Here is a 56,278-nt window from a genome sequence, read left to right as displayed (position 1 = left end):
CATCGCCTTCGGCCAGGGCACCCTGTCGTACGCGGCCTTGCCCGAGGCGTAGTCGACCACCTCGTCGGCCTCGCCGTGCACGAACAACTGCGGGGCGGCAGCCCCCGCGAACGCGGTGCCCACGCCCAGGCCGGTGCCGGCGAAGACCACCCCGGCGTCCAGCCGGTCGTCCCGGCCGGCGGTGAACAGGCCGATCGTGGTCACCCCGCCGGCCGAGTGCCCCGCCGCCGCCACCCGGTCGGTGGCGAGCCGGCCGCGCAGCGGGTCGCCCGCCTTCGCGTCGAGGGCGAGCACCCGGGTCAGCGCGTACGACACGTCGGCCGGCTGGTTCAGCACGTCCAGCACGTTGGTGTCGGTGCCCCGGGCGGTGTGCGGGAAGGCCGGCGCGGCCACCACGAACCCGGCCGCCGCCCAGCGGGTGAGCAGCAGCTCGTAGTCGTCGGGCCGCCCGTTCAGGCCGTGGCTGAACATCACCACGGGGAAGCGGCCCGTCGCGGCCAGCGCGGACCGCTGCGGCGTCCCGCCCGCCGCGCCACGGGCCGGGTACCAGATCGTCACCGGCAGCGGGCGGTCGCCGTCGCGGTTGAGCTTGAGCTGGCGTACGCCGACGGCGAAGCTCTCGCTCGGCGCGCTGCCGGCGGGCACGCGCGGGGCCGGGGTGGCCGCCTTCGGCGGCTGCGTCGGGGCGGCACCGCGCCAGGCGGGTTCCGTGCCGCCCGAGCAGCCGGTCAGGCCGGCGGCGAGCAGGGCGGTGGCCAGCAGGGCGGCGGTACGACGGCGGCACATGAAACCGATTGTGCCTCGCCGGAGGCGAAGCGCCGGCCCGCATCGCACCGCAGGTCAGGACACGCTCACCCCGGGCGACGGGATGCCGCCGCCTGGCGGGGCGCTGTTAGGAGGGGGCCCTTCCTATACAGAAAGCGTTAACAGGGGGCCCTTCCTTGCAACTCCAGCGGGTGGGGTGGGTGGCGTCCGCGGGGAGGCGGCGCAGGGCGGCCCGGTCGCCGTACAGCGCCCAGCGCAGGAAGTCCGTGGTGGTGGCGAGGACCTGGGCGAAGCCGGGGCGGCCCGGGGTCAGGTAGGCGCCGTGGTCGCCCCCGGCGACGGTGAGGAACCCGGCCGGGCCGGGCGTGCGGGCGTACGCGGCCCGGCCGACGGTCACCGCGACGACCGGGTCGGCGTCGCCGTGCACGAACAGCACCGGCGCGGTCGGCCCGGCGAACGCCCCGGCCAGGCCGCCCCCGGCGATCACGATGCCCGCCCGCAGCCGGGGCGGGTGCCCGGAGGTGAGCATCCCGGCGGTGGTGAAGCCGCCCGCCGAGTGGCCGGCGGCGGCGAACCGGGCGACGTCCAGGTGACCGGCGAGCGGGTCGCCCCGGCGGGTGTCGAGGCGCACCAGGTGCCGGATCAGCCGCCAGCCGTCGGCCGGCTGGTGGCGCACGTCGGCGCGGGTGAACCGGGCCGCCCCGCGCCGGGTGTGCGGATACGCCGGGGCGGCGACCACGAAGCCGGCGGCGGCCCAGCGACTGGTCAGCGGGGCGTGCAGAGCGGGCAGGCTGTCCAGCCCGTGGCTGAACACGACGACGGGGAACCGGCCGGTGGCGACCCCGCCCCGGGCCGCCGGATACCAGACGGTCACCGGCAGCGGGCGCGCGCCGCCCGGGTCGAGGGTGAAGGTGAGCACCCCGACCGGGTACGCCGTCGCCGGGGCGGGGCCGGCCGACGGGGCGCTGCCGGACTCCGGGGCCGCCCCCGGGGCGGCGGTGGCCGTGCCGCAGCCGGCCAGCAGCGCCGTCATCGTCGCGGCGACCAGCCGGCGTACCCACACGCCTTCACGGTAGGCGGCCGGCGGCCCCCGGCGGCCCCGCCGTCCGGACCGGTGGGCGACGCCACCCGGTCGGGGCGGCTCCGCCGATCCGGCGGTCCTGCGGCGCGCCGCCCGGTCGGGCGGGCGCGGGGTGGACCGGCTTGGCTAGGGTCTGGCCATGCCTGACAAGTACGTGGACCAGAGCGGCAACACAGAGCAGTTCCGGGCGTTCGCCCACGCGCCGGAGGCAGCCGCCCCGGCCGCCCCGGCGTCCCGGGTTCCGCTGGTCGCCGGCATCGCGGTGGCCGTGGTGCTGCTGGTGGCCGTCGTCGCCTGGCTCGCGCTGGGCTGAGGGCGCGCGCCCCCGCCGGGCCGCCGCCTCAGCCCGCGGCCTCGGCCACGGCGCGGGCCGCGCGGGCGATCTCGCGTTCCTCGTCGGTGCCGACGACGCAGACGGCGACCTCCGCGCCCGCCGGGGAGATCACCCGGTCGCCGCTGCCGTCGTTGCGCGCTGGGTCGACGGCGATGCCGAGCCGCTCCAGGCCGGCCAGCGCGGCGGCCCGCACCGGCGCCGCGTGCTCGCCCACCCCGGCGGTGAAGGTGACCGCGTCCACCCGGCCGAGCAGCGCGTAGTACGCCCCGACGTAGCCGGTGATCCGGCGGGTGTAGACGTCGAACGCGAGCGCGGCGGCCGGGTCGCCGGCGGCGCGGCGGGCCAGCACCTCGCGCATGTCGTTGACCCCGGCGAGGCCGAGCAGGCCGCTGCGGTGGTTGAGCAGGTCGTCGATCTCGTCGACGCCCATGCCGGCCTCGCGGCGCAGGTGGAAGACGATCGTCGGGTCGAGGTCGCCGCTGCGGGTGCCCATCACGAGCCCCTCCAGCGGGGACATCCCCATCGAGGTGGCCACGCTGCGCCCGCCGGCCACGGCGCAGGCGCTCGCGCCGTTGCCCAGGTGCAGGGTGATCGTGTTCAGCTCGTCGTACGGCCGGCCCAGCAGCTCGGCGGTGCGCCGGGAGACGTACGCGTGGGAGGTGCCGTGGAAGCCGTACCGGCGGATGTCGTACCTGCTCGCGGTGTCCCGGTCGATCGCGTAGGTGGCGGCGGCCTCGGGCAGCGTGTGGTGGAACGCGGTGTCGAAGACGGCGACCTGCGGCACCCCGGGCAGCGCCTCGCGGGCGACCCGGATGCCGGCCAGGTTGGCGGGGTTGTGCAGCGGGGCGAGCGGCACGAGTTGCTCGATCGCCGCGAACACGGCGTCGTCGACCAGCACCGGCGCGGCGAAGCGCCGCCCGCCGTGCACCACCCGGTGCCCGACGGCGGTCAGCCCGGCGAGCCCGTCCGGGCCGAGCCGGTCGAGGATCTCCCGGACGGCCGTCTCGTGGTCGGCCGGCCCGCCGCCGGGCTCGCCGACCCGCTCGACGGTGCCCTTCGCCAGGACCTCGTCGCCGCCGTAGAGGCGGTATTTCACCGACGACGAGCCGCAGTTGAGGACGAGCACCCGACTCATGACGACTCCCCGGCGGCGGCCTGGATGGCGGTGATGGCGACGGTGTTGACGATGTCGGGGACGGTCGCGCCCCGGGACAGGTCGTTGACGGGGCGGCGCAGGCCCTGCATGACCGGGCCGACGGCCACCGCCCCGGCGGAGCGCTGCACCGCCTTGTACGTGTTGTTGCCCGTGTTCAGGTCGGGGAAGACGAACACGGTGGCCCGCCCGGCGACCTCGCTGTCGGGCAGCTTGGTGGCCGCGACGTGCGGGTCGATCGCCGCGTCGTACTGGATGGGGCCCTCGACCAGCAGCTCCGGCCGCCGCTCGCGCACGAGCCGGGTGGCGGCGGCGACCTTCTCCACGTCGGCCCCGGCCCCCGAGTCGCCGGTGGAGTAGGACAGCATCGCCACCCGGGGCTCGATGCCGAACCGGGCGGCGGTGTCGGCCGACGAGATGGCGATGTCGGCGAGCTGCGCGGCGTCGGGGTCGGGGTTGACGGCGCAGTCGCCGTAGACGAGCACCCGGTCGGCGAGCAGCATGAAGAACACGCTGGAGGCCACCGACACCCCAGGCACCGTGCGGATGATCTCGAACGCGGGGCGGATGGTCGCGGCGGTGGTGTGGGTGGCCCCGGAGACCATCCCGTCGGCGCGCCCGGTGTGCACCATCATCGTGCCGAAGTAGTTGGGCTGCGCCACGACGTCGTGGGCCAGCTCGGCGGTCATGCCCCGGTGGGCGCGCAGCTTCGCGTACGCCTCGGCGAACTCGTCGCGCCACGGGCTGGTCGCCGGGTCGACGACGGCCGCCCCGGCGATGTCGACGCCCAGTTCGCGGGTGCGCCGGGCGATGTCGTCGGGGCGGCCGAGCAGGGTCAGGTCGGCCACGCCCCGGCGCAGCAGGATCTCCGCCGCGCGCAGGATGCGCTCCTCGGCCCCCTCGGGCAGCACGAGGCGGCGGCGGTTGGTGCGGGCCCGGTCGATCAGGTCGTACTCGAACATCAGCGGGGTGACCCGCGCGGAGCGGCTGACCCGCAGCCGGCGGGCCAGGTCGACGGTGTCCACGCAGTCCTCGAACGCGCCCAGCGCGGCCTCGACCTTGCGCGGGTGGGCCATGCTGGGCCGGCCCTCGATCCGGCTGGACGCGGCGACCGTGTCGTAGCTGTCGCTGCGCACCGAGAGCACCGCCAGCCCGGTGTTGAGCCCCTCGACCAGGCGCATCGCCCTCGAATCGGGCCGCTCGCCGAGGGTGAGCACCAGCCCGGCGACGGAGACCTGCCCGGCGACGTGCGCGGCGCTGGCCGCCACCAGCAGGTCCGCCCGGTCGGCCGGGGTGATCACCAGCGCGCCCTCGGTGAGGTGGTCCAGCAGCGTCGGCACGTGCGCCGCGCCGACGACGTAGTCGAGCACGTCGCGGCCGAGCGCCGCGTCGTCGCCGGCCAGCAGGGTCGCGCCGAGCGCCGCCGCCACCTCGGCCACCGTCGGCGCCGACACGGTCGGCACCTCCGGGATCGCGTACGCGGGGACGGGCAGCTCGGGCAGCGCCATCGGCCCCGGCACCCGGTTGGCGATCACCGCCAGCACCGTCGCGCCCAGGTCCACCAGATCGTGGTACGCCCCGCGCGCCGCCGCCGCGATCGCCTCCGGCTCCTGCCCGAAGCCGTCGACGACGGGCACCACCACGCTGCCGAACTCGGTGGCCAGCCGGGCGTTGAACGCCAGCTCGCGGGGGCCCGTGCCGTCGCCGCCGTCGGCGAAGTCGCTGCCCACCACGACGATCGCCGGGCAGCGCCGTTCGACGTCGCGGTAGCGCTCGACGATCCGGGAGATCAGCTCCTCGCGCCGCCCCTCGCCGACCAGCGCGCCCGCCTCGGCGTAGGTGCAGCCGTGCAGCTCGTCGACCGGCATCTCGATGCGGTAGCGCTCGGTGAGCAGGGCGAGGATCTGGTCGGGCCCCCGGCCGGGGACCAGCGGCCGGAACGCGCCGATCCGTTCGACCTGCCGGGAGAGCAGCTCGGCGAGGCCGAGCGCGATGGTCGACTTGCCCCCGCCGGAACCGACGCTGGTCAGATACACGCTCCGGGCCACGCCCCCACGCTACAAGATCGCGGCGAGGGTCGCCCGGGTCCTTGGACCCGGGCGGGCAGGGGTGGCCGGCCGTCGCCGCGGTCAGTCGTCGTCGGGGTCGTCCAACCGGGCCAGCCAGGTGGCGAAGCGCTCGATCGGCGTCTCGAACTCGGGGTTCAGGTCCACGAAGTCGCGCAGGCGCTCGCCCAGCCACTCCACGCTCACCTGCTCCTCGCCGCGCCGCTCGACCAGTTCCTCGATGCCACGGTCGGTGAAGTACATCGGTGCGTCCTCATCGGTCGTTCCGGCCGGCGGCCGGGTCGTGCGGTCAGGGATGCGAGCGGGGCAGCGCCCGTCGTGGCGACGGTCGCTGCCCCGGCGCGCGGCGGCGCGGTCAGGTCACGGGCGGGGCAGGGCCGCCTCGATCAGCGCGTTCTGCTCGACCTCGTGCATCTTGGCCGAGCCGACCGCCGGCGCGGCGGCGGCAGGGCGGGAGATGCGCCGCAGCCGGACCTCGGGCAGGTGCTCCAGCAGGTTGAGCGCGACGAAGCTCCACGCGCCCTGGTTGGCCGGCTCCTCCTGGACCCAGGCGAAGTCCTCGGCGTTCGGGTACTGCGCGAGCGCGGCCCGGACCTCCTCGACGGGCAGCGGGTAGAGCTGCTCCATCCGGACGATCGCGGTGTCGGTGACGCCCCGCTCGGCGCGAGCCTGGAACAGGTCGTAGTAGACCTTGCCCGAGCAGAGCAGCACCCGCTTCACCCGCTCGGCGGGCGGGGCGGCGGTGTCGGCCAGCACCGGGGCGAAGGTGCCCGTGGTGAACTCCTCCACGCCCGACACGCAGAGCTTGTGCCGCAGCAGCGACTTCGGCGTGAACACCACCAGCGGCTTGCGCTTCGGCGACAGGGCCTGGCGGCGCAGCAGGTGGAAGTAGTTCGCCGGGGTGGTCGGCATGGCCACCCGCATGTTGTCCTCGGCGCAGAGCTGGAGGAACCGCTCCGGGCGGCCGGAGGTGTGGTCCGGGCCCTGGCCCTCGTGGCCGTGCGGCAGCAGCAGGGTGACGGCGGAGCGCTGGCCCCACTTGACCTCGCCGGAGGAGATGAACTCGTCGATCACCGACTGCGCGCCGTTGACGAAGTCGCCGAACTGGGCCTCCCAGCAGACCAGCGCGTTGACGTTCTCCACCGAGTAGCCGTACTCGAAGCCCATCGCCGCGTACTCCGACAGCAGGGAGTCGTGCACGAAGAACCGGGACCGTTCGCCGTCGGCGGTGAGCGACTTCAGCGGCAGGTAGTCGTCGCCGGTGCGGGCGTCCACCACCGAGGCGTGCCGCTGCACGAACGTGCCCCGGCGGGAGTCCTGCCCGGCGAGCCGGACGGTGACCCCGTCGTGCAGCAGCGCGCCGAACGCGATGATCTCGCCGTACCCCCAGTCGATGTTGCCCTCGACGGACATCTTCGCCCGCCGGTCGAGCAGCTGCTGGATCCGCTTGTGCGGGGTGAAGCCCTCCGGCAGGTTGGTGTGCGCCTCGCCGACGGCCTTGACGACCTCGGCCGTGGTGGCGGTCGCCACCCGCGGCTCCGGCTCGTCCTCGCGGCGCGGCCGGCTCGCCTGCTTCGGCGCGGAGGCGGCGTCCCGGGTGGCCTTGAAGACCCGCTCCAGCTGCGCCTGGTAGTCGCGCAGCAGCTCCTCCGCGTCCTCCACGGTGATGTCGCCCCGGCCGATCAGCTCCTCGGTGTAGAGCTTGCGGACCGACCGCTTCGAGTCAATGATCTTGTACATCTGTGGGTTGGACATCGACGGGTCGTCGCCCTCGTTGTGCCCGCGCCGGCGGTAGCAGACCATGTCGATCACGACGTCCTTGTTGAACGCCTGCCGGTATTCGAACGCCAGCCGGGCGACCCGGACCACGGCCTCGGGGTCGTCGCCGTTGACGTGCAGGATCGGGGCCTCGATCATCCGGGCCACGTCGGTGCTGTAGAGGCTGGACCGGGAGTGCTCGGGGGCGGTGGTGAAGCCGACCTGGTTGTTGACCACCACGTGCACCGTGCCGCCGGTGCGGTAGCCGCGCAGCTGCGACAGGTTGAGCGTCTCGGCGACCACGCCCTGGCCGGCGAAGGCGGCGTCACCGTGCACCGCCAGCGGCAGCACCGTGTAGCCCTCCAGCTTGAGGTCGATCCGGTCCTGCTTGGCCCGGACGATGCCCTCCAGCACCGGGTCGACGGCCTCCAGGTGCGACGGGTTCGCCACCACCGACACCTTGACGGAGTGCTCGCCGTCGGGGGTGGTGAACTTGCCGTTCTGGCCGAGGTGGTATTTCACGTCGCCCGAGCCCTGCGTCGAGCGCGGGTCGAGGTGCCCCTCGAACTCCGAGAAGATCTTCTCGTACGGCTTGCCGACGATGTTGGCCAGCACGTTGAGCCGGCCCCGGTGGGCCATGCCGATGACGACCTCGTCGAGCCCCGCCTCGGCAGAGGACTCCAGCACCTCGCCGAGCAGCGGGATCAGCGACTCGCCGCCCTCCAGCGAGAAGCGCTTCTGGCCCACGTACTTCGTTTGGAGGAAGGTCTCGAACGCCTCGGCGGCGTTGAGCCGGTTGAGCACGTGCTTCTGCTCGTCGGAGGTGGGCTTCTCGTACTTGCGCTCGATCCGCTCCTGGATCCAGCGCCGCTCCTCCGGGTCCTGGATGTGCATGTACTCCACGCCGACCCGGCGGCAGTAGGAGTCGCGCAGCACGCCGAGGATGTCGCGCAGCTTCATCCGCTGCTTGCCGGCGAAGCCGTTGACCGGGAAGACCCGGTCGAGGTCCCACAGGGTCAGCCCGTGCTGGAGGACGTCCAGGTCCGGGTGCTTGCGGATCTTGAACTCCAGCGGGTCGGTGTCGGCCATCAGGTGGCCGCGCACCCGGTAGGCGTGGATCAGCTCGTGCACCCGCGCGGTCTTGTTGATCTGGCCCTCGGAGTTGACGGCCACGTCCTGCATCCAGCGCACCGGCTCGTACGGGATGCGCAGCGAGGTGAAGATCTGGTCGTAGAAGCCGTGCCCGCCGAGCAGCAGCTCGTGCATGACCTTGAGGAACTCGCCGGACTGCGCGCCCTGGATGATCCGGTGGTCGTACGTGCTGGTCAGCGTGATGATCTTGCTAACGGCCAGCTCGGCGAGGGTGGCCTCGCTCATCCCCTGGTACGGCGCAGGGTATTCCATCGCGCCGACGCCGATGATGGCGCTCTGCCCCGTCATCAGGCGCGGGATCGAGTGCACGGTGCCGATGCCGCCCGGGTTGGTCAGCGAGATCGTGGTGCCCGAGTAGTCCTCCATGGTCAGCTCGTTGCGGCGGGCGCGCCGGACCACGTCCTCGTACGCCTGCCAGAACTGCCGGAAGTCCATCGTCTCGCAGCCCTTGATGGACGGCACCACCAGGTTGCGGCTGCCGTCGGGCTTGGCCAGGTCGATCGCGATGCCCAGGTTGACGTGCTCGGGGCGGACCATCGCCGGCTTGCCGTCGACCTCGGCGAAGGAGTTGTTCATCTCCGGGTGCTCGACGAGCGCCCGGACCATCGCGTACCCGATCAGGTGGGTGAAGCTGACCTTGCCGCCGCGCCCCCGGGCGAGGTGGTTGTTGATCACGATGCGGTTGTCCACCAGCAGCTTGGCCGGGACGGCGCGCACGCTCGTCGCGGTCGGCACGCTCAGCGAGGCGTCCATGTTCTGGACGATCTTCGCGGCGACGCCGCGCAGCGGGGTGGTCTGCGGGCCGGTCACCGTCGGCTTCGCCGCTGCCTTCGCGGCCGGCTCGGCCTTCGTGGCCTTGGCGGGCGTCGGCTTCGCGGCGGGCTTCGCCGCCGGCTGCGCCTCGGGCGCGGCCGGCTTCGCCGCGGGGGCCTTGGCGGCGGCCGGCCCGGCCTGCGTCGCCGGCTGGGCGACGGTGGCGGCGGCCTCCTGCTGCCCGGCCGGCTCCGGCGCGGCCTTGGCGGCCCTGGCCGCCTGGCCGTCCGGGCGCGGCGTGGCGGCGCCCGGCGCGGGGCGGTAGTCGGCGAAGAAGTCGTGCCAGGCCGAATCGACGCTGCTCGGGTCGGCGAGGTAACGCTGGTACATCTCCTCGACGAGCCACTCGTTAGGGCCGAAACCCGCCAGTGGGTTCTCCTGCGAAGTCTGCTGGGTCGACACGGCCGGTAATCGCCTCTTTCACGCGGGTTTGTGTGTCACGCGGTGTCCTCCGACGCCCCGATTGCGGGGGGCGGACGGGGGACGGCTCCCAGGCTACGCCGTACGAATACGCTAGGCATTTCCGGCTCGGGCGCGTGGTCGGTTTCACAGAAGATGCCACAGTTCGGCCAGCGCCGCGTGTCCCGTCGACTCCGGCCCGGAACCGCGCCGGCCCCGGGCGCGATCCACGATCACGCTCCGGGGCCGGTCGCCGACTCGGCGCGCGGGGTCAGGAGATGTCCCGCCGCCGCATGGTGAGGGTGCCGATCACGCCGGTCACCACGGCGTACCCGATGAGCACCGCCGCGCCCGCCCAGCGGGGCGGGTTGCCGGGGATCTCGGTGCCGCTGACCATCAGCGACGAGGCCAGCGAGGGCACCAGCACCTGGAGGTTGTTGATCCACTCGCCCCAGCGGGCGGCCAGGATGCTGATCGCGATGGCCGCGCCGATCGAGCCGCCCAGGTAGAGCAGGATGCCGGTCACCGTCGCGCCGATCTGGCTGCGGATCAGCACGCCGATGCCGACGCCCAGCACCGACCAGAGCAGGTACGCGAGCGCGTTGAGCGCCGTCGCCGTCCAGACCGCCCCGTTGCCGAGCTGGGAGCCGAGGTCGACGCTGTTGAGCACCAGCACGCCGAGCACCAGGTTGAGCCCGGTGGTGACCAGCCAGAACAGCATCGCCAGCACGGCCGCCGCGACCAGCTTGGCCGTCATCACCGCCGTGCGGTGCGGCACGGTGAGGAACGTGGTGGTCACCGTCTGGTGGAAGAACTCGCTGGTCACCACGATGATGCCGAGCAGCATCACGATGAGCAGCCCGAAGAACTGGCCGTTGGTGTAGATGTTGGCCGCCAGGCTGTCCACGGACTGCACGGCCGCCACCTGGTCGGCCTGCTCGGCCGGCACGTCGCCGAGGTTGCCGCTGGCCAGCGCGTCGGTCTGCAACCAGTTGATCAGCGCGGTGAGGGCCCACAGCGGCAGCGAGATGAGCGCGAAGACCCACCACGTGTTGGTGGTGCGGATCTTGAGCAGCTCGGATCGGACGAGGTTCATCGGATGCCCGCCTTTCCGGCCGTCAGCTCCAGGAAGACCCGTTCCAGGTCGGGCCGCTCCGGGGTCAACTCGTGTAGCTCCACACCGGCGGCCAGCGCGGCCTTGCCGACGGCCGGGGCGTCCGCCCCGGTGACCAGCAGCACGCCGTGCTCGCCGGTCTCCACCGTCGCCGACTGCGCGCGCAGCGCCGCGACCAGCTCGTCGGCCTGCGGGGTGCGCACCCGCACCCGGCCGCCGCCCTGCGCCATCGAGCCGAGCACCTGCTCGACCGGCCCCTGCCGGACCAGCTTGCCGGCCGCGATGATCACCACGTCGTCGGCGAGCAGCTGCATCTCCGACAGCAGGTGGCTGGAGACCAGCACCGTGCGGCCCTCGTGGGCCAGGCCCTTGAGGAAGCCGCGCATCCACCGGATGCCCTCGGGGTCGAGCCCGTTCGCCGGCTCGTCGAGGATCAGCACCCGGGGGTCGCCGAGCATCGCGGCGGCGATGCCGAGGCGCTGCTTCATGCCCAGCGAGTAGCCCTTGAACTTGCGCTTCGCCGCCGGGCTGAGCCCCACCAGGGCCAGCGCCTCGTCGGCGCGCGACTTCGGCAGCCCGGCCGCCGCGCAGATCACCCGCAGGTGGCTGATCCCGGTGCGGCCCTTGTGCGCGCTGGACGCCTCCAGCACCGCGCCGACGTGGCGCAGCGGGTCGGTCAGGTCGGCGTACCGGTGGCCGCCGATGGTCGCCGTGCCGCCCGTCGGGGTGACCAGGTTCAGCAGCATGCGCAGCGTGGTGGTCTTGCCGGCGCCGTTCGGGCCGAGGAAGCCGGTGACCCGCCCCGGTTCGACCGTGAACGACAGATTGTCGACCGCCCGGACGTTCTTGTACTGCTTCGTCAGGCCGGACACCACGATCTGACCGCTGCCGGTTGTGGGGCTTCGCTGCCCGTCAGACATCTTTCTCCTCCCGTGCACGGCGCGCGGAGCGCGCCGACGTGTGCGGCGCAGTTGCTCCACGCGCCGTGGCACAGCCTGGCAAGGCCGCGCAACCAGGTCAATCAGGCGCGACACCTACCTGCGTCTCCACCTCAGGCAGGAGCCGGTCCTCCCCAGGGACGAGAGCGCCCCCGGCCCGGCCCCCGCCCCCGGCCCGAGGCTCACGCCTCCGTCAGGGCGATCCAGGCGGCCAGGGCCCGGCCCAGCAGCCGGCCGTCCGGGGCGTACAGGCTGGTCCGGACCACCGCCTTGCGCCCCCACACGCCGTCGGCCACGCCCGTCACCACGCACTCGTCGCCCGGTGTCGGCAGCCCGTCCAGCACGGCGGCGATCCGGCCCAGCACGTACGGCCGCCCGGGGCCGATCACCGCCCAGCCCCCGGGGCAGTCCAGCGCCGCCCATACCGTAGCCGCGCTCACCTCGGCCGGGGCGGTGAACGGCGCGGCGGTCCGCCCGTCGGGCAGGCGGCCGGGGAAGATCCGCAGCCCGTCGGCCCGGCCGGGCCCGCAGACGAAGCAGCCGGGGAACGGGTGGTCCACCAGGCCCGGGTACGCCGCCGAGGCGGCCCGCGCCGTGTCGACGTCCACCGGGGGCACCGCCTCCGGGGCCTCGGCGACGCCGCGCACCTGGGCGATCAGCCGGCCGTCCGGGTCGTGCGCCTCGCCGCCGTCGAGGGTGAGCGGGGTCTCCAGCGGCGGCGGCTGCCGCAGGGTCACCTCGACGACGCCGCCGAGCCCGGACGCGGCGGCGAGGACGCCGGCGCACCAGCCGCCGTTGCCCGACCCGGGCGGCCCGTTGTATCTCGCGGGGATGATCACGCGCACCTCCTCCGCGCAGCCTCGCACGCCGCTTTGGCGCAAGGAAGGGCCCCTTGTTAACGCCTGCGGTAGAGAAGGGTCCCCTTCTCACGCCCGGGCGGGCGGCGGGCGGGGGCGGCGGGCGGCGGGCGAGCGGTCGCGCGGGCAGGGTGGGCGGGGGTGGGGTGGGGCAGTCCGCCCGGTGGCGTTCACCGGATCGACACCGGTCGTCCCCGCTCGCGGCATCCGGGGCACCTACACAGAGCTCATGGCTGTTCTGCCCGTCGCTGGCGTTCCCCTGACGACCAGCGGATACACCGTGTCGATCGCCGACGACCCCCGCCAGGTCGCGGCGGCGCAGCGCCTGCGCCACGAGGTCTTCGCCACCGAACTCGGGGCCACCCTGCGCCCCGGTCCGGCCGGCCTGGACACCGACGACCTCGACCCCTACTGCGACCACCTGATCGTCCGCGAGGAGCGCACCGGCGCGGTCGTCGGGACGTACCGGCTGCTGCCGCCCGGACGGACCCCGCGCCGGTACGCGGAGGCCGAGTTCGACCTGGCCGCGCTCGACCCGCTGCGGGACGTCCTGGTGGAGGCCGGTCGGTCCTGCGTCCACCCGGAGCACCGCTCCGGCGCGGTGATCAACCTGATGTGGACCGGCATCACCCGCTACCTGCACCTGCGCGGGTCGCGCTGGCTGGGCGGCTGTGCCTCCGTCCCGGTCGACGACGGCGGGCTGCTCGCCGCCGGCGTCTGGGAGCACGTCCGGGCCCGGCACCTGGCCCCGCCGCCGCTGCGGGTCCGGCCGCTGCGCCCCTGGCTGGCCGAGCCGCGAGCCGCCGGGCCACAGGCTGCCGAGCCGCCGGCCACCGCCGAGCCCGTCACCGCCCTCCGGGCCACCGCCCCCGGCGACGCGCGCCCGGGCGGGCGGGTCGCGCTGCCGCCGCTGCTGCGCGGGTACCTGCGGCTGGGCGCCTGGGTGGCCGGCGAGCCGGCGTACGACCCGGACTTCGGGGTCGCCGACTTCTACGTGATCTTCTCCCTGGACCGGATGAGCCCTCGCCACCTGCGCCACTTCCTCGGGGAGGGGGGCGAGCGGTGACCACCCGCCACGACCTCTGGCGACCGGTCTCCGGCTGCGACGCGGGCTGCCTGCCCGGCCCGGGGCAGACCCCCGCCGTGCCGGTCGCCCGCCGGCTCGGGCGGCTGGTCGCCGTACTCGTGATGCTGCTGGCCGGCGCGGCGCTGGCCGCGCTGCTGCCGGTGCTGCCGGCCCGGGAGCGGCGCGCCGTGCTGCGCGGCTGGGCGCGGGGCACGGCCCGGGCGTTCGGCGTGCGGCTGGTGGCCCGGGGCCGGCTGCCCCGGCGGCCGGCGCTCGTGGTCGCCAACCACGCCTCGTGGCTGGACGTGCTCGCGTTGCTGGCCGTGACGCCGGCCCGGGTCCTGGCCAAGCGCGAGGTGCGCCGCTGGCCGCTGGTCGGGCCGCTGGCCGTCGCGGGCGGCACCCTCTTCGTGGACCGGGCGCGCCCCCGGGCGCTGCCCGCCACCGTGCGCCGGATCGCCGCCACGCTGCGGGCCGGTCACCCGGTCGCGGTCTTTCCCGAGGGTACGACGTGGTGCGGCGCGGCCCTGGGCTGCCGGCCGGGCGGCGGGTTCCGCCCCGCCGTGTTCCAGGCGGCGGTCGACGCGGGCGCGCCGGTCGTCCCGGTCCGGATCGGCTACCACCTCGCCGCTGCCCCCACCGGCGGGCCTCCCCCTGCCCCCACCGGCGGGCCTCCCCCTGCTCCTGCCGGCGGGCTTCCCCCTGCTCCTGCCGGCGGGCCGACGACCGTCGGCGCCTTCCTCGGCGCGGAGAGCCTGGGGCGGTCGGTCTGGCGGGTCCTCGCGGCCCGGGGCCTGACGGTGACGGTCACGGCCACCGCCGCGCTGCACCCGGGTCGGGACGCGGACCGGCGGCGGCTCGCCCGGACCGCCGAGTCGGCGGTCCACCTCGTGCCGCCCCGGATCGCCACCGCGGGCGTGCCGGCTTCGGCCGCCGCCCCGACGCCGGTTGCCATCCCGGCCGCCGCCCCGATGCTGTCGCTGCCGGGTGCCGCCCCGGTTGCCGCCCCGGTCGTGCCGCTCCCGCCCCTGCGGACCCCGGAGGGAGGCATCGCCGTCCGGCCGGCGCGGGAGGAGCCCGCCCCGCAGGTCGGCCTGGCGGCCTGACGTCACTCCGACACGCGACAGTCTTGTTCAGTCGCGATGTATCGCGTTAGTCTCTCCCCGGGGAGCGCGCCGGTGGGGCGCGCCTGCCGTCGGGGAGGACACCATGCCCGGTTGGACCGTCGACAGTCCGCAGCGGCTCACCCTCGACGAGCCGGTCACCGCCCTGCACGTCCGGCTGGTGAGCGGGCGGCTCGCCGTGGTCGGCGCGGACGGCCCGGCCCGGGTGGATGTCACCCGGGTCGGCGGCCGGCCGGTGATCGTGGAGCAGCGCGACGGGGTGCTGACCGTCCGGCACGAACGTCACCCGAGGCTGCCGGGGCTGCTCTGGTGGCTCGGTCAGCTCGGCCGGCGTCACCGGGCCGACGTCTCGATCGCCGTGCCCGGCGACGTGCTGGCCGACCTCAGGCTGGTCGACGGCTCGCTGGTCGCCTCCGGCCTGCGCCGGGAGACGCGCGCCGACGTCACGTCGGGGCAGATCACCCTGAAGGGCGTCCGGGGCCGCACCGCCGCGAAGATCGTCTCCGGGCCGGTGGAGGCCCTGGGGGTGGCCGGAGACCTGAGCCTGGAGACCGTCTCCGGGGAGGTCGTCCTCGCCGACAGCACCGTCGGCACTGTGCGCGCGCACACCGTCTCCGGCGAGATCACCTGTGACCTGGACAATCTGCGCGGCGGCGAGATCCAGCTGAGCACGATCTCCGGCGCGATCACCGTCCGGGTCCGCGAGGACAGCGACCTCGCCGTCCGCCTGCACACCACCGCCGGCCGGATCACCAGCGGGTTCCCGCAGGTGCGTGGTGGGGGCGGGCCCGGCGGCGTACGGGACAGCGCGGGGGTCCTCGGCACCGGCGCGGGTAGGCTCTGGGCGTCCGCGACCTCCGGCAGCATCGCGCTGCTCGCCCGTCCGGTCGACGACGACGCCGAGGAGCTGCCGTGACCGCCGTGTTCAGCCACGGGCGGCTCCGGCTCTACCTGCTCAAGCTCCTCGACGACGGCCCGAAGCACGGCTACGAGCTGATCCGGCTGCTGGAGGACCGCTTCCTCGGCCTGTACGCGCCGAGCGCCGGCACGATCTACCCCCGGCTCCAGCGGTTGGAGGCCGAGGGGCGGGTGACCCACACCGCCGCCGGTGGCCGCAAGGTCTACGAGATCACCGAGGCGGGCCGGGCCGAGCTGCGCCAGCGGGCCGGCGAGCTGGCCACCCTGGAGTCCGACATCAGCTCCTCGGTGGCGGACCTGTCCGCCCTGGCCGGCGAGATCCGTTCCGAGGTACGCGGCTCGGTGCGCGACCTCAAGCGGGAGCTGCGCGAGGCGACCCGGCAGACGCGGCAGTCCCGGCGTACCCCCTGGGAGGCCGCGCCGCCCCCGGGGCCGGCGCGGTCCGCCGCCCCCGGCGGCGAGTCGCCGCTGCTGGCCGAGCTCGACGGCCGGTTGGCCGCGTTCACCGTCGAGATCGGCGCGCTGGTGCGGGCGGGCCGGCTCGACGACGTCCAGCTCCGCGCGGCGATCCGGGTCCTCGACGGCGCCCTGGACGGGCTGCGCCGGCTGCTCCGCTAGCCGCTGTGCGCAGCGGGGCCTGCGGCCGACGCGGGGCCGGCACCGAGTTCTCAGGGAGTTTCCAGCAACCGCCCAGCGCCGGTGCAGCGAGGTCACGGATGATGGTCGGCATGGCCGCTACCCAGACCGAGGCGCGACTGCTCGTCGTCGAGGACGATCCCAACATCCTCGAACTGCTCTCCGCGAGCCTCCGCTTCGCCGGCTTCGACGTGGCCACCGCGACCAGTGGGAGCGCCGCGCTGCACGCCGCCAAGGACCACCGCCCCGACCTGGTGGTCCTCGACGTGATGCTCCCCGACCTCGACGGCTTCGAGGTCATCCGGATGCTCCGCGAGGGCGGCACCCGCACCCCGGTGGTCTTCCTGACGGCCCGGGACGCCACCGACGACAAGATCCGCGGGCTGACCCTGGGCGGCGACGACTACGTCACCAAGCCGTTCAGCCTGGAGGAGCTCACCGCCCGCATCCGCGCCGTGCTGCGCCGCACGGCCAGCGGCGACCAGACGCCGTCCCGGCTCACCTTCGCCGACCTGGAGCTGGACGAGGAGACCCACGAGGTGCACCGGGCCGGGCAGCGCGTGCAGCTCTCGCCGACCGAGTTCAAGCTGCTGCGTTATCTGATGCTCAACGCCAACCGGGTGCTGTCCAAGGCGCAGATCCTCGACCACGTCTGGAACTACGACTTCCGGGGCGACGACAACATCGTCGAGTCCTACATCTCCTACCTGCGGCGCAAGGTCGACAACACCCAGCCCCGGCTGATCCACACCCTGCGCGGCGTGGGATACGTGCTGCGCAAGCCGGCGGCGTGAACGTCGTCGCGCTGGCGAAGGGGCGACTGCGGAGCGTACCGCTGCGGGTGAAGCTGGTGGCGGCGGTGCTGACGCTGGTCGCCGCGGCCCTGCTGGTGATCAGCTCGCTGACCACCTATTTCCTGCGCAACTACCTGGTCGCCCAGGTCGACGTCGAGCTGAACGCCTCGGTGGACAACATCGAGACCACCCTGATCACGGCCCAGCCCACGCGGTCGGTCGTGCCCACCGACTACCTGGTGGTGGCCACTGACCGGCGTTCCGGGGCGGTGTCGGTCACCGAGTACGACCGGGGCCGGTTCCGCACCGAGGACCTGCCGTCCTGGCCGAGCGACGCGGCCGGCTTCGCGGCCAAGGTCGGCAAGCCGCGGACGGTCCCGGCCCGTGACAGCGGGGTGCGCTGGCGGATCGTCTACGCCGAGCTGCCGAACGGGCAGATGGTGGCCATCGCGCAGAACCTCACCGACGTCGACCTGGCGGTCAAGCGGCTGGTCTGGATAGACCTCCTGGTCGGCGGGGCGGTGCTGATCCTGCTCGCCTCCATCGGCGCGGCGATCGTGCGGACCAGCCTCAAGCCGCTGGTGGAGATCGAGCGCACCGCCGCCGCCATCGCCGGCGGCGACCTGACCCGGCGGGTGCCCGACCCGGAGGACGGCGAGCCCTGCCCGACCTCGGAGCTGGGGCGGCTGTCCCGGGCGCTGAACACGATGCTGGCACAGATCGAGGCCGCCTTCACCGCCCGCGCGGCCTCCGAGATCGCCGCCCGGTCGGCCGAGGCCGGCGCGCGCGACGCCGCCGCCGCGGCGCAGGCGTCCGAGGCGCGGGCCCGCCGCTCGGAGGAGCGGATGCGGCAGTTCGTCGCGGACGCCTCGCACGAGCTGCGCACCCCGCTGACCACCATCCGGGGCTTCGCCGAGCTGTACCGGCAGGGCGCGGCGCGGGCCCCGGAGGAGACCGCCGGCCTGCTGCGCCGCATCGAGGACGAGGCCGCCCGGATGGGGCTGCTGGTGGAGGACCTGCTGTTGCTCGCCCGGCTGGACCGGGAGCGGCCCCTCGCGCTCGGCCCGGTGGAGCTGCCGCTGCTGGCCGGCGACGCCGTGCAGGCCGCCCGGGTGGTGGCCCCCGACCGGCGCATCGAGCTGGAGATCGAGCCGGGCTCCGGGCCGCTGGTGGTGCTGGGCGACGACGCCCGGCTGCGGCAGGTGATCGGCAACCTGATGACGAACGCGCTCACCCACACCCCGCCGGACGCCTCGGTGACCCTGCGGCTGCGTGCCGAGCCGGGGAACCTGGCGGTGGTGGAGGTGGCCGACACCGGCCCGGGGCTCTCCCCGGAGCAGGCCGAGCGGGTGTTCGAGCGGTTCTACCGGGCCGACGCCGCCCGCACCCGGCGGGCCGCCGGGATGACCAGCACCGGGCTGGGGCTGGCCATCGTGGCGGCGCTGGTCGCCGCGCACCACGGCACCGTCGAGGTCGGCGAGACGCCGGGCGGGGGAGCGACCTTCCGGGTCCGGGTGCCCCTGCTCCCGGACAGCGGGGACGACCCGGGCGAGTGACTTTCAGGGAACTTCCAGGCGGGTTCCAGGCTGGTCGCAGTGGCATGGGAGAAGGTGGATACATGACCGAGTACGAGACCGACCCGCAGCGGCGACCGGCGCCCTCCGACGCCGAGCCGTCGCACCCCACCGCCGAGCTGTCCCGCGTCGAGACCGGGCAGTCCGACTCCCCGGCCGTCGAGCCCGCCGCTCCGGCCGCTCATCCCACCCACCCCGGCCCCGCCGCGCCGGCCGCCGGGCAGCACGCCCCGGCCGCCCCCGGCTCCGGCCCCGTCGCCCCGGGTTCCGGCCCGCAGCCGTACGCCGGCCCGGCCACCCCGTCCGCGCCGCCGTACCCGGTGTCGGGGCAGCCGCAGCCGGCCGGGCCGTACCCGAACAGCCCCTGGCAGCCCCCGCACGCCGGGCAGCACTCCGGCTGGGCCGCGGGGGGCCAGCACGGCGCGGCCCCCGGATACGCCCCGCACGCCGGCGGCCCCGCGTATCCGGGTGGCCCGGTGCCGCCGCACGCCGGCCAGCCGGGCGGCCCGGTGCCGCCGCAGCACCCCGGCCAGCCGGTGCCGGCGTGGGCGCAGGCCCCGAAGCCGAGCCGCGTGGCCAAGCTGGCCGGCGCCGGGGTGGCGGTGTTCGCGCTGATGCTCGGCTCCGGCGTGGCCGGCGGCGCGCTCGCGCTCGCCGTCGACGGCAACTCGGGCGGGATCACCCGCACCTACTCGGCCGCACCGGTGCTCAACAGCGCCGACCTGCCGAAGATCGCCGCGTCCGTGCAGGACAGCGTGGTCTCGATCAGCACCGGCAGCGGCGAGGGCTCAGGGGTCATCCTCACCGAGGACGGCTACGTGCTGACCAACAACCACGTGGTCGCCTCCGCCTCGGGCAAGACCGTCAAGGTGTTCTTCGCCGACGGCAAGACCGCCGACGCGGAGATCGTCGGCACCGACCCGAAGACCGACCTGGCCGTGGTGAAGGCCAGCGGGGTCAGCGGGCTGAAGGCCGCCACGTTCGGCGACAGCGACGCGATGCAGGTCGGCGACCAGGTGCTCGCCCTGGGCAGCCCGCTGGGCCTGCAGGGCTCGGTCACGGCGGGCATCATCAGCGCCCGGGACCGCACCATCCAGGCCGGCGAGGGCCAGCAGCAGGACCCGCGTCAGGGGGTCAGCTCGATCGCCGGGCTGCTCCAGACCGACGCCCCGATCAACCCGGGCAACTCCGGCGGCGCGCTGGTCAACACCCGGGGCGAGGTGATCGGCATCAACACCGCCATCGCCACCTCCGGGCAGAGCACCGGCAACATCGGCGTCGGGTTCGCCATCCCGAGCAACAAGGCCAAGGATGTGGCCGGCAAGCTCCAGCGCGGCGAGAAGGTCAGTCACCCCTCGCTCGGGGTGAGCGTGAGCCCGGCCGAGAACGGCGGCGCGATGGTCGCCTCCGTCACCCCCGGCAGCGCCGCCGAGAAGGCCGGCATCCAGCGGGGCGACGTGATCACCAAGTTCGGCGACACCGTGGTCAACGACTCCGACGACCTGGTGGGCGCCGTCCAGGCCCGCAAGGTCGGCGACCGGGTCGAAGTTCAATATCAGCGAAATGGATCGGCGGCGACGGCAACCGTGACGCTCGCCGAGACGTCGTAACGACAGCAGACCTGCCTCCTCGGCGAAGGGCGGTGGGTGGCGGAGCCAAGGGGGTTGGCTTCGTCACCCGCCGCCCTTCCCCCCTTCCGGCCGCCGCCCCCGGGTGCCTTCCGGCCGCCGCCCCAGGGCGCCGGTGCCGTCGTGCCACGTGGCGCTCACCCGATCCGGGCGAGGCGCGCTCACCCCCGCGCCCGGTCCGTTCCGTTCGGCCCCGCCGGTGCCGGGCCCGTTCCGTTTGGCCCGACCGGGGCCGGGAAAGCGCCGCAGATCACGCGCACAGGGACCAGCGGGGAGGACTCGTGGCCGTGAACCGCCTGCCGGCCGACCGCCCGGACGAGCGTCCGCTGCGGATCGCCATGGTGGTCCCGCCGTGGCTGACCGTGCCGCCGCCCGGCTACGGCGGTCTGGAACAGGTCGTCGCCGGGCTGGTGGACGCGCTGGTCGAGCGGGGGCACGCGGTGACCGTCTTCGGGGCGGGCCGGCGGCACGGCACCCGGGCCGGGTACGTCGCCACCTGCGAGGACCTCCAGTACGACCGGCTCGGCGAGTCGCTGCCCGAACTGGCCCACCTGGCCCACGTCGGCCACCTCGTCTCGCCGGCCGACTTCGACGTCGTGCACGACCACACCACGATCGGCCCGCTGGTCGCCGGCCGCCGGGCGGTGCCCACGGTGGCCACGGTGCACGGCAACCCGGTCGGCGAGTACGGCACCGTGCTCAGCGACACCGACCAGGGGGTCGGCCTCGTCGCCATCTCGCACACCCAGCGGCGGCTGAACCCGGGGCTGCCGTGGGTCGGCACCGTGCACAACGCGCTCGACGTCGCCGACGTTCCGCACAAGACCGCGCCGGGGCGCGGCCCGGTGCTCTGGCTGGCCCGGTTCAGCCCCGACAAGGGGCCCGACGTGGCGATCGGGGCCTGCCGGGCGGCGGGCCTGCCGCTGATCCTCGCCGGCAAGTGCAACGAGCCCGCCGAGCGCCGCTACTACGAGCAGGTGGTCGAGCCGATGCTCGACGACGACGTGACAGTGGTGCTCAACGCCGATCGGGAGGCCGCGCTGCGGATGCTCGTCGACGCCCGCTGCCTGATCATGCCGATCCAGTGGGAGGAGCCGTTCGGGATGGTCATCCTGGAGGCGATGGCGACGGGCACGCCGGTGGTGGCGCTGCGCCGGGGCGCCGTGCCGGAGCTGGTCCGCCCCGGTGCCACCGGGCTGGTCTGCGACCGCCCCGACGACCTGCCCGGCGCGCTGCGGCAGGCCGGCAGGCTGGACCCGGCCGACTGCGTGGCGCACGTCGCGGAGAACTTCTCCACGGCCCGGATGGCGCAGGGCTACGAGGCGGTCTACCGCGACTTCCTGCACGGGCTCGCGCCGGCGACGCCGAGCCGGCCCGTTCCGGCGCCGGCCCGCTGACCCCCGCGCCGGCCGGGGCCGGTCACAGCCGGGCCGCCCCGAGCCGCTGGAAGGCGGTGTCGAGCTGGCGGGCGTACGCGGGGGTGATGCTGTCCTCGCGCTGCCGTTCGGCGACCTTGTCGCGGGCCCGCCGCACCGCGGCGGCCAGGTCGCCCGGGCTGTCGGCCTCGACGGCGTGGCCGAGCAGGTTGCGGATGTCGGTGCCGACGTCGACGCGGATGCCGCCGTCGGCCACTCCGGTGTCGATGAGCTGTCGGATCTCGGTGGCCACCTCGGTCACGCTGCCGCCGGACGGGGCGGGCGGCGTGGTCGTCGGCGCGGCCGAGGGGGTGGGCCGGGGCCGGGCGGGCGCCCGGGTCGTGGTCGGCGGCGCGCCCGGCGTCCGGGCCGGCGCGCTCCCCAGCGTCTCCCCGGCCGGCGACTCGGTGGGCAGGGCCCGGGGCAGCGGGTCGGGCTGCTCGTCGGGCCTGGGCCACAGCAGCGCCCCCGCGGCCACCACCGCGGCCCCCGCCGCGACCGCGGGCACCGCCCACCGGCGGCGGGACCGGCCCGGCGACCCGGCCCCGGCGGGCTGCGGGGACGGCGCGGGGCCGGGCGTGTCCCCGGGCGGCGGGGCCGGGGCCGCGCCGGGCGCGACCCCCGGCGTCGGGGCGGGCGGACCGGCCGGGACCGGCGTCGGCCCGGGTGGGGCGACGATCGACGGCAGGGTCATCGTCGGGGCGAGCATGGTGGCGGCCTGCGGGTCGGCCGGCAGGAGCTGGTCGCGCAGCGCCAGGGCCACCTGGTGTGCGGTGGGCCGGTCCCGTGGCTGCCGGGACAGGCAGCGCAGGCAGATGCGGGCCACCTCGGACGGCAGGCCCGGCACCTCCAGCGGCGGGGGCTCGTCGCCGGCCTCCAGCGCCGCTGCCAACTGTTCCCAGGTGTCCGCCGGGTACGGCACCTGCCCGGTCAGCGTCTCGTAGAGCAGCACGCCGAGCGAGTAGATGTCGGTGGCCGGCTGCGCGGGGGCCCCGTCCAGCCGCTCCGGCGCGACGTACGCGGGCGTGCCGAAGGTGCCGCCGTCCTCGTCCTCGTCGGGGGCGCCGACGTGGGTGGCGATGCCGAAGTCGAGGACCTTCGCGCCGACCGGGGTCATCATCACGTTGGCCGGGGTGATGTCCCGGTGCACGATGCCGAGCCGGTGCGCGGCGGCGAGCGCCTCGGCCACCTGGGCGCCGATCTCCACCGCCTCCGGCCAGGGCAGCGGGCCCTCGGTCAGCCGGTATTCCAGCTCCTCCCCGGCGAGCAGCTCCATCACCACGAACGAGGTGATGGAGCCGTCCGGGGCGAGCGTCTCGCCGTAGTCGTGCACCGCCGTCACGTGCGGGTGGACGAGCTGCGCGGCGGAGCGGGCCTCCTCGCGGACCATGTCGCGGAACCGGGCGTCCGCCGCGAGCGAGGGGGCGAGCACCTTCAGGGCGACCGTACGGTCGAGGACCTCGTCGCGGGCCCGCCAGATGACCGACATGCCACCGGCGCCGATCTGGTCGATGAGTCGGTACCTGCGGGCCAGCAGCCTGCCGGCGTGCAGTGTTGCCATGACGGATCGCACCTGCCTGAGGTCGGGGCGGTATCAGGTTGCGCGAATGTGTCTGGCATGTCAACGCCCGTCCGGTCCCTCCCGGCCGGCGCGTGGACGGCCGCGCCCGGGCACCGGACGGCCGGCGTGACCGCGCGTGCCAGGATGAACGGCATGGTCAGCGGTCCGGTGGCGTTCGTGCTCGGCGGCGGGGGAGTCCTCGGCGCGGTCGAGGTGGGCATGCTGCGCGCCCTGTTCCGCGCCGACGTCCGCCCCGATCTGGTGCTCGGCACCTCGATCGGCGCGGTCAACGGCGCGCTCGTCGCGGCCGACCCCACCGAGGCGGTCACCGACCGGCTGGTCCGGCTCTGGGCGTCCCCCGAGGCCAGCGAGGTGTACGGCGACTCCGTCGCCCGGCAGTTGCGCCGCTTCGCCGCCCGCACGCACCTGCACTCGCCCCGGCCGCTGCGCCGGCTGCTGGAGGCCGAGCTGGGCGAGGAGACCACCTTCGCCGACCTAAGGGTGCCGTTCCGCTGCTGCGCGGCGCACATCGAGCGGGCCGCCGAGCACTGGTTCGACGCCGGCCCGCTGGTGCCGGCGGTGCTCGCCTCCGCCTCGGTGCCGGGGCTGCTGCCGCCCACCGAGATCGGCGGGCAGCACTTCATCGACGGCGGGATCGTCAACTCGATCCCGATCGGCGCGGCGGTCGAGGCCGGGGCGCGGGAGATCTTCGTACTCCAGGTGGGCCGGATCGAGCGGGAGCTGACGCCGCCCCGGCGGCCCTGGGAGATCGCCCAGGTCGCGTTCGAGATCGCCCGCCGGCACCGGTTCTCCCGGGAGATGGCGGCGCTGCCCGACGGGGTGCGGGTGCACGTGCTGCCCACCGGGGGGCCGGGCCCGCGCGAGGACAGCCCGTGGGCCTACCGGGACATGGCGGCGGTGGGGCGGCGGATCAGCCGCGCGTACACGGCCTCCCGCCGCTACCTGGCCACCCACCTGGAGCGCTGATGCCGCTGCCGCCCCGATGGGTCCGCCGGCTGCTGCTGGCGCCCGGTGTGGTGCTGCTCGCCGTGGTCGTGGTGACCAGCCTGCCGGTCTGGGCGTTCGCCGCCCTGGCGCTGTCCCCGCTGGTGCCCGGCCGGCTGCGACCGCTGCGCCTGCTCTGGATCGGCTGCGTCTACCTGGTCTGGGACGCGGCGGCGCTGCTGGCCCTGTTCGCGCTCTGGGTGGCCTCCGGCTTCGGGGCGCGCAAGCGCACGCCGCCGTTCCAGCGGGCGCACTACGTGCTCGCCGGCCACTTCCTCCAGGTGTTCTTCTGGCAGGCCCGGTGGACGCTGCGGCTGCGTATCGACGTGGTCGGCACCGACCCCGACACGGCGCTGCCGGGACGCCCGGAGCTGGTGCTCTGCCGGCACGCCGGGCCGGGCGACTCGTTCATCCTGATCCACGCGCTGGTCAACTGGTTCCACCGGGAGCCCCGGATCGTGCTCAAGGAGAGCCTCCAGTGGGACCCGGCGATCGACGTGCTGCTCAACCGGCTGCCCAACCGGTTCCTCGCCCCGGCGTCCGACCGGCGGGAGCCGGTGACCGAGCAGATCGGCCACCTGGCCACCGGCCTGGACGACGACGACGCCTTCGTGATCTTCCCCGAGGGGGGCAACTTCACCCCGCGCCGCCGGCTGCGCGCCATCGCCCGGCTGCGTTCGCGCGGCCTGGAACGGATGGCGCTGCGGGCGGAGCGGATGCGGCACGTGCTCGCCCCGCAGCCGGGCGGGCTGCTCGCCGCGCTGGACGCCGCCCCCGACGCCGGGGTGATCTTCGTGGCGCACACCGGCCTCGACCGGATGCTCACCGTCGCCGACGTGTGGCGGGAGCTGCCGATGGACAAGCGGATCATCATGCGGTTCTGGTCGGTGCCGCCGGAGGAGATCCCCGCCGGGCGGCAGGAGCGCATCGACTGGCTGTTCGACTGGTGGGCACGCATCGACGAATGGATCGCGGCGCACCACGACGGGACCGTCGACGGCGCGTAGGGTGCGCTGGTGGAGCAGATCAGCGTGGTGACGACCGTGGTGGACAGCCGCTCGGTCGCGGACGTGCTCGCGGCGGCTGCGGTCGCCGGTCGGCTGGCCGCCTGCGCGCAGGTGGGCGGCCAGGTGGACAGCACCTACTGGTGGCGGTCCGCGGTGGAGACGACCACCGAGTGGTCGGTGCTGTTCAAGACCGCGCCGGACCGGGTCCCGGCGCTGGTCGACCACATCCGGCTCAGCCATCCGTACGAGGTTCCGGAGGTCCTGGTGACCCGGGTGGACAGCGGCAACCCCGAGTACACGGCCTGGGTGCACGAGCAGACCCGGCCCTGAGTACGCGCACTCTGGGTGGGTCTTGACCAGGGCACCATGATGGCCGGGTGGACACGAGTGGCTACCCCTGCCCGGCGTGCGGCGCCCCGGCCGACCTGAGCGTCGGCTGCCGGCGCTGCGGGCGGGCCCCCGACCCGACCGCGGCCGAGGTGATCCGGCTCGACCGGGAGATCGTCGGGCTCTCCGGGCGGGCGGAGCAGGCCCGCCGGGCGTACCTCGAACTGGTGGAGGCGGTGCGGTCGGCGCAGGCCCGCCGGGCGGACCTGGCGGCCCGGGTCCGGGCGGCGACCCCGGTCGGCGCCCCGCGCCCGGCCGGGCCGGTTCCGGTTCCGGTGCCGCCGCCCCCCGTCGCGCCGGTCCCCGTGTCGACGGCCGGTCAGCAGGTGCGGCTGCCCGGCCCCGCGCTGCCGACGCCCGGCCAGCGGGTGCGCCCGCCGGGTCCGGCGGTGCGGCTGCCCGGCCCGGTGCCGCCCGCGCCGCCCGGCCCGGTGCCGGCGCGGGTCGGCGGGGCGGAGACCTCCACCCGCACGGTGCAGGGGCTGCTCTTCGTGCTCGGCGGCCTGCTGCTCGGCACGGCGGCGGTGGTGTTCACGGCGGTCGCCTGGGCCACGGTGGGCGTCGCCGGCCGGGCGCTGATCCTGCTCGCGTTCACCGCGCTCGCCCTGGCCGTCCCGCCGGTCGCGGCGCGGCGCGGGCTGCGCGGCACGGCGGAGACGTTCGCCGCCGTGGGCCTGCTGCTGGTGGTGCTCGACGGGTACGCCGCCTGGTCGGTGGACCTGTTCGGGGTGGCCGGCTGGCCCGGTGCCCGCTACGCCGCGCTGGTCGGGGGGGTCAGCGCGGCGCTGGCGGCCGGTTACGGCCGGCTGACCCGGCTGACGGTGCCGTGGTTCGCGGCGCTGTTCACCGTGCAGCCGGTGCTGCCGCTGCTGGCCGGCCCGGCCCACCCGTCGGCCGCCGGCTGGACGGTGGTGTTCGTCGGCGTCGCGGCGCTGAACCTCGTCGTGGTCGCCGCCCTGCGCGACCGTGGCCCGGCTGCGGCTGCGGCTGCGGCCCCGACGCCGGTCCCGCCGGGGTCGCCGATCCCGCCGGCAGCGGCGGCAGTGCCGGTCGGGGCGGGGGCCGCCGGGGGGTCGGCCCCCGCCGCCGGCCGGGTGCTGGCCTGGCTCGGGTGCGGCGGCGCGCTCCTCGTCGCGGGCGGCTGCGCGCTGGCGCCGCTCGCCGTCGGCGAGGCCGCCGGGTCGCCGCTGCTGGCCGGCGGGCCCCTGCTGCTGGTCGGCCTGGCCCTGCTCGGCGCGGCGCTGGTCGCCGGCGGCCGGTTGTTCCGGGCCGCCGCAGCCGGGGCGCTGGTCCCGGTGCTCGGCCTCGCGTTGCTGCGCCCGGTGGCGGAGCTGCGCTCGGGGCTGCTGACGGTGGCCACGGCGCTCGTCGCGTTGGCGCTGGCCGGGGCGGCCCGGGCGCTGCCCCGCCGGGCCGGCACCGGGCCGCGGGCCGGGGCCCTGGTGGTGGCCGCCGGGGCGGCGCAGGTCGGCGCGCTGCTCGCCGTGCTGCTCGGCGCGGTCGCGGTGGGTCGGGTGCTGCCGCCCTGGTCGGGCGTCGGCCCGGGCCCGCACCTGCCCTGGGGCTGGCAGGTCCCGGTCGCCGTCGCGGTGGCGGCCCTCGCCCTGGCGGCGCTGCTGCCCCGGGCGGCGTGGCCGGTGATCGGCGTGGCCGCCGTCGCGTTCGCCACCCTCGCCGTGTCGGGCATCGGGCCGGTGCCGTGGCCGGCCGTGCCGGCCGCCGGCCTGGTCGTCGGCGCGGGGCTGCTGCTGTTCGCCGTCACCCGGGCCCGCCCCTGGTGGAGCGTGCTGGCCGCGGCGGTCGCCGGCGCGGCGCTGGTCGGGCACGCGCTCCTGGTCGGCCTGGCCTACCCCGCCGGGGAGGCGGCCCTGCTCGGCGCGGTCGTGCCGCTCGGGCTCGCCGTCGCCGCCCTGGGCCGGCGGGCCGGCGGCGTCCGGTGGGGCGTCGCCGGGTCGGCCCTGGCCGCCGCGCTGCTGGCGGTGCCGGCGGCGGTCACCGTCGCGCTCTTCGCCGCCGGGGTGCCGCCCTGGTGGCAGGCGCGGGCCGCCCTCGCCGCCGTCGGGCTGCCGCTGGTCGCGCTGGTCGCCGTCCGCCGCCGGTGGCCCGAGCTGGCCGGGTACGCCTCCGTCGCCTTCGCCGCCGGGTCCGCGCTGGTGGCGCTGGCCCCCCTGGCCGTACGGGTCGACGAGCCGGTGGCGCTCTACGCCGCGGTGGTGGTGCTGCTGACCGTGCTGGCCGGGCCGGGCACCCGGCCGACGGGAGCGCCGCTGGTCAGCGCCCTCGGGCTGCTCGTGGTGGCGCTGTCCGCCGCCGCCGGGGTGCTCGCGCGGGTGCTCGTCGCCCCGTACGGCGAGGTGGCCGCGCCGTGGTCGGGCGCGCCCACCGGCGACCCGGTCCCGGGGACCACCCCGGCCGGCGTGGCCCTGCTCGTGCTGACCCTGGCCGCCGCGCTGGCGGGCCGCGCGCCCGGCCGGTCGACGGCCGCCCCGGCCGCCGGGCAGCCGCCCCGGGCGACGGGGTGGGCCGACGTGGCGCTGCCGGCGCTGCCGTTCGCCGCGGCGGCGCTGCCGGTGCTGCTCGCCGCCGCCGGCACGCCGTGGCCGGTGGTGCCGGCGGTCCTGCTGGTGACCGGGGTGGCCGCCCTGCTGGCCGCCGCCCTGGCCCGGCCCCGGCCGCTGCTCGTCGCGGTCACCGTGCCGGTGGGGCTGGTGGCCACGGTGGCCGGGCTGGGCGGGCTGCTCGCCACCCGGGCCGGCACCCTCGCCGGCCTCGGGGCGCTGGTGGTGGCCGGCGTGGTGGCCGCCGGCGCGGGCCGCACGGGCGCGGCCCGGCTGGCCGGCGCACTGGTGGCGGTCGGTTCGGCGACCGGGTTCGCGGTCACCGCCGCGCGGGCGGCGGGCCTGCCGCTGCGCGGGGCCTCCTTCGCCGTCCTGGCGGTGGCGGTGCTGGTCCTGGCCGCCGCCGCCCTGCCGGCCGCCGACCCGCTGCGGGGCCGGGTGCTCGACGTGGCCGCCCAGGCCGTCGCCCTGCTGGCGATGCTGCTCGCCGCCGGGTCGCCCCGGTACGCCGCCGCGGTCTGCGTGCTCTGGGGGGCCGCCGTGGGGCTGCGGCTGCTGCGCCGGGGCGAGCCGGTCGGCTGGCGCTGGGCGTTCGCGGGCGTCGCCGGGGGCAGCGAACTGCTCGGGGCCTGGCTGCTGCTGGTCGCCGGCGGGGTGGTGCTGCTGGAGGCGTACACCCTGCCGGCGGCGGGGCTGGCCCTGGCCGCGGGCGCGGTGGCGCTGCGCACCCGGCCGGGCCTGAACAGCTGGCTCGCGCTCGGCCCGGGGCTGGTCGCCGCGCTGCTGCCCAGCGGGGTGTCGGTGCTGTTCGCGCCCGACCCGCAGCCCTGGCGGCGGCTGCTGCTCGGGGCCGGCGCGCTGGCCGTGGTGCTGGCCGGCGCGGCCCGCCGCTGGCAGGCCCCGGTGCTGCTCGGCGGGGTCACCCTCGTCCTGCTCGCGCTGCACGAGCTGGCCCGCGGCTGGGACCTGCTGCCCCGGTGGATCTTCCTGGCGGCCGGCGGGCTGGCGCTGATCGGACTGGCCGCAACCTACGAGCGGCGTCGCCGCGACCTGGCCCGGTTCCGGGCGGCGGTGGGGCGGATGGGCTGACGGCGGGGCCGTGCCGGGGTAGGGCGCACCCCACCCCGGATGCGGGTGCTGGCCGGGTTACCCACGGCTACCGCCGCCGCGAGACTCGACACTGGGCACGCCGTCCGGCGTGGCCGGAGCGTCGACGTACGGGGAGCTCAGATGGTGCTTGCAGCGACAGCGGACCCGCCGGCCCGGCGGGGCAGCGACTATGCCCGGCTGTCCCGACTGGTCAGCGAGGCGGGCCTGCTCGACCGCCGGCCCGCCGGGTACGCCGTCCGGATCGTCCTGACCGTGGCCGCCTTCGTCGCCGGCTGGGCGGCGGTGCCGCTGGTCGGCGACTCCTGGTGGCAGCTCGCGGTGGCGGCAGCCCTGGCCGTGGCGACCACCCAGGTCGCGTTTCTCGGGCACGACGCCGGCCACCGGCAGATGTTCCGTCGCCGTGGGCCGAGCGAGGTGGCCGGGCTGCTCGCCGGCAACCTCGCGGTCGGGCTCAGCTACGGCTGGTGGGTCGACAAGCACAACCGGCACCACGCCAACCCCAACCACCACGACGAGGACCCGGACGTCGGGGCCGGGGCGCTGGTCTGGTCGTACGAGCAGGCCGCCGCGACCCGCGGCGTCGGCCGCCGGTTGGCCCGCCGGCAGGCGTGGCTGTTCTTCCCGATGCTCCTGCTGGAGGGGCTGGCCCTGCACGTGGCGAGCGTGCGGGCGCTGCTCGGGCGCGACGCCGACGGCCGGTACGCCACCCCGATGCGGCACCGGGCCGTCGAGGGGCTGCTGCTCGCGCTGCACGCGGCCGGTTACCTCGGCCTGCTGTTCGCGGTGCTGCCGCCGGGGAAGGCGCTGGCGTTCGTCGCCGTGCACCAGGGGCTGTGGGGGCTCTACATGGGGTGCGCGTTCGCCCCGAACCACAAGGGCATGCCGATGCCGAGGGCCGGCGAGGAGCTGGACTTCCTGCGCAAGCAGGTGCTCACCTCGCGCAACGTGCGGGGCGGCCGGTTCGTCGACGTCGCGCTGGGCGGGCTCAACTACCAGATCGAGCACCACCTGTTCCCGAACATGCCCCGGGGCAACCTGCGCCGGGCGCGGCCGATCGTGCGGGCGTACTGCGCCGAGCACGGGGTGCCGTACGTCGAGACCGGGCTTGTCGAGTCGTACCGGCAGGCGCTGGCCCACCTGCACGAGGTGGGCCGCCCGCTGCGGGGCTGAGCCGCCCGGTCGGCCCTGGCGGTAGGGTCTGGCCATGGCAGACGTGCTCACCGCGGAGGCGGTGCGAGACGGGCTGGGCGGGCTGGCCGGCTGGACGGGTGATCCCACCGGGATCGGCCGCACCGTCGAGCTGGCCAGCTTCCCGGCGGCCGTCGCGGTGGTCGACCGGGTCGCCGAGGTGGCCGAGGAGCTGGACCACCACCCCGACATCGACATCCGGTGGCGGACCCTCACCTTCCACTGCGTCACCCACTCGGCCGGCGGGGTCACCCACCGCGACCTGGAGCTGGCGCGGCGCATCGACGACATCGTCCGGAGTGCCCGATGAGATTCGAGATCAGCAAGGTGCTCGACGCCATCGAGGGGCGGGTCTGCACCGACCCGTCGCTGGCGCGGGCCGTCCTCGACCTGGCCGAGGTGATCCGCTACCAGGACCTCGACGGCGGCCGGCCGGCGAACCTGCTCCGGCTCGGCATGGTGATCGACGCGCTCGCCCGCGACCTGGAGGAGGACAGCGTCCCGGTGTACGCGATCGTGCACCGCGCCCTGCTCTCCGACGCCGACCTCACCTCCAACGAGCGGATGGTGGTGCGCCGCTGGGCCGACGACGGCCTGGTGGAGGTGCTCGACCACCCGGGGGACCGGATGCTGGAGGTCGCCGACCTGCTGGGGCTGCCGGTGCTCAGCCGGGCCCGCTTCGACGGCCTGCGCGGCCGGTTCCCGTGGACCGTCGAGCAGCCCGGCCGGGTGCTCGCCCCGGTGCCCGGGGCGGGCGGGCCGGTGTTCATCGCCCACGTCGGCGGCGGCAACGTGCCGGTCGCCGGCACCCGCTCGGCGACGGGGGAGAAGCTGCTCGCCCGGCAGTGGCGCTGCCCCGAGCCGGGCTGCGCGCTGTTCGGCGGCGGCGGGGGCGGCGGCGCGTTCGCCGACCTGGCCCGGGTCGAGCGGGCCCCGGCCGGGCAGCCGCCGCCCTCCCTGCGCGGCGGCGTGCCGACCTGCCCCCGGCACGGCGCGCGGCTCGGCGACGGCGGGCCCCGGCCGCGCACGGAGGTGCTGGCCGTACGCATCGGCGGGCTGATCCGCCGCCGGTTCGTGCTCACCGAGGAGCAGCCGGTGCTGGTCGGGCGCGCGCCGGAGCAGCAGGGCGGCATCGTGCTCGGCCAGTGGCTCAACGACGAGGCGCGGCGCTGGATCAGCCGCGGCCACGTCCGCTTCGAGCTTCGCGTCGGCGAGGTGATCGTGACCGACGTGAGCACCAACGGGTCGGGGATCCGCCCCGGCGGCTCGATGGCGGAGGCGGACCGGATCGCGCTCAAGCCGCAGCAGTCGCGGGTGTTGTCCGCCGGCGACATGGTCGAGCTCTATCCGGGGGTGCAGGTCGGCCGCGCCGACGAGCTGCCCTCGGGCGCGCCGTTCACCCCGACCTCGGTGATGGCCGAGGCCCCGACGATGGCGATGCGCCTGCCCCGGCCCTGAGGCCGGTGCGCACGCGGGGGCGTCGGGCCGCGGCCCGACGCCCCCGCGGCGTCGCACGGTCAGTCGGCCAGCACGGCGGCGAGCTGGGCGACCGCGTGGTCGATCTCCTCGGCGGTGATGACCAGCGGCGGGGCGAGCCGGATCGTGGAGCCGTGGGTGTCCTTGGCCAGCACGCCGCGGGCCATCAGCCGTTCGCACGCCTGCCGGCCGGTCATCAGCGCCGGGTCGATGTCGAGGCCGGCCCAGAGCCCCCGGCCCCGCACGGCGACGAGGCCCCGGCCGACCAGGGCGCGCAGGCCGGCGTGCAGCCGCTCGCCCAGCTCCGCCGAGCGGCGCTGGAACTCGCCGGTGGCCAGCAGCCGGACGACCTGGGTGGCCACCGCGCAGGCCAGCGGGTTGCCGCCGAACGTCGAGCCGTGCTGGCCGGGCTGGAGCACCCCGAGCACGTCGGCGTTCGCGGCGACCGCGGAGACGGGCACGATGCCGCCGCCCAGCGCCTTGCCGAGCAGGTACATGTCGGGCACGACGTCCTCGTGGTCGCAGGCGAACGTCGCCCCGGTGCGGCCCAGGCCGGACTGGATCTCGTCGGCGAGGAACAGCACGTTCCGCTCGGTGCAGACCCGCCGTACGCCGGGCAGGTAGCCGGCCGGCGGCACGACGACGCCCTGCTCACCCTGGATCGGCTCCAGCAGCACCGCCACGGTGTTGTCGTCGATCGCCGCCTCCAGCGCCGCCAGGTCGCCGTAGGGGACCACGGTGAAGCCCGGCGTGTACGGCCCGAAGTCGGCGCGCGCGTCCTCGTCCGTGGAGAAGCTCACGATCGTGGTCGTGCGCCCGTGGAAGTTGCCCTCGGCCACCACGATGTTCGCCCGCCCGGCCGGCACGCCCTTGACCCGGTAGCCCCACTTGCGGGCCACCTTGATCCCGGTCTCGACGGCCTCCGCGCCGGTGTTCATCGGCAGGACCAGGTCCTTGCCGCACAGCTCGGCCAGCTCCCGGCAGAAGTCGGCGAACTGGTCGTGGACGAACGCCCGGCTGGTGAGGGTCAGCCGGTCGAGCTGGGCGTGCGCGGCGGCGATCAGCCGGGGGTGCCGGTGGCCGAAGTTGAGCGCCGAGTATCCGGCGAGGCAGTCCAGGTAGCGCCGCCCGTCGACGTCGGTGAGCCAGGCGCCCTCGGCGGAGCTGATCACCACCGGCAGCGGGTGGTAGTTGTGCGCGGTGTGGCGCTCGGCGTCCCGGACCGCACCCGGCGTCCGCAGCATGTCTTCCACGATCACTTGCTCGCCTTTCCCTGACGGAGTCGCAACGTGCAGCACTTCGGTCCGCCGCCGGCCTTGCGCAGCTCGGACAGGTCGACCCCGATGGTCTCGTAGCCCCGGTCGCGCAGCCGCGCGGCCAGGTCGATGGCCTGCTCCGGCAGCACCACGTGCCGGCCGTCGCTGACGGCGTTGAGCCCGAGCACCTCCGCGTCGGCGGCGGTGGCGTGGACGGCGTCCGGGAAGAGGCGGCGCAGCGCGGCCCGGCTGCCGGGCGAGAACGCCTCCGGCAGGTACGCCACGGTGCGCTCGTCCAGGACGGTGAGCGCGGTGTCCAGGTGGTAGAAGCGGGGATCGACCAGTTGCAGGGTGATCACCGGGTAGCCGAAGACCTCCTGGAGTTGCGCGTGCGAGGCGTGCGCCGTGCGGAACCCGGTGCCGGCGAGCAGCACGTCCCCGGCGAGCAGGACGTCGCCCTCGCCCTCGTTGACGTGCTTCGGGTCGTGCAGCTCGAAGCCGGCGGCGGCGAACCAGGCCCGGTAGGCGGGGGCCTCGTCGGCGCGCTGCGGGTCGCGGAACTGCACGGACATCGCCTTGCCGTCGATCACGGTGCCGCCGTTGGCGGCGAAGACCATGTCGGGCAGGCCGGGCACGGGCACGATCTCCTCGACGGTGTGGCCCAGTTCGCGGTAGACCTGCCGCAGTCGCTCCCACTGCCGCACGGCCAGCTCGGCGTCGACCCCGGCGGTGGGGTCCATCCAGGGGTTGATCGCGTAGTCGACGGCGAAGTACGTCGGCCGGCACATCAGAAAGCGCTGGCTGGTGGCGTCCATCGGCACTGTCCTGCTCCCACGGGTCGGGCGCGCCCGGCCACCTCGGCCCACGGGCTGGCGCCGTTGCCCAACGGTATGCGGGCACAGCGACGACATCCACCGCCGGAAGTTGCGTCACCCGACGATTCGTTGCGTCTCGAACGCGGAGGGCGGCGATGCGTTGCGCCTGCGCTTGTATCGCACCGCCACCCGCCCCCGCCTCGTCTTCACCCCGCCCGCGCCCCCGCCCCCCGCCCCCCGGCCCGCGCCCGCCCCGTCCCGCCCCGCCGCCAGCCTCCCCGGGCCGGGGAAGCGGTGCGAGCGCGCCCGAACTTGGACACTTCGCGTTCGCTCCCGACAACAGCTGTCCAAGATCTCCGGCGGAGCGGGTGGGGTGGGGTGGGGTGGGGTGGGTGAGGTTAGGTGGCGTCGGGCGTCGTCCCCTCCACGCCCAGGTGCACCCGGTGGTGGCGGGGCGCCTCGATCTCGTCGAGCAGGGCGAGGGCGAGGTCCGGGTAGGTGATCCGGCTGCCGGCGTCCGCCGCGGCGAAGCGGTAGCCCCCGGCGGACGGGCCGGTGTGGTCGAAGTCCCCCGCCGGGCTGAGCACCAGCCAGTCCGGCGCGCCCTCGGCCAGGCGCAGCGTCTCGTTGCCGGCGCCGTGCCCCAGGCAGAACGACCGGTACTCCTGCGGATAGCCGGGGGTGTCCAGCAGCAGGGCCCCGGTCGCGGCCGGCAGGACGGCGGCCAGCCCGACGACCACCAGCCGGCCCACCCCGGCCCGCCCCAGCCCGGCGGCGAGGGCGCGGGCGGCGGCGGGAAAGAAGACGTCGGCCGGTACGCCCAGGTCGGCGGCGGCGTGCACCGCCGCGTCGTGTCCGGCCGCCAGCTCGGCGACCCGCCCCGCGTCGGTGACGTCACCGGCGGCGACCCGGACGCCCCGCTCGGCCGCCAGGGCGGGGTGGCGGGCCGGATCCCGTACCACGGCGGTCACCTCGTGGCCGCGCGCCCGCGCCTCGGCCACCACGGCCCGGCCGGCCCGGCCACCGGCCCCGAAGACGACGATCCCGCTCATCGACGTACCCCCTCGCTCCGTCGCCCCGTCGGCGACCTCGCAGGGACGCTAGCCGGGGGGCCGGTTACCGCCCGGATACCGATTACGGTGAGTGCCATGGCGATGCCGCTCGACCCGGAGATGTTCGATCCGCTCTGTCCGTCGGACCTGTCGCCGTTCCGGTTCGGCGACAAGTGGGGCGGCATGGTGATCCGCTGCCTGGAGGGCGGCCCCCGGCGCTTCTCCGAGCTGCGGGTGCCGCTGCGCGGGGTCAGCGCCAAGGCCCTCACCGCCTCGCTGCGCCGGCTGGAGGCCAGCGGCCTGGTGCGCCGCACGGAGCAGCCCGGCCCGCCGCGCCGGGTCGAGTACGCCCTCACCGCGCTCGGCCGCAGCATGCTCGGCCCGATCGAGGCCGTCTGCGCGTGGAACCGCGAGCACTGGGACGAGCTTCTCGACGCCCGGGAGGGCGTCGCCCGCGCGGACTGAGGGCAGCGCCCGCCTGGACTGAGGGCAGCGCCCGCCCCGCAGGCGTCACCCGGACATGCTTCGGGGGCGGCGAATCGCCGCCCCCGAAAAGGGTGTGCCCGGCCGGTGAACCACCGGACCCGTCGGGCTGCCGGCGAGTTCGCCGGGTCACACAGTCCCGGTGCACCACCGGGTCCCACAGTCCCGGCGCACCGCCGGGGTCGAGCAGTCCCGGCGAACCGCCGGGTCGATCGGTGCCGGCGCACCGCCGGCGGGGTCCAACGTGCCCGTCAGAGGCGATCGACAAACTGTGAGTCGAGCCACTCGCGCAGCCGCTGCACCCAGTCGCCGTCGGTGGTGGGCCAGCCGAACTGCCCGGTCATCGCCAGCACCCCGAGCACCACGGCGGCCACGCCGAAGGCCATGCCCAGCAGCGCGTCGGTCTTGCCCGCGATGTGCCGGCGGCGGGTGGCGAGCAGGCCGAACACCGACAGCACCGCGCCCAGCGCGCCGACCGCGATGCCGTACCCGGCGAGGGCGCCGGTCAGCACGGCGGCCAGCCCGGCGACGCCGACGACCAGGCCGAGGGTGGCGAGCAGGCTGGCCCGCGGCTTCGGCCCGGCCACCACCGGCACCGGCTCCCGCCGGGCCTCGCCCTCGGCATCGGCCCGGTCGGCCGGCAGGGGCCGTCCGGAGGCACGGTTCCGCTCGGCCGGCAGGGGTCGCTCGGCGGTGCGGTCCGTCGCCTGCCCGGCCGTGGGGGCCGTCGGCAGGGACCGGGTGGTGTCCGGTTCCCGGTCGGCGGTCCACTCCGGGGCCGGGGAGTCGACAGTGGGCGCGGCGGCGGTCGGGCGGCGCAGCTCGCCGTCCGGAGTGCGCGCGGTGGCCGCGCGGGCGGTGGCGGCCCGGGCCAGGGCTGCCCGCTCGGCGGCCCGTCGCTCCACGTCGGAGGCCCGCTCGCCGTCGGTGGCGGTCGCGCTGCTGCGGTACGTCGCCTGCTCCTCGCCCCGGTCGGTCACCACCGGCTGCCCGTCGGGCCGGCCGTCGGTGCCGGGCGCGACAACTCCGTCGCGCTCGTCGACCCGGCCGTCGCCGTTGCTGTCGTACGTCGTCGCCGGCTCGTTCCGGCGGGACAACAGCGAAGGAATCTTCACCCTCTTCACCTCCTGATGAACGCGTGGAGACCTCGGGAGCGCCGGTGGCAGCCACGCGGTAACGCCACCGAGGTACCCAGCCGCCGATCCGGCGACACCCGGTTCACCCGATCGGAGGCCGCGTGTGCCACGGGTCGCTCGGCCCCGCCGTTGTCTATGCTTGGCGGCCGTGCCAGAGGGACACACCATCCACCGCCTCGCCGCCCGGCACGCCGAGCTGTTCGCCGGCGCCGAGCTGCGGGCCAGCAGCCCGCAGGGCCGCTTCGCCGACGGCGCGGCCCTGCTCTCCGGCACCGTCCTGGAGGGCACCGAGGCGTACGGCAAGCACCTGCTCCACCACCACGCGAACGGGCTGACCCTGCACGTGCACCTCGGCCTGTACGGCAAGTTCGCCGACGGGGCGGGCGCGCCCCCGCCGCCCGTCGGTCAGGTGCGGCTGCGGCTGACCACCGACGGACCCCGTGCACGCGGCGGACCGGCGGCGTCGGACACCGCGCACTGGCTGGACCTGCGCGGCCCGAACGCCTGCGAGCTGCTCACCCCGCCCGAGGTGGCGGCTCTGCGCGACCGCCTCGGCCCCGACCCGCTGCGCGCCGACGCAGACCCGGCCCGCGCGTACGCCCGGATCTCCCGCAGCCCGACCCCGCTCGCGGCGCTGCTGCTCGACCAGTCGGTGGTGGCCGGCACCGGCCTGATCTTCGTCACGGAGGCGCTGTTCCGGGCCGGCCTGTCGCCGCTGCTGCCCGGCCGGGAGCTGAACCCGGCGCGGTGGCGGGAACTGTGGGCGGACCTGGTGCACCTAATGACCCGGGCCGTCGAGGCGGGCCGGATCGACACCGTGCGGGACGCCCACCTGCCGGAGGCCACCGGCCGCCCGCCCCGGGTGGACCGGCACGGCGGCGAGGTCTACGTCTACCGCCGCCCCGGCCAGCCCTGCCACGTCTGCGGCGACACGGTGTGCCGGGGCGAGCTGGCCGGCCGGAACCTCTACTGGTGTCCCACCTGCCAGCCCGGTCGGCCCTGACCCGCCGGCTGCTCGACTCGTCCGAGCAGCCGGCGGGTCACGTGAGGTCGAGCAGCCAGCGGACGGTGTCGGCCTGGCCGGCGAACACCATGTCGTCGGTCATGCTCCAGGCCAGCGTGTGCCCGATCGCCCAGCCCAGCACCCGCTCGCGGTCCAGGCCCAGCTCGTCGGTGAGCCGGTCCAGCCGCCGCCGCACCGCCGCCGGGGAGTGGCCCAGCTCCTGCCCGCGGACGATCGCCACCACGCCGAACTCGCGCTCCCCGGCCAGCGGCTTCGGGTCGATCACCAGCCATGGCTGGCGGGTGGCCCGCAGGATGTTGCCGGCGTGCAGGTCCTGGTTGACCAGCACCTGCTCGCCCTGCGTGTCGACCAGCTCGGCGAGCCGGCCGAGCGCGGCGTCGAGCAGCCGGCGCTCGAACGGCCGGCCGAGCCGCGCCCACCGCACCGGCAGCCGCTCCGCCCAGCCCGCGGCCTCCTCGGCCAGCGGGGTGAACGGCGCGCCGACGGGCCGCCACAGCCGGGGCAGCAGCCCGGCGACGACGTCCAGCGCCTCGTCCAGCGCCACCTCCGGCGTGCCGTCCCGACCGAGGGCGTGCAACTGCGTGCCCGGGTCGCAGCGCTCCACCAGCAGCGCCCGCCGGCCCGGGTCGTGGGCCAGCAGGCGGGCCGCCCCGTCGCCCGCCCAGCACGCCAGGGCCGTGGCCTCGTGCACGCTGTCGGCGTCGGGCACCTGGAGCTTGAGCACCGCCCGGGTGCCGTCGGGCAGCTCGACCGGCCGCGCCAGGGAGGCGAACGCGTACGGGAAGGGCGGGCCGGTGAGCCGCAGCGCCCACTGCTCGACGCACTCCGCCAGCCGGCCCGGCAGCGCCGCCAGCCAGGCCCGGCCGGCGGGCGTCCGCCGCACCCAGCCCAGCCGCTCGGGGATCTCCAGCTCCGTCTCCATCGGACCATCCTGCCGGGTCACCGTCGTGCGCCGGGGTCCGCTCAGCGCAGCCGGCGGATGTCGCCGTACGCCCGGTAGAAGCCGCCCCGGCCCGCCTCGCGGACCTCGGTGACCAGGTAGCGCGCGCCGGGCTCACGGATGCCCTTGGGGAACTGCACCGACCAGTCCCGCCGGTAGCCGTCGGAGAGCACGTGGACGCGCAGCCGGCCGCCGTCGTCGACGCACTGCACCACCACGCCGCCCCGGTCGTCGGTGGCCACCTCCACGGTGGTCCACGCCGCCGGCTCCGGCTGCCGGGCGGGGGCCTTGACGTCCACCACCTCCGGCACGGTGCCCGCCTCGGCGGCCCGGATCGCCGGCTCGCTGGCGTCGACGCAGGCCAGGTAGCCGCTGGTGGTGACCACGTAGAGCCGGTCGTCGTGGAACTGCATCGAGTAGGCCGAGCCGCAGCCGGTGCCGAGCTTCCACAGCCGGTTGCCCGCCGCGTCGAAGCAGTAGATCGAGGACTGGTTGTCGCCGGCGAAGACGTACCGGCCGTCCTCGGCGGTGGCGCACGAGAAGACCGGGGCGTCGCAGCGGTACGTCTGCTCGGCGCGCCCGTCCTTGCGCAGCCGCACCACCTCGCGGGTGCCGGTGCCGGCGAACACGGCGTCGCGCTCCTGCCAGCCGAACAGCACCGACCCGGTGCGGGTGTGCCACAGCTCCCGCCCGGTGCGCCAGTCGTAGCCGGTGACCCCCTGCGAGTGGCCGTGGTAGAGCGCGTCGGCGTCGCAGCGCACCATCCACGCCGCCCGGCCGCGCCCCGGCCGCCGCCACAGGAACTCGTCCTCGTGGTCGATCGCGGCGATGCCGCCGTCGGCGTCGGAGACGCCCAGCACCCCGTCGTGGATGTCCAGCCAGTAGATGTCGATGTCGGGGGCGATCGCGTACGCCACCCGGGGCACCTTGCCGGACAGGTCGTAGACGTTGCCGTCGTCGCAGCCCGCGTAGAGCCAGGCGTCGTCGGCGACGATGCACTTCACCCCGTCGGGCAGGCGGACCTGGCCCAGCACCCGGGCCTCGTGGTCGAGGGTGGTGATCACCCCGTGCTCGTTGCCGACCATGCAGTGCTGCCCGTCGATGAAGATGCCGAACGCGGGCGCGCCCGAGGCGTACCGCCACAGCACCGGGGCGGTGCGGGCCGTCGAGCGGGTGCTGACGATCTGCCGCCGCGACACAGGCCGCTTCTGGCGGACGCCGGGCACCGCCGGGGCGTACCCCTTGCGGACCTTCTCGCCGATCTTCTTCGCGGCGGCGGCGCGGGCGCGCGCGTTGTCCGGGTAGGTCGTGGTCTTCACCTGGCCCTGGTCGCCGATCCGGCCGTAGCGCAGCGTCAGCGCGGTGTCGTCGACCACCACCTCGTAGAACTTGTGCGCCGCGCCGTCCACTTCGGACAGTTCGAGGTAGGTCGTCTCCTGCGACATGGCGTTGCCTTTCGAGGGGGAGTGGGCGCCGGACCCGGCACCGCGACTGCGCCCACACGCTAACCGCGCCCCCCGACACAAAGCGCCACCGTCGCGCAGCGACAAACCCGCCACCGTCGCGCAGCGACAAACCCGCCACCGCCGCGCAGCGACAAACCCGCCACCGTCGCGCCCAGCGGTGTTAGGAGGGGGCCCTTCCTATACAGAAAGCGTTAACAAGGGGCCCTTCCTTGCGCATGGTGTAGGGCGTCGACCGCCTTGCGGGCCGCGATCAGCACCGGGTCCCACACCGGCGCGTACGGCGGGGCGTAGCCGAGGTCGAGCGCGGTCATCTCGTCCACCGTCATCTCGTTCCACAGCGCCACGGCCAGCGTGTCGATCCGCTTCGCCGCCTCCGACCAGCCAACGATCTGCGCCCCGAGCAGCCGACCGCTGGACCGCTCGGCGATCAGCTTCACCGTCATCGTCCGCGCCCCCGGGTAGTAGCCGGCCCGGTTCGTCGACTCGGCCCGCACCGACACGAACTCGAAGCCGCTGGCCGTGGCCTCGCGCTCGCGCAGGCCGGTGCGCCCCACCTCCAGGTCGCAGACCTTCGTCACGGCCGTGCCGATGACCCCCGGGAACGTCGCGTACCCGCCGCCGAGGTTGATCCCCGCGACCCGGCCCTGCTTGTTGGCGTGGGTGCCCAGCGGCACGTGCACGGGCAGCCCGCTGACCCGGTGCAGGGTCTCCACGCAGTCGCCCGCCGCCCACACCCCGGGCGCCCCGGGCACCCGCATCCGCCGGTCCACCCGGATTCCCCCAGAGACGCCGATGGGCAGGCCGGCGGCCTCGGCGAGGGCGGTGTCGGGGCGTACGCCCAGGCCCAGGACCACGACGTCGGCCGGCAGCGGCCCGTCGGTGGTGACCACCGCGGACACCCGCCCGGCACGCTCGTCGAGCCCGGTCACCTCGACTCCGGTGCGGATGTCGATGCCGACGCCGCGCATCGCGTCGGCCACCAGCGCGGCCATGTCCGGGTCGACGGTCGACATCGGCTGGTCGGCCCGCTCGACGAGGGTCACCGACAGCCCGCGCTGGATCAGCGCCTCGGCCATCTCCACCCCGATGTAGCCGCCGCCCACGACCACCGCGCGGCGGGGCGAGGGCTCGGCGTCCAGCCACGCGCGCAGCGCCGAGGCGTCGTCGAGGGTCTGCACGCCGAACACGCCGCGCACCTCGGGGCCGGCCCAGTCGGGCCGCTTCGGCACCGCCCCGGTGGCGTATACCAGCTCGTCGAAGCGCTCGCGGACCTCGCCGCCGCCGTCGAGGTCGCGGGCGACGACCTCCCGGCGGGCCAGGTCGATCGCGGTGACCTCGTGCCGCAGCCGGACGTCGATGTCGAAGTCGGCGCGGAACGTCGCCGGGTCGCGGGCGACCAGCTGGTCCCGCTCCGGGACCACGCCGCTGATCCAGTACGGGATGCCGCACGCCGAGTACGACGTGGAGTGGCCCCGCTCGAACGCCACGATCTCCAGGTCGGCCCGGTCGCGGCGGCGGCGCGCCTGGGACGCCGCCGCCATGCCGGCGGCGTCCCCGCCGACGACGATCAGCCGTTGCGCCACGACGACCATCCTGACACGCCCCGCCCGCCCCCGGGCCCGACCTGGCCGGGCGCGGGCGCCCGGCCGTCGTGCTCAGCCACGGGTCTGCCGGGCCACGTCCCGCACCACGTCGACCAGGCTCCCGGTGCGCGCGAAGACGGCCCGCTGCCGCGCCGCCCCGGTGCCGTGCCGGCGCAGCCCGCCCAGCAGGTCGGTCACCTCGGCCAGGTCGCCGTGCCGCTCCAGCGCGGGGGCGAGCCGCTCGACGAGGGCGTCCAGCAGCTCCCACGCGGGGCGCAGCTCGCCGTCGGTCAGGTCGACGCCCTGACCCTCCAGGCCGTCGTGGGCGGCCCGCCAGTGCGCGGCCACCAGCAGATGGTGGTCGGTGCGGATGGGCGGGCGGCCCTCGGCGATGTCGGTCATCGCGGTCGCCACCAGGGCCCGGACCAGGGCGGCGACCAGCACCGCGTCGTCCACCGACGGGCAGACGTCGCCGATGCGCAGCTCCACCGTCGGGTACTTCGCCGACAGCCGGGCATACCAGTAGAGCATCCCCTCGTCGAGCATCACCCCGCTGGCGATGAGCTGCCGGATCAGCCGCTCGTAGTGCTCGTGCGACTCCAGGTACGGCGTCGGCGCCACCGACGGCCAGCGTTCCCACTCCACCGAGCGCCAGCTCGCGTAGCCGGTGTCCTCCCCGGCGGAGAACGGGGAGTTCGCGGTGGCCGCGTGCAGGATCGGCAGCCAGGGCCGGACGTGGTTGAGCACCCGCACCCCGGTCTCCGCGTCCGGCACCCCGACGTGCACGTGCATGCCGTTGTTGCCCGGCCCCGGCACCAGCAGCCGGAACCGCTCGATCATCCGGTCGAAGCGGGGCTTGTCGACCACCGGCGGGACGGGACCGGCGACCGGGCCCGTGCCGATCGCCAGCACCCGTACGCCGGCCCGCTCGGCGGCGTCGGCCAGTGCCCGGCGCAGCACCCCGAGGGAGTGCCGGATCGACGACAGCTCCAGCCCCGGCGGGCTGCCGATCTCGATCTGGCTGGTCTGGAACTCCCGCTCCACCTGCCCGCGCAGTTCCGCCGGCACCTGCTCCATGACCAGGTCGACGGCCGGCACGGCGGTGCCGGTGTGCGGGTCGACGAGCAGGAACTCCTCCTCCACACCGACGGTGAGCAGGTCGGTGCCGCCCTGGGCGGCGTCCCGCTCCCGCTCGACCACTGACCCGCTCATCGCCCTCACCGTCCGTCCCGTGCGGGTCGCGGCACCGTGCCGCGACGTCGACGGCGCATTACCCACCGTGTCGGCGCGGGGAAACGCCCCGGTGCAAGGAAGGGCCCCTTGTTAACGCTTTAGGTAGAGAAGGGAACCCCTCTCACCGGAGGTGTTAAGAAGGGGCCCTTCCTTCGTCGGGTGGACGGCGCCGCCTACCCTGGCCGGCGTGACGGGGCTGCTGCTGGCGGTGACGGGGGCGTGGGCGTACGCGCTCACCCACCTGGCCCTGCTCGCGGACCGCCCCGCCGAGCTGCTCGCCGGGGCGGCCGTCGCCGCCGCCGTGCTGCTCACCGTGCTGCTCGCGGTGCGTCCCTCGGCGGCGGCCGGCCCGCGGAGGCGGGGCACCGGCCGGGGCGAGGGCCTGCGCGAACGCGCCCGCCGCCGGGGCGTGCCCCGGCAGGTCGACCCGGACGCCGACGGCCGTCCCCGCCCCCGCGCGCCGGGCCTGGTCCCCTCGGCCGGGTAGCGCTCCCCGGACGGCGTCCGCCCCCGCCCGCCCGCCGGGCGGACCAGGGCGGCAGCCCGTCGTCCCCTGTCGCCGCCCGGCCGGTTCCGCCGTGGTCCCTCCCGCCGCGCCCGTCCCCGGGTCCGCAGCCGGGACCACGAGACGTCGTCCGTCCCGCCGCGCCCGTTCCCGGGCCGGCCGGACACCACCGGAAACCGGACCGAGGGGTCACCCATGCTCGCCTTCGCACCGCTGCACACCGCCGTCGGCGTCGCCGCCGACACCGTCACCTGGCTCGCCGGCACGCTGCAACCGCTGGCCGGCGGGGCCGCCACGGCCGCCGCCATCGTCGTGTTCACGATCGCCGTCCGCCTGCTGGTCTCACCGCTCACCCTGGCCCAGGTGCGCGGGGAGCGCCGCCGTGCGGCCCTCGCCCCGCAGGTCCGCGACCTGCAACGCCGGTACGCCGACGACCCCGCCCGGCTACAGAGCGAGCTGTTCGGGCTGTACCGCTCGGCCGGGGCGAGCCCCGTCGCGGGTTGCCTGCCGGCGCTGCTCCAGGCCCCGTTCTTCCTGGTGATGTACCGGCTGGTCAGCACCGGCGAAGGCAGCACGGGCGGCGGCGGGACCGGCGAGGGTGGCACCGGCACCGGGCTGTTGGCCGAGCGGCTGGCCGGGGTGCCGCTGGGCTGGCACCTCTCCGACGGGCTGGCCGGGGCGGCGGGCCCGCTGTTCGGGGCGCTGCTGGCGGCGCTGCTGGCGCTGGCCTGGTGGTCGTCCCGGCGGGCCCGTCGCGCGGCGGCGGCTGGTGCCGCCATGGCCGGCGGCCCCGGTTCCGGCGCGACCGGCGGCGGCACCCGGGTCGGCGCGGCGGCCGACGGGGCGGTGCCGGCCGTCCTCGGCCGGGTGGTGCCGCTGCTGCCGTACCTGACCGTGGTGGTGGCGCTGGTGGTGCCGCTGGCGGCGGTGCTCTACCTGGTGACCACGACGGCGTGGACGGCCCTCGAACAGGCGGTGTTGCGCCGCCCGCAGGTCTGGACCGGTCAGCCTCTGGACAGGAACAGTTAACAGTCCTAATAATAAGCGCCAACGTTGACGGATGTGAATGCCGTCCGGGCGTGGAGGGCTGCATGAGGCGTACCCGATCCCTGATTCTCGCGCTGGTGACCGCGCTGGCGGCGACCGTCGGGGCGGCCTGGGTGGCCCTGCCGGCGTTCGCCGCCGGGGCCACCGCGACCTTCGTCAAGACCGCCGACTGGGGCACCGGCTGGGAGGGCAAGTACACGATCACCAACGGCGGGGCCAGCACCATCTCCGGCTGGGCGGTCACCTTCGACCTGCCGGCCGGCACCACCCTCGGCAGCTACTGGGACGCCCTGCTGACGTCCTCCGGCCAGCGGCACACCTTCACCAACCGGTCCTGGAACGGCACCCTCGCCCCGGGGGCGAGCACCTCGTTCGGCTTCCTCGCCACCGGCTCCGGCAGCCCGGCCAACTGCCAGCTCAACGGCGCGCCCTGCGGCGGCGGGCCCACCCCGACCCCGACCCGCACCACGCCGCCGGCCACCACCGCGCCCCCGACGACCCCGCCGGCCACCACCCCGCCGGCCACGACGCCCCCACCCACGACCGCCCCGCCCACCGGTGACCTGCCCAAGCACCTGCTCACCGGCTACTGGCACAACTTCGACAACCCGGCCGTCGAGCTGCGGCTGCGCGACGTCCCCGCCGAGTACGACCTCGTCGCGGTCGCCTTCGCCGAGGCCACCGCCACCCCCGGCGCGGTCACCTTCGCCGTCGACCCCGGCCTGTCCGCCGCCCTCGGCGGCTACTCCGACGCCGAGTTCACCGCCGACGTGCAGGCGCTGCGCTCGCGCGGCAAGAGGGTGATCCTCTCCGTCGGCGGCGAGACCGGCCGGGTCGCCGTGAACGACGCCGCCTCGGCCACCGCGTTCGCCGACAGCACGTACGCGCTGCTGCGGCGGTACGGCTTCGACGGCGTCGACATCGACCTGGAGAACGGGCTCAACCCGACGTACATGGCGCAGGCCCTGCGGGCCCTGCGGGCCAAGGCCGGCCCGTCCCTGATCATCGCCATGGCGCCGCAGACCATCGACATGCAGTCGCCGGCCGCCGGCTACTTCAAGCTGGCCCTCGACATCCGGGACATCCTCACCGTCGTCAACACCCAGTTCTACAACTCGGGGGCGATGCTCGGCTGCGACCAGAACGCCGCCTACGCGCAGGGCAGCGTCAACTTCATCGTCGCGCTCGCCTGCATCCAACTGGAGGCCGGGCTGCGCCCCGACCAGGTCGGCCTCGGCCTGCCCGCCGGGCCCGGCGCGGCCGGCGGCGGCATCGTCGCCCCGAGCGTCGTCAACGCGGCCCTCGACTGCCTGGCGAGGGGCACCAACTGCGGCAGCTTCCGCCCGCCGCGCACCTACCCGGGCATCCGTGGCGCGATGACCTGGTCGATCAACTGGGACGTCAGCAACGGCAACGGCTTCGCCCGCACCGTCAAGCCGCACCTCGCCACCCTGCCCTGACCCGCCGCCCAACCCCCAACCCCCACCAGCGGTCCCAGGAGGCCACCGTGAAACTGCGCACCCCCCGCGTGGCGACGTTCGCCGCCGCGCTCGCCGCCGCCGTCGTCGCGGCCACCCTCGCCGCCCCGCCGGCCGCGTCGGCGGCCACCGCCGCGTTCGTTCGCACCGCGAGCTGGAGCAGCGGGTACGAGGCGAAGTTCACCGTCACCAACAACACCTCGGCCAGCATCGGCTCCTGGAACGTCCAGTTCGACCTGCCCTCCGGCACCACCCTCGGCTCCTTCTGGGACGCCACGATGACCACCTCCGGCCAGCACGTCACCGCCGTCAACGCGTCCTGGAACGGCGCCCTCGCCCCGGGGGCGAGCACCTCGTTCGGCTTCGTCGTCGCCGGCACCGGCGACCCGACCAACTGCACCGTCAACGGCGGCTCCTGCACCGGCGGCGGCACACCGTCCGGCCCGGCCACCCCGGGCGGGCTGCGGGTCACCGGCACCACCGCCTCGTCGGTGTCGCTGGCCTGGAACGCCGTCTCCGGCGTGACCGGCTACCGGGTGTACGAGGGCAGCGCCGTGCGGGCCACCGTCACCGGCACCTCGGCGACGGTCTCCGGGCTGGCCACCTGCTCCGCGCACAGCTACACCGTCGCGGCGTACAACTCCTCGGGCGAGTCGGCGAAGTCGGCGGCCGTGTCCGCCACCACCTCCGGCTGCACGGGCGGGAACGGCCCGATGGCCGCCGCGCCCTACCTCTACCCGGGCTGGGGCGACCCGCCGGCCCCGGCGACGGTGATGGGCGCGACCGGCGTCAAGTGGTTCACCATCGCGTTCGTCCTCTCCGGCGGCGGCTGCACCCCGGCCTGGGACGGCAGCGGCCCGCTGACCGGCGGCGCGCACGCCGCCACCATCGCCGCGATCCGGGCGGCCGGCGGCGACGTCATCCCGTCCTTCGGCGGCTGGAGCGGCAACAAGCTGGGCCCGAACTGCTCCTCGGCCAGCGCGCTCGCCGGGGCCTACCAGCAGGTCATCAACGCGTACGGGCTCAAGGCCATCGACATCGACATCGAGAACAGCGACGAGTTCGAGAACGAGGCGGTGCAGGACCGCATCCTCGGCGCGCTGAAGATCGTCAAGCAGAACAACCCGGGGATCAAGACGATCGTCACGTTCGGCACCTCGACCACCGGCCCGTCGTACTACGGCACCCGGCTGATCAACCAGGCCGCCGCGCTCGGGGCGAACATCGACACGTTCACGATCATGCCGTTCGACTTCGGCGGCGGCGCGAACATGTACCAGAACACCGTCAACGCGTCCGAGGGGCTGAAGACCGCGCTGAAGAACGCGTTCGGCTGGTCCGACGCCACCGCGTACGCGCACATGGGCATCTCCGGCATGAACGGCCTGTCCGACCAGCAGGAGCTGACCTCCCCGGCCACCTGGACGCAGATCCGCGACTGGGCGAAGGCCCGGGGCCTGTCCCGGTTCACCTTCTGGTCGGTCAACCGCGACCGGCCGTGCCCCGGCGGGGGAGTGGTCGCCAACTGCTCCGGCATCGCCCAGAACACCTGGGAGTTCACGAACATCACCGCCCGGTACTGAGCGACGGGACGGGAGCCCAGAAACCGCGCGTGGTCAGCGGCCGGCGGTCACCGACTGCCGGTCGCGCCGCGCGCGGCGGCGGCGCACCTTCTTCGCCGCCCAGCTCACGACCATCACCCCGAAGACGGCGAAGATCGCGTAGTTGAACCAGCTGCTGTAGCGGTCCACCTCTTCCCAGCGCGACCCGAGCGCGAAGCCGGCCCCCACGATCAGCGCGTTCCACACGCCGCTGCCCAGCGTGGTCAGCAGCACGAACTCGCCCAGCGGCATCCGGTCCGCCCCGGCCGGGACCGACACCAGGCTGCGTACCACCGGCACCACCCGGCCGATCAGCACCGCCCACCGGCCGTGCCGTTCGAACCAGCGGTCGGCCTTCTCCAGGTCGTCGCGGTCGACCAGCGGGATGTGGTCCAGCCACCGCTTCAGCCGCTCCTCGCCCAGCGCCGCGCCGAGCCAGTAGAGCACCAGCGCCCCGAGCAGCGAGCCGACCGTCGCGGCGACGACGATCAGCACCACGTTGAACTGACCCTGCGAGGCGAGGTAGCCGGCCATGGCCAGCACGATCTCGCTGGGGATCGGCGGGATGATGCTCTCCAGGGCCACCAGCAGGGCCACCCCGACCGCGCCGAGCGCCTCGATGACGCCGGCCACCCACCCGGTCAGCCCGGTGAACTGCGACGGTTCGACGTCCTGGGCGAGGGCCATGGGTGTCCTTCCGTGGAGCCGCGGGGAGCGAACCCGGGTGGGGTGGGGCCGCCGGGGGATCGGAAGGTCTTACCCAGTCCGCGGGCGATCACACCCGTCGGTGGCCGGGCCCACCCGACGGGCTCAGTGCAGGGAGGCGTCCGCCGGGCCCCGCCGCCAGCCGGTGAACGTCACGGCCAGCCCGCCCCGCGTCGGCGAGCAGCAGAACGGGCCGGCGGTCGCCTCGGCGTCCGGCGCGAGCGGGGCCACCCGGACCAGCCGCCACGGCTCGTCGCCCACGCGGGCCCGGACGGTCAGCGCGTCGCCGGCCCGGCTCACCCGCACGCTCACCGCCCGCCCCGACCACTGCGGCACCGGGGCCACCGACCAGTCGGAGACGTCCCGGGTGACCACCGCGCCGACCTGCGGCTCGCCGTCGCTGACCTCCACCCCGGCCTTGACCCAGGTGCGTTCGTCCACCCGGACCAGCACGCCCGCCTGGTCGAACTGCTCGGTGAAGTCGAGCCGGAAGTCGACCTCCACGGCGCTGCTGGCGGGCAGCGGGGCGAGCAGGGCCGGGCCGTCGTCGTGCACGAAGCCGTAGCTGGTGTGCCGCCAGAAGTCGCTGCCCTCGCCCGGCTCCACGACCAGCCCGCCGTCCGGCGTCGGCTCGGCCCGCACCGGCCGGTGCAGCCACTTGCCCTGCGCCCAGTCGACGTCCCGCAACCCCGTACCCGATCCGCTGCTCATGCCGGAAACGCTACCGCCCGCCCGACGCGGGGGGCGTTCGCGTTTGCCGCCGCGCCGAATCGGAGAAGGTACGCCGGCATGGGTGACAGGTGGTACTCCGAGGCCGTCGTCTACTGCCTCGACATCGACACGTACGCGGACTCCGACGGCGACGGGGTCGGCGACATCCGGGGCCTCATCGGCCGGCTGGACTACCTGGCCCGGCTCGGGGTGACCTGCCTGTGGCTGCACCCGATCCACCCGTCGCCCAACCGGGACGACGGCTACGACGTCACCGACTTCTACAACGTGGACCCGCGCTTCGGCACCCTCGGCGACTTCGCGGAGCTGCTGCACCAGGCGCAGAACCGGGGCATCCGCGTCATCATCGACCTGGTGGTCAACCACACCTCCGACCAGCACCCGTGGTTCGTCTCCGCCCGGTCCTCGCCCGACTCGCCCTACCGCGACTGGTACGTCTGGGCCGACCACGAGCCCGCCGACCGGCACCAGGGCATGGTCTTCCCGGGCGAGCAGAACGAGACGTGGACGTACGACCGGACGGCGAAGGCGTGGTACTACCACCGGTTCTACAGGTACCAACCCGACCTCAACTTCGCGAACCCGCAGGTGCGCGCCGAGGTCAAGAAGATCGTCTCGTTCTGGCTCCAGCTCGGCGTCTCCGGGTTCCGGATGGACGCCGTGCCGTTCATCATCGAGCTGACCGAGCCCGGCAACCCCGACTCCCCGAAGGACTTCGAGTTCCTCACCGAGCTGCGCCAGCACGTCCAGTGGCGGCGCGGCGACGCCGTCCTGCTCGCCGAGGCCAACGTGGAGCCCGACGAGCTGCCCACCTTCTTCGGCGACGGCAGCGGCTCCGGCAACCGCATCCACATGCTGTTCGACTTCATGCTCAACGGCCGGCTCATGCTCGCCCTGGCCCGGCGGGACCCGGAGCCGGTCATCGAGGCGCTTCGCGACACCCCGACGCTGCCCACCGGCGGCCAGTGGGCCACCTTCCTGCGCAACCACGACGAGATCGACCTGTCCCGGCTCACCGCCGCGCAGCGCGAGAAGGTGTACGCCGAGTTCGGCCCCGAGGAGCACATGCGCATCTACGACCGGGGCATCCGCCGCCGGCTCGCCCCGATGCTCGGCAACGACCGCCGCCGCGTCGAGCTGGCGTACGCGCTCCAGTTCTCGCTGCGCGGCACGCCGGTGCTGCGCTACGGCGAGGAGATCGGCATGGGCGAGGACCTGTCGCTGCCGGGGCGGGAGGCGATCCGTACCCCGATGCAGTGGTCGTTCAAGCCGAACGCCGGCTTCTCCACGGCCGAGGAGGAGAAGCTGGTCCGCCCGGTGATCGACTCGGGCGACTACTCGTACGAAAAGGTCAACGTGACCGCCCAGCGCGGCGACCCGCGCTCGCTGCTGTCCTGGTTCGAGCGGATGATCCGGACGCTGCGCGAGGCTCCGGAGATCGGCTCAGGGTCGACCACCCACATCGACGTGCCGATGCCGGCCGGCGTGCTGGCGCACCGGGCCGACGGCCCGACCGGGACGATGGTCTTCCTGCACAACCTCGGCACCGACGACGTGGAGGTCGACCTGGGCATGCTCGCCGCCGAGGCGGACCTGCCGCTGGACGTGCTCGCCGACCGCCAGTACGGCGAGGTGGGCAAGCTCGACTCGCTGAAGCTCGCCGGCTACGGCTACCGCTGGATCCGGCTCTGCCGCGGCGACAGGTTCTGACCTCCCGCCGGTGGGTTAGGCTCCCCGGGTCGGGCGTAGGTTACCGGGAGGTAGGCATGTCGGAGGAGCAGCGGGTCGCCATCGTGACCGGGGCCGCGCGGGGGATCGGGGCGGCCACCGCCCGCCGGCTGGCCGCCGACGGACTGGCCGTCGCCGTGGTCGACATCGACGAGGCGGCCACCGCCGACACCGTCGACGCCATCGTGGCCGCCGGCGGCCGGGCGCTCGGCGTCGGCGCGGACGTCGCCGACCGCCCGCAGGTCACCGCCGCCGTCGAGCGGGTCGCCGCCGAGCTGGGCGCGCCCACCGTGCTGGTCAACAACGCCGGCGTGCTCCGCGACAACCTGCTGTTCAAGATGACCGACGCCGACTGGGACACCGTCATGGGCGTGCACCTGCGCGGCGCGTTCCTGTTCAGCCAGGCCGCCCAGCAGCACATGGTGGAGCGGCGCTGGGGCCGGATCGTCAACCTCTCCAGCACCTCCGCGCTGGGCAACCGGGGCCAGGCCAACTACGCGGCGGCGAAGGCGGGCCTGCAGGGCTTCACCAAGACCCTCGCCATCGAGCTGGGACCGTTCGGGGTGACGGTCAACGCGGTCGCGCCCGGGTTCATCGTCACCGACATGACCGCCGCCACCGCCGCCCGGATGAAGGTGGACTTCGAGGCGCTCCAGAAGCACGCCGAGTCGGAGATCCCGGTGCGCCGCGTCGGCCGCCCCGAGGACGTCGCGCACACGATCTCGTTCCTGGTCAGCGAGGGCGCGTCCTTCGTCTCCGGCCAGGTCGTCTACGTCGCGGGCGGCCCGAAGGACTGAGGTGCAAGGAAGGGCCCCTTGTTAACGCTTTCTGCATAGCAGGGCACCCTTCTCACCCCGCCGGCGCGAGCGGGTGGGAGCGTCAGGGGGTGCGGGTGCGCCAGAGCCAGAGCAGGCCGAGCACCGGCAGCACCAGCGGGACGTAGCCGTAGCCGCTGCCGAACCCGGACCAGACCGTCTCGTCGGGGAACAGCGCCGGGTCGGCGAGGCTGAGTAGGCCCACGCCGACCACCCCGACCAGCTCCACCGAGCAGCAGGCCAGCGCGACCCGCCGGCCGGCGTGACCGGCGCGGGCCAGCCCCACGGCGGCCACGATGTAGACCAGCGCGGCCAGCGCCGACAGCAGGTACGCCACCGGGGCCTCGGCGAACCTCGTGGCGATCTGCAACCCGGCCCGGGAGGTCGCCGCGATGGCGAACAACAGGTACACGGCGATCAGCAGCCGCCCCGGCCCGGTGTTGGTGGCCGGCCGGGACGCCTCGGTCTCAACCACCGACGACCTCCCAGGTCTGCTGGAGCCGGACCACCACGACCGGCGTGACCAGGCAGATCGCGCAGACGATCGCCGAGCCCCACCGGGTCGGCTCCATCCGCGCCAGCACCCAGGCCAGCGGCGGCAGGCAGACCAGCGTCACCAGGTAGCCGAAGAACGCGCCCGGCTCGCCCGGCCGCTCGCCGCCGCCGAGGGCGACCAGCGCCACCACGGCCAGCGCGAGCAGCGCCAGCTCCAGCGCGGCCAGGCCGGCGACCTGCACCCGGTCCGGCGGCCGGTTGCGCACCGCCGCCACCAGCGCCCACCCGGCGAGTACGAGCGACAGCACGATCGTCGCCGTCGCCAGCAGCCCGTCCACCGGCGAGCCGGCCGCCGCGCTGGTCATCGACGCCAACGGCGTCGCAGTCTCGGTCACCGGGACAGCCTACTAACCGGCGTAGTACAGGCCCCGGGCCCGGTCCGTTCGCTGTCGCGCCCCGCCCCGCCCCGCGCCCGTCCGCCTTCCCGTGCCCGTTCCCGCCGCGTCGGCTGCGTCGGGTGGGGCGGGCGGGCTAGCGTGGATCACGGCTTCGGGCTCGCCGGGGTCGACGACGGACACCGGGGGTGGACCGTGCTGCGGTTCGGCTTGTTCGGCACCGGCCACTGGGCGGCCGAGACGCACGCGGCGGGCATCGGCGCGCACCCCCGCGCCGAGCTGGCCGGCGTCTGGGGCCGCAACCCCGACCGCGCCGCCGAGCTGGCCGCCCGGCACGGGGTGCCCGCGTTCACCGAGGTCGACGCGCTGCTCGACGCCTGCGACGCGGTCGCCGTGGCGCTGCCGCCGGACGTCCAGGCCGACCTCGCCGTCCGGGCCGCCTCGGCCGGCCGGCACCTGCTGCTGGACAAGCCGCTGGCGCTGACCGTGGCCGACGCCGACCGGGTGGTCGCCGCCGCCGCGCGGTCCGGCGTCGCCTCCGTGGTCTTCTTCACCAGCCGCTTCCAGCCGAACATCGCCGGCTTCCTCGCCTCGACCGCCGCCGCGGGCGGCTGGCACACCGCCAAGGCGGTCCGGTTCGGCTCGATCTTCCAGCCCGGCAGCCCGTACGGCGGCTCGCAGTGGCGTCGTGACCGGGGCGCGCTGTGGGACGTCGGCCCGCACGCCCTGTCGATCATCCTGCCGGTGCTCGGCCCGGTGACCCGGGTCGCCGCGATGGACGGCCCGCGCGGCCTGGTCCACCTGCTGCTCACCCACTCCGGCGGCGCGACGAGCACGGTCTCGTTGACCCTCGACGCCCCGCCCGAGGCCGTCGCGACCGAGTTCGCCTTCTACGGCGAAGACGGCGTCGAGCCCGTCCCGCCCGGCGACGGCAGCTCGCTGACCGCGTTCGGGGTGGCAATCGACCAGCTCTTGGAGGAGATCGACGCCGGCACCCGGGACCACCAGTGCGACGTGCGGTTCGGCCGCGACGTGGTGGCCGTCCTCGCCGCCGCCGAAACCGCCCGCGCCGAGGGCCGCACCGTCACCGTTCCCGACTGAGACCGCGCCTGGGCGGCGGCAAATCGGTCGCGTGACCGGGGTCGCCCGGCCTACTCTGCCCGCATGTTCACGCACGCCCTGATCGACGTGGCCGCTTCGCCGGCCGCGTGGGCCCCGCTGCTGGTGGCCCGCCCGCGAGTCCGGCGTCCGGCCCCGGCCGGCCGGGACGCGACCCGCGCCTGATCGCCGTTGGGCGGTGAACGCCGCCCGCGTCCCCCGCGCCGAGGGCCGTCCGAGTCCCCATCCGACCGGACAGGCCCATTCCGCCGGCTGCCCGCCGGCCGCCTGTCCGTGCCCGTCGCCGCCGGCGACAGACAGGACGACGACCCATGGCGCCCCGCCGTACCCGTGCCACCGAACGCGACCGGTCCCGTCGCGTGCTGTCCCAGAACTTCCTCGCCGACCCGGCCGCCGTCGCGCGGATCGTCGCGGCGGCCCGCCCCGGCCCCGGCGACCTGCTCGTGGAGGTGGGCGCCGGCCGGGGCCGGCTGACCCGCGCGCTGGCCGCCCGGTGCGGGCGGCTCGTCGCGTACGAGGTCGACCCGGTCGCCGCCGCGGACCTGGCCGTGACCTGCGCCGACCTGCCCGGGGTGACCCTGCGCCGGGCCGACTTCCTGGCGGCGGAATCGCCCGCCGAGCCGTTCGCCGTCGTCGGCAACATCCCCTGGTCGCTGACGGCGGCCGTGGTCCGCTGGTGCCTGGCCGCCGACCGGCTGCGCTCGGCGACCCTGCTCACCCAACTGGAGTACGCCCGCAAGCGCACTGGCCACGCCGGCCGGTGGAGCCGGCTGACGGTGCTGACCTGGCCCCGGTTCGCGTGGCGGCTCGCCGGCACCGTGCCCCGCACCGCGTTCCGCCCGGTGCCCCGCGTCGACGCCGGCATCCTGCGCCTCGACCGGCGGCCCGAGCCGCTGCTGCCGCCCGGCGAGCTGCCCGCGTACCGCCGGCTCGTGGAGGTCGGGTTCGGCGGGGTCGGCGGCGGGGTCGCGGCCTCGCTGAGCCGGCACCGCCCCCGCGCCCGGGTGGACGCGGCGCTGCGCGCGGTGCGCCTCGACCGGGACGCCCTGCCCGGCGAGGTCTGGCCGGAGCAGTGGATCACCCTGCACCGCCTGCTCCGCTGAGGGTCACACCCCCGCCGGGTACGTCTCCATCTCGCCGAACGAGGTGAGCGCCGGCAGCGGGCGCACGCCCCGGGTCTCGTCGCACCAGACGAACGCGTCGTAGCGCTCGCCCAGCCGCGTCGGCACGTAGTTGCCCCACGACTCGAAGGTCGGGTCGTACACGACGCCGACCGCCCGGTGGTCGTGCTCCTCGGTGACCCACCCGGGCTGGTCGGGGCCGCCGAAGACCAGCACCGCCCGCTCCGGCAGCAGCTCGTGCAGCCGCCGCTCCACCGAGCCGGGGCGGGCCGGCGGCACCACCATCTCCTCGGCCGGCGAGCCCCAGCGCGGCGCGGCGACGACCGTGCCCCGGTAGCTGCCGAAGCCGACCAGCACCACGGCGTCCGCGCCGTGCCGTTCCCGGGCGAGCTGGCCGATGTTGACCATCCCGTCGGCGGTCATGTCGGTGGCCCGGGCGTCGCCGACGTGCGTGTTGTGCGCCCACACGATCCCCCGCGAGCCGGGGCCGTGGAAGTCCAGCAGCCGGTCCAGCGTGTCCGCCATGTGGATGTCCCGGACGTTCCACGAGTGCGGCCCGCCGCCCATCATCGCCCGGTAGTAGCGCTCCGCGCCGGCCACCACCTCCGCGTTCTGCCAGGCCGAGAAGCGGTCCGGGCCGTCCGCGGCGGCCTGTTCCCGGGTACGCGCCAACAGCCGCACCACCTCCTCCTCGCAGCGGGCCGAGACGAACCGGCTCGCGCTTCCGTACTCCTCGATCCGCCGCCCGTACGGCTCGAAGCACCGGTACGCCTCCTGCGCGGCCTCCAGCGAGGCGGGCTCCTCCTCGCCCAGGTAGTCGAAGATCGCCTGCATGGACTCCCAGAGGCTGTAGACGTCCAGCCCGTGGAAGCCGACGCGCCGCTCCTGCGGGCGCTCCTGGTTCCAGGCGCGCAGCCAGCGGCAGAAGCGGGCCACCTCGACGTTGGACCACATCCAGGTCGGCCAGCGGGTGAAGCGCTCCAGCGCGGCCTGCGGGTCGGCGAGCCCGCCGGGGGCGGCGGTGACCGACCGGTGTACGCGCTCGCAGTCCGGCCAGTCCCCCTCGACGGCGACGAAGCGGAAGCCCTGCTCGGCGATGAGCCGCCGGGTGAGCTGCTCGCGGAGGCGGTAGTAGTCGTGGGTGCCGTGCGTCGCCTCGCCGATCATGACGATCCGGGCGTCCCGGATCCGGTCCAGCAGGGGATCGAAGTCGCTCGGCGCGCCGAGCCGCTGTACCAGCATGTCCGCGGCTACCCGGCCCCCGCCGGGACAAACCGCCCGCCACGCCCGCGCCCGGGCGGGGCGCGGGGGCATGGAGCAGGGCCGAACGGGTAGCCGGCCGACATGACCGTCAGTGGGGTGGAGTTGCAGGAGTACCTGGCCGGGCTCGACTACCCGGTCTCCCGGGAGGACCTGGTCCGCTGGGGGCAGGAGAACGGCGCCAGCACCGAGGTGTTGCGGATGTTGCACGCGCTGCCGGCGGAGGAGTTCTCCACCCCGGCGGAGCTGACCGAGGCGCTGGGCACGCTCGCCTGAGCGTGCCCGCTCAGGTGATTGCAGGGGCCCCCTGTACAACAGGGCGGTTTCTGGGGGTCCTCGCAACACCTGATGGCTTATGTGGTTGTCAGTAGATCACGTAGGCGCTCGGCTGGGTTGTCCCAGCCGAGCGTCT

Annotated in this window: 49 protein-coding genes and 1 pseudogene (1 of these 50 cut by a window edge); 27 read left to right on the top strand and 23 right to left on the bottom strand. The window is 75.4% G+C overall.

Annotated features, from left to right (window positions below; genetic code table 11):
- Both ACFYWL_RS29355 and ACFYWL_RS29350 read right to left on the bottom strand, forming a co-directional pair.
- On the bottom strand, positions 1-786 hold the 5' portion of the coding sequence (locus tag ACFYWL_RS29355) for an alpha/beta hydrolase family protein (protein ID WP_386979402.1). The gene continues 183 nt to the left of window position 1, outside the view; only the first 786 of its 969 coding nucleotides appear in the window; its start codon is at positions 784-786; its stop codon lies off the left edge, out of view.
- Between the two features lie 106 nt (positions 787-892).
- Positions 893-1,828, bottom strand: coding sequence for an alpha/beta hydrolase family protein (locus tag ACFYWL_RS29350; RefSeq protein WP_386979399.1), 936 nt, complete (start codon positions 1,826-1,828; stop codon positions 893-895).
- A 157-nt stretch (positions 1,829-1,985) separates the two neighbouring features.
- On the opposite strand from ACFYWL_RS29350, the gene ACFYWL_RS29345 reads away from it, so the two are divergent.
- On the top strand, positions 1,986-2,159 hold the full coding sequence (locus tag ACFYWL_RS29345; RefSeq protein ID WP_386979396.1) for a hypothetical protein: 174 nt from the start codon (positions 1,986-1,988) through the stop codon (positions 2,157-2,159).
- Positions 2,160-2,187: 28 nt separating this feature from the next.
- On the opposite strand, the gene ACFYWL_RS29340 is transcribed toward ACFYWL_RS29345, so the two are convergent.
- The 7 genes from ACFYWL_RS29340 to ACFYWL_RS29310 form a co-directional block, all read right to left on the bottom strand.
- A complete protein-coding gene (locus ACFYWL_RS29340; RefSeq protein WP_386979393.1) occupies positions 2,188-3,315 on the bottom strand; it encodes an acetate kinase in 1,128 nt (375 codons plus the stop codon).
- Positions 3,312-5,381: a phosphate acetyltransferase gene (pta, locus tag ACFYWL_RS29335; protein ID WP_386979390.1), complete on the bottom strand. Its 2,070-nt coding sequence runs from the start codon at positions 5,379-5,381 to the stop codon at positions 3,312-3,314. Before pta ends, ACFYWL_RS29340 begins: the two co-directional genes overlap by 4 nt.
- 81 nt (positions 5,382-5,462) lie before the next feature.
- On the bottom strand, positions 5,463-5,642 hold the full coding sequence (locus ACFYWL_RS29330; RefSeq protein ID WP_007072780.1) for a DUF6104 family protein: 180 nt from the start codon (positions 5,640-5,642) through the stop codon (positions 5,463-5,465).
- Between the two features lie 117 nt (positions 5,643-5,759).
- Positions 5,760-9,524, bottom strand: a complete 3,765-nt coding sequence (locus tag ACFYWL_RS29325; protein WP_386979386.1) for a multifunctional oxoglutarate decarboxylase/oxoglutarate dehydrogenase thiamine pyrophosphate-binding subunit/dihydrolipoyllysine-residue succinyltransferase subunit — start codon at positions 9,522-9,524, stop codon at positions 5,760-5,762.
- A 268-nt stretch (positions 9,525-9,792) separates the two neighbouring features.
- Positions 9,793-10,617 (bottom strand): ABC transporter permease, encoded by an 825-nt coding sequence (locus ACFYWL_RS29320; RefSeq protein WP_386979383.1) that lies wholly within the window; start codon positions 10,615-10,617, stop codon positions 9,793-9,795.
- Entirely contained in the window at positions 10,614-11,555 is a 942-nt protein-coding gene (locus tag ACFYWL_RS29315; protein WP_386979380.1) for an ATP-binding cassette domain-containing protein, read from the bottom strand. Before ACFYWL_RS29315 ends, ACFYWL_RS29320 begins: the two co-directional genes overlap by 4 nt.
- 200 nt (positions 11,556-11,755) lie before the next feature.
- Positions 11,756-12,412: a hypothetical protein gene (locus ACFYWL_RS29310; protein ID WP_386979377.1), complete on the bottom strand. Its 657-nt coding sequence runs from the start codon at positions 12,410-12,412 to the stop codon at positions 11,756-11,758.
- 247 nt (positions 12,413-12,659) lie between these two features.
- Here ACFYWL_RS29310 and ACFYWL_RS29305 point away from each other — a divergent pair, with 247 nt between their 5' ends.
- From ACFYWL_RS29305 to ACFYWL_RS29270, 8 genes are all read left to right on the top strand, one after another.
- Positions 12,660-13,496 carry a GNAT family N-acetyltransferase gene (locus tag ACFYWL_RS29305; RefSeq protein WP_386979374.1) on the top strand — a complete coding sequence of 279 codons (837 nt, stop codon included), beginning with the start codon at positions 12,660-12,662 and terminating at the stop codon, positions 13,494-13,496.
- Positions 13,493-14,602, top strand: a complete 1,110-nt coding sequence (locus ACFYWL_RS29300) for a lysophospholipid acyltransferase family protein (protein ID WP_386979371.1) — start codon at positions 13,493-13,495, stop codon at positions 14,600-14,602. Before ACFYWL_RS29305 ends, ACFYWL_RS29300 begins: the two co-directional genes overlap by 4 nt.
- Positions 14,603-14,705: 103 nt before the next feature.
- Positions 14,706-15,536, top strand: a complete 831-nt coding sequence (locus ACFYWL_RS29295) for a DUF4097 domain-containing protein (protein WP_386979368.1) — start codon at positions 14,706-14,708, stop codon at positions 15,534-15,536.
- Positions 15,533-16,156, top strand: a complete 624-nt coding sequence (locus tag ACFYWL_RS29290; protein ID WP_386979365.1) for a PadR family transcriptional regulator — start codon at positions 15,533-15,535, stop codon at positions 16,154-16,156. Before ACFYWL_RS29295 ends, ACFYWL_RS29290 begins: the two co-directional genes overlap by 4 nt.
- Before the next feature lie 110 nt (positions 16,157-16,266).
- The gene (locus tag ACFYWL_RS29285; RefSeq protein WP_043966583.1) at positions 16,267-16,968 is read left to right on the top strand and encodes a response regulator transcription factor; all 702 of its coding nucleotides are present in this window, start codon (positions 16,267-16,269) and stop codon (positions 16,966-16,968) included.
- Positions 16,965-18,524, top strand: coding sequence for an ATP-binding protein (locus ACFYWL_RS29280; RefSeq protein ID WP_386979360.1), 1,560 nt, complete (start codon positions 16,965-16,967; stop codon positions 18,522-18,524). Before ACFYWL_RS29285 ends, ACFYWL_RS29280 begins: the two co-directional genes overlap by 4 nt.
- Before the next feature lie 62 nt (positions 18,525-18,586).
- Positions 18,587-20,152 (top strand): trypsin-like peptidase domain-containing protein, encoded by a 1,566-nt coding sequence (locus ACFYWL_RS29275; protein ID WP_386979357.1) that lies wholly within the window; start codon positions 18,587-18,589, stop codon positions 20,150-20,152.
- 356 nt (positions 20,153-20,508) lie between these two features.
- Positions 20,509-21,567 carry a glycosyltransferase family 4 protein gene (locus tag ACFYWL_RS29270; protein WP_386979432.1) on the top strand — a complete coding sequence of 353 codons (1,059 nt, stop codon included), beginning with the start codon at positions 20,509-20,511 and terminating at the stop codon, positions 21,565-21,567.
- Positions 21,568-21,589: 22 nt separating this feature from the next.
- Here the strand turns inward: ACFYWL_RS29270 and ACFYWL_RS29265 are convergent, their stop codons facing one another.
- Positions 21,590-23,146, bottom strand: a complete 1,557-nt coding sequence (locus tag ACFYWL_RS29265; RefSeq protein ID WP_386979354.1) for a serine/threonine-protein kinase — start codon at positions 23,144-23,146, stop codon at positions 21,590-21,592.
- Positions 23,147-23,299: 153 nt separating this feature from the next.
- Here ACFYWL_RS29265 and ACFYWL_RS29260 point away from each other — a divergent pair, with 153 nt between their 5' ends.
- The 7 genes from ACFYWL_RS29260 (at position 23,300) to ACFYWL_RS29230 (ending at position 31,859) form a co-directional block, all read left to right on the top strand.
- The gene (locus tag ACFYWL_RS29260; RefSeq protein WP_386979352.1) at positions 23,300-24,133 is read left to right on the top strand and encodes a patatin-like phospholipase family protein; all 834 of its coding nucleotides are present in this window, start codon (positions 23,300-23,302) and stop codon (positions 24,131-24,133) included.
- The gene (locus tag ACFYWL_RS29255; protein ID WP_386979349.1) at positions 24,133-25,158 is read left to right on the top strand and encodes a 1-acyl-sn-glycerol-3-phosphate acyltransferase; all 1,026 of its coding nucleotides are present in this window, start codon (positions 24,133-24,135) and stop codon (positions 25,156-25,158) included. The genes ACFYWL_RS29260 and ACFYWL_RS29255 overlap by 1 nt, the downstream gene beginning before the upstream one ends.
- 9 nt (positions 25,159-25,167) lie before the next feature.
- Entirely contained in the window at positions 25,168-25,488 is a 321-nt protein-coding gene (gene cutA / locus ACFYWL_RS29250; protein WP_386979347.1) for a divalent-cation tolerance protein CutA, read from the top strand.
- Between the two features lie 47 nt (positions 25,489-25,535).
- The gene (locus ACFYWL_RS29245) at positions 25,536-29,192 is read left to right on the top strand and encodes an SCO7613 C-terminal domain-containing membrane protein (protein WP_386979344.1); all 3,657 of its coding nucleotides are present in this window, start codon (positions 25,536-25,538) and stop codon (positions 29,190-29,192) included.
- A gap of 141 nt (positions 29,193-29,333) precedes the next feature.
- Positions 29,334-30,383, top strand: coding sequence for a fatty acid desaturase family protein (locus ACFYWL_RS29240; protein ID WP_386979341.1), 1,050 nt, complete (start codon positions 29,334-29,336; stop codon positions 30,381-30,383).
- Between the two features lie 34 nt (positions 30,384-30,417).
- On the top strand, positions 30,418-30,711 hold the full coding sequence (locus ACFYWL_RS29235; protein WP_386979338.1) for a 4a-hydroxytetrahydrobiopterin dehydratase: 294 nt from the start codon (positions 30,418-30,420) through the stop codon (positions 30,709-30,711).
- Positions 30,708-31,859 (top strand): FHA domain-containing protein, encoded by a 1,152-nt coding sequence (locus tag ACFYWL_RS29230; protein WP_386979335.1) that lies wholly within the window; start codon positions 30,708-30,710, stop codon positions 31,857-31,859. Before ACFYWL_RS29235 ends, ACFYWL_RS29230 begins: the two co-directional genes overlap by 4 nt.
- A gap of 59 nt (positions 31,860-31,918) precedes the next feature.
- Here ACFYWL_RS29230 and rocD read toward each other — a convergent pair whose 3' ends face one another.
- From rocD to ACFYWL_RS29215, 3 genes are all read right to left on the bottom strand, one after another.
- The gene (gene rocD, locus ACFYWL_RS29225) at positions 31,919-33,133 is read right to left on the bottom strand and encodes an ornithine--oxo-acid transaminase (protein WP_386979428.1); all 1,215 of its coding nucleotides are present in this window, start codon (positions 33,131-33,133) and stop codon (positions 31,919-31,921) included.
- Positions 33,133-33,948 (bottom strand): dimethylargininase, encoded by an 816-nt coding sequence (ddaH, locus tag ACFYWL_RS29220; RefSeq protein WP_386979332.1) that lies wholly within the window; start codon positions 33,946-33,948, stop codon positions 33,133-33,135. Before ddaH ends, rocD begins: the two co-directional genes overlap by 1 nt.
- A 398-nt stretch (positions 33,949-34,346) precedes the next feature.
- Positions 34,347-35,000: an NAD(P)-dependent oxidoreductase gene (locus ACFYWL_RS29215; protein WP_386979330.1), complete on the bottom strand. Its 654-nt coding sequence runs from the start codon at positions 34,998-35,000 to the stop codon at positions 34,347-34,349.
- Between the two features lie 96 nt (positions 35,001-35,096).
- On the opposite strand from ACFYWL_RS29215, the gene ACFYWL_RS29210 reads away from it, so the two are divergent.
- Positions 35,097-35,465, top strand: coding sequence for a winged helix-turn-helix transcriptional regulator (locus tag ACFYWL_RS29210; protein ID WP_386979327.1), 369 nt, complete (start codon positions 35,097-35,099; stop codon positions 35,463-35,465).
- A gap of 269 nt (positions 35,466-35,734) precedes the next feature.
- Here ACFYWL_RS29210 and ACFYWL_RS29205 read toward each other — a convergent pair whose 3' ends face one another.
- On the bottom strand, positions 35,735-36,598 hold the full coding sequence (locus ACFYWL_RS29205) for a thrombospondin (protein ID WP_386979324.1): 864 nt from the start codon (positions 36,596-36,598) through the stop codon (positions 35,735-35,737).
- A 169-nt stretch (positions 36,599-36,767) separates the two neighbouring features.
- Here ACFYWL_RS29205 and ACFYWL_RS29200 point away from each other — a divergent pair, with 169 nt between their 5' ends.
- Positions 36,768-37,622, top strand: a complete 855-nt coding sequence (locus ACFYWL_RS29200; protein ID WP_386979321.1) for an Fpg/Nei family DNA glycosylase — start codon at positions 36,768-36,770, stop codon at positions 37,620-37,622.
- 37 nt (positions 37,623-37,659) lie between these two features.
- On the opposite strand, the gene ACFYWL_RS29195 is transcribed toward ACFYWL_RS29200, so the two are convergent.
- From ACFYWL_RS29195 to ACFYWL_RS29180, 4 genes are all read right to left on the bottom strand, one after another.
- Positions 37,660-38,565: an aminoglycoside phosphotransferase family protein gene (locus ACFYWL_RS29195; protein WP_386979318.1), complete on the bottom strand. Its 906-nt coding sequence runs from the start codon at positions 38,563-38,565 to the stop codon at positions 37,660-37,662.
- Between the two features lie 41 nt (positions 38,566-38,606).
- A complete protein-coding gene (locus ACFYWL_RS29190; RefSeq protein ID WP_386979315.1) occupies positions 38,607-40,028 on the bottom strand; it encodes a WGR domain-containing protein in 1,422 nt (473 codons plus the stop codon).
- 212 nt (positions 40,029-40,240) lie between these two features.
- Complete coding sequence (locus ACFYWL_RS29185; RefSeq protein WP_386979312.1) at positions 40,241-41,632, bottom strand: FAD-dependent oxidoreductase; 1,392 nt, start codon at positions 41,630-41,632, stop codon at positions 40,241-40,243.
- A gap of 72 nt (positions 41,633-41,704) precedes the next feature.
- Positions 41,705-42,853: a glutamate--cysteine ligase gene (locus ACFYWL_RS29180; protein ID WP_386979309.1), complete on the bottom strand. Its 1,149-nt coding sequence runs from the start codon at positions 42,851-42,853 to the stop codon at positions 41,705-41,707.
- Positions 42,854-43,052: 199 nt separating this feature from the next.
- Here ACFYWL_RS29180 and ACFYWL_RS29175 point away from each other — a divergent pair, with 199 nt between their 5' ends.
- From ACFYWL_RS29175 to ACFYWL_RS29160, 4 genes are all read left to right on the top strand, one after another.
- Positions 43,053-43,352, top strand: coding sequence for a DUF6412 domain-containing protein (locus ACFYWL_RS29175; RefSeq protein ID WP_386979306.1), 300 nt, complete (start codon positions 43,053-43,055; stop codon positions 43,350-43,352).
- A gap of 213 nt (positions 43,353-43,565) precedes the next feature.
- Entirely contained in the window at positions 43,566-44,399 is an 834-nt protein-coding gene (locus ACFYWL_RS29170) for a YidC/Oxa1 family membrane protein insertase (RefSeq protein WP_386979303.1), read from the top strand.
- A gap of 62 nt (positions 44,400-44,461) precedes the next feature.
- Positions 44,462-45,877, top strand: coding sequence for a chitinase (locus tag ACFYWL_RS29165; protein WP_386979300.1), 1,416 nt, complete (start codon positions 44,462-44,464; stop codon positions 45,875-45,877).
- Positions 45,878-45,924: 47 nt separating this feature from the next.
- On the top strand, positions 45,925-47,478 hold the full coding sequence (locus ACFYWL_RS29160) for a cellulose binding domain-containing protein (RefSeq protein WP_386979297.1): 1,554 nt from the start codon (positions 45,925-45,927) through the stop codon (positions 47,476-47,478).
- A gap of 33 nt (positions 47,479-47,511) precedes the next feature.
- Here ACFYWL_RS29160 and ACFYWL_RS29155 read toward each other — a convergent pair whose 3' ends face one another.
- Together ACFYWL_RS29155 and ACFYWL_RS29150 are read right to left on the bottom strand one after the other, a co-directional pair.
- A complete protein-coding gene (locus ACFYWL_RS29155; RefSeq protein ID WP_386979294.1) occupies positions 47,512-48,183 on the bottom strand; it encodes a DedA family protein in 672 nt (223 codons plus the stop codon).
- A gap of 123 nt (positions 48,184-48,306) precedes the next feature.
- Positions 48,307-48,912 (bottom strand): DUF1349 domain-containing protein, encoded by a 606-nt coding sequence (locus tag ACFYWL_RS29150; RefSeq protein WP_386979291.1) that lies wholly within the window; start codon positions 48,910-48,912, stop codon positions 48,307-48,309.
- A gap of 78 nt (positions 48,913-48,990) precedes the next feature.
- On the opposite strand from ACFYWL_RS29150, the gene ACFYWL_RS29145 reads away from it, so the two are divergent.
- Both ACFYWL_RS29145 and fabG read left to right on the top strand, forming a co-directional pair.
- Complete coding sequence (locus tag ACFYWL_RS29145) at positions 48,991-50,643, top strand: alpha-amylase family protein (protein ID WP_386979288.1); 1,653 nt, start codon at positions 48,991-48,993, stop codon at positions 50,641-50,643.
- A gap of 56 nt (positions 50,644-50,699) precedes the next feature.
- Complete coding sequence (gene fabG, locus ACFYWL_RS29140) at positions 50,700-51,458, top strand: 3-oxoacyl-ACP reductase FabG (protein WP_386979285.1); 759 nt, start codon at positions 50,700-50,702, stop codon at positions 51,456-51,458.
- On the opposite strand, the pseudogene ACFYWL_RS29135 reads toward fabG, so the two are convergent.
- Positions 51,431-51,951 (bottom strand): annotated as a pseudogene (locus ACFYWL_RS29135) (hypothetical protein). The gene fabG and the pseudogene ACFYWL_RS29135 overlap by 28 nt on opposite strands.
- Entirely contained in the window at positions 51,944-52,336 is a 393-nt protein-coding gene (locus ACFYWL_RS29130; RefSeq protein WP_386979425.1) for a hypothetical protein, read from the bottom strand. Before ACFYWL_RS29130 ends, ACFYWL_RS29135 begins: the two are co-directional and overlap by 8 nt.
- 225 nt (positions 52,337-52,561) lie before the next feature.
- On the opposite strand from ACFYWL_RS29130, the gene ACFYWL_RS29125 reads away from it, so the two are divergent.
- Both ACFYWL_RS29125 and erm read left to right on the top strand, forming a co-directional pair.
- On the top strand, positions 52,562-53,467 hold the full coding sequence (locus ACFYWL_RS29125) for a Gfo/Idh/MocA family protein (protein ID WP_386979422.1): 906 nt from the start codon (positions 52,562-52,564) through the stop codon (positions 53,465-53,467).
- 329 nt (positions 53,468-53,796) lie between these two features.
- A complete protein-coding gene (erm, locus tag ACFYWL_RS29120; protein WP_386979282.1) occupies positions 53,797-54,588 on the top strand; it encodes an ErmE/ErmH/ErmO/ErmR family 23S rRNA (adenine(2058)-N(6))-methyltransferase in 792 nt (263 codons plus the stop codon).
- Positions 54,589-54,591: 3 nt separating this feature from the next.
- Here the strand turns inward: erm and ACFYWL_RS29115 are convergent, their stop codons facing one another.
- Positions 54,592-55,848 (bottom strand): erythromycin esterase family protein, encoded by a 1,257-nt coding sequence (locus ACFYWL_RS29115; RefSeq protein WP_386979279.1) that lies wholly within the window; start codon positions 55,846-55,848, stop codon positions 54,592-54,594.
- A 102-nt stretch (positions 55,849-55,950) separates the two neighbouring features.
- Between ACFYWL_RS29115 and ACFYWL_RS29110 the strand changes: the two genes are divergently transcribed.
- The gene (locus ACFYWL_RS29110) at positions 55,951-56,142 is read left to right on the top strand and encodes a DUF2795 domain-containing protein (protein ID WP_386979276.1); all 192 of its coding nucleotides are present in this window, start codon (positions 55,951-55,953) and stop codon (positions 56,140-56,142) included.
- The last annotated feature ends 136 nt before the right edge of the window (positions 56,143-56,278 follow it).

It is taken from the genome of Micromonospora sp. NPDC002575 (genome assembly GCF_042889525.1).
In the GTDB taxonomy this organism is placed as follows: domain Bacteria; phylum Actinomycetota; class Actinomycetes; order Mycobacteriales; family Micromonosporaceae; genus Micromonospora; species Micromonospora carbonacea.
This window is presented reverse-complemented; position numbering and strand designations above follow the sequence as displayed.

Bases quoted from the DNA above. Each gene is read 5' to 3' on its own strand.
- ACFYWL_RS29345 (WP_386979396.1), top strand. From the start codon at position 1,986: ATGCCTGACAAGTACGTGGACCAGAGCGGCAACACAGAGCAGTTCCGG.
- ACFYWL_RS29340 (WP_386979393.1), bottom strand. From the start codon at position 3,315: ATGAGTCGGGTGCTCGTCCTCAACTGCGGCTCGTCGTCGGTGAAATAC.
- ACFYWL_RS29330 (WP_007072780.1), bottom strand. From the start codon at position 5,642: ATGTACTTCACCGACCGTGGCATCGAGGAACTGGTCGAGCGGCGCGGC.
- ACFYWL_RS29320 (WP_386979383.1), bottom strand. From the start codon at position 10,617: ATGAACCTCGTCCGATCCGAGCTGCTCAAGATCCGCACCACCAACACG.
- ACFYWL_RS29315 (WP_386979380.1), bottom strand. From the start codon at position 11,555: ATGTCTGACGGGCAGCGAAGCCCCACAACCGGCAGCGGTCAGATCGTG.
- ACFYWL_RS29305 (WP_386979374.1), top strand. From the start codon at position 12,660: ATGGCTGTTCTGCCCGTCGCTGGCGTTCCCCTGACGACCAGCGGATAC.
- ACFYWL_RS29295 (WP_386979368.1), top strand. From the start codon at position 14,706: ATGCCCGGTTGGACCGTCGACAGTCCGCAGCGGCTCACCCTCGACGAG.
- ACFYWL_RS29285 (WP_043966583.1), top strand. From the start codon at position 16,267: ATGGCCGCTACCCAGACCGAGGCGCGACTGCTCGTCGTCGAGGACGAT.
- ACFYWL_RS29275 (WP_386979357.1), top strand. From the start codon at position 18,587: ATGACCGAGTACGAGACCGACCCGCAGCGGCGACCGGCGCCCTCCGAC.
- ACFYWL_RS29270 (WP_386979432.1), top strand. From the start codon at position 20,509: ATGGTGGTCCCGCCGTGGCTGACCGTGCCGCCGCCCGGCTACGGCGGT.
- ACFYWL_RS29265 (WP_386979354.1), bottom strand. From the start codon at position 23,146: ATGGCAACACTGCACGCCGGCAGGCTGCTGGCCCGCAGGTACCGACTC.
- ACFYWL_RS29260 (WP_386979352.1), top strand. From the start codon at position 23,300: ATGGTCAGCGGTCCGGTGGCGTTCGTGCTCGGCGGCGGGGGAGTCCTC.
- ACFYWL_RS29255 (WP_386979349.1), top strand. From the start codon at position 24,133: ATGCCGCTGCCGCCCCGATGGGTCCGCCGGCTGCTGCTGGCGCCCGGT.
- ACFYWL_RS29240 (WP_386979341.1), top strand. From the start codon at position 29,334: ATGGTGCTTGCAGCGACAGCGGACCCGCCGGCCCGGCGGGGCAGCGAC.
- ACFYWL_RS29235 (WP_386979338.1), top strand. From the start codon at position 30,418: ATGGCAGACGTGCTCACCGCGGAGGCGGTGCGAGACGGGCTGGGCGGG.
- ACFYWL_RS29230 (WP_386979335.1), top strand. From the start codon at position 30,708: ATGAGATTCGAGATCAGCAAGGTGCTCGACGCCATCGAGGGGCGGGTC.
- ddaH (WP_386979332.1), bottom strand. From the start codon at position 33,948: ATGGACGCCACCAGCCAGCGCTTTCTGATGTGCCGGCCGACGTACTTC.
- ACFYWL_RS29215 (WP_386979330.1), bottom strand. From the start codon at position 35,000: ATGAGCGGGATCGTCGTCTTCGGGGCCGGTGGCCGGGCCGGCCGGGCC.
- ACFYWL_RS29210 (WP_386979327.1), top strand. From the start codon at position 35,097: ATGGCGATGCCGCTCGACCCGGAGATGTTCGATCCGCTCTGTCCGTCG.
- ACFYWL_RS29195 (WP_386979318.1), bottom strand. From the start codon at position 38,565: ATGGAGACGGAGCTGGAGATCCCCGAGCGGCTGGGCTGGGTGCGGCGG.
- ACFYWL_RS29190 (WP_386979315.1), bottom strand. From the start codon at position 40,028: ATGTCGCAGGAGACGACCTACCTCGAACTGTCCGAAGTGGACGGCGCG.
- ACFYWL_RS29170 (WP_386979303.1), top strand. From the start codon at position 43,566: ATGCTCGCCTTCGCACCGCTGCACACCGCCGTCGGCGTCGCCGCCGAC.
- ACFYWL_RS29165 (WP_386979300.1), top strand. From the start codon at position 44,462: ATGAGGCGTACCCGATCCCTGATTCTCGCGCTGGTGACCGCGCTGGCG.
- ACFYWL_RS29155 (WP_386979294.1), bottom strand. From the start codon at position 48,183: ATGGCCCTCGCCCAGGACGTCGAACCGTCGCAGTTCACCGGGCTGACC.
- ACFYWL_RS29150 (WP_386979291.1), bottom strand. From the start codon at position 48,912: ATGAGCAGCGGATCGGGTACGGGGTTGCGGGACGTCGACTGGGCGCAG.
- ACFYWL_RS29145 (WP_386979288.1), top strand. From the start codon at position 48,991: ATGGGTGACAGGTGGTACTCCGAGGCCGTCGTCTACTGCCTCGACATC.
- fabG (WP_386979285.1), top strand. From the start codon at position 50,700: ATGTCGGAGGAGCAGCGGGTCGCCATCGTGACCGGGGCCGCGCGGGGG.
- ACFYWL_RS29130 (WP_386979425.1), bottom strand. From the start codon at position 52,336: ATGACCAGCGCGGCGGCCGGCTCGCCGGTGGACGGGCTGCTGGCGACG.
- erm (WP_386979282.1), top strand. From the start codon at position 53,797: ATGGCGCCCCGCCGTACCCGTGCCACCGAACGCGACCGGTCCCGTCGC.
- ACFYWL_RS29115 (WP_386979279.1), bottom strand. From the start codon at position 55,848: ATGCTGGTACAGCGGCTCGGCGCGCCGAGCGACTTCGATCCCCTGCTG.
- ACFYWL_RS29110 (WP_386979276.1), top strand. From the start codon at position 55,951: ATGACCGTCAGTGGGGTGGAGTTGCAGGAGTACCTGGCCGGGCTCGAC.